A 52,808-nucleotide genomic window follows, 5' to 3' on the forward strand; every position below is an offset into this window, starting at 1 on the left:
GTGGGTGCGACCCTTTTGCCGACCTCCAGCCCGCCCCGGCTCGCCACCTATTTCCACGTGCACCTCGTCTCGGACTCCACCGGCGAGACGCTGAACGCCATGGCGCGGGCGGTCTGCGCCCGCTTCGAGAACGTCCTGCCGATCGAGCACATCTACGCCCTGGTCCGCAGCCAGCGGCAGCTCGACCGGGCGCTGGGCGACATCGAGGAATCCCCCGGCATCGTCCTGCACACCATCGTCGACGAAAAGCTGCGCCACATCCTGGAGGAAGGCTGCCGGCGGCTCGACATGCCCTGCATCCCGGCCCTGGACCCGCTGGTCAGCGCCATGCAGCGCTACCTGGGCGCGGCGACCACCAGCCGGGTCGGCGCGCACCTGCGGCTCGACAACGATTATTTCAACCGGATGGACGCCCTGAACTACGCCATCGGCCACGACGACGGCCAGGGCGGTCAGGACCTCGATCAGGCCGACGTCGTGCTGGTGGGGGTGTCGCGGACGTCGAAGACGCCGACCTGCATCTATCTCGCCCACCGCGGCGTGCGGGCGGCGAACGTCCCGCTCGTCCCGGGCCGGCCGGTCCCCGAGAAGCTGTTCACGATGAAGAACACCCTGATCGTCGGCCTGACGATCTCGCCCGACCGGCTGATCCAGATCCGCCGCAACCGGCTACTCAGCCTGAAGGAGCACCGGGAGTCGAGCTACATCGACGTCGACGCGGTGCGCGAGGAGATCGTCTACGCCCGCCGGCTGTACGAACGGCACGGCTGGCCCACCATCGACGTGACCCGCCGCTCGGTCGAGGAGACCGCCGCGGCCGTGCTCAACCTGCTGCACGGCGGCCACGGCCAGGTGGAGGTGCTGGGTTGAGCGAGACGATCATCCTGGCCTCCAAGAGCGCCGCCCGGCGGGCGGTGCTGGAAGGGGCCGGCGTTCCTTTCGAATGCGCGACGGCCGGCGTCGACGAGGATGCGGTCAAGGCGAGCCTGCTGGCGGAGGGCGCCCGCCCGCGCGAGGTGGCCGACGCCCTGGCCGAGCTGAAGGCGGTCCGCGTCTCGCGCCGGACGCCGGGGTTCGTCATCGGCGCCGACCAGACGCTGGAGCTGGGCGGCCGGCTCTACGACAAGGTGGACACCATCGACGCCGCGCGCGAGCGGCTGAAGGAACTGCGCGGCCAGGTCCACAAGCTGCACTCGGCCGTGGTGGTCGCCAAGGACGGGGCCCCGATCTGGCGCGAGGTGGCGACCTGCACCCTGGCCATGCGGCCGTTCTCGGACGCCTTCCTGGAGACCTACCTGGCCGAGGAGGGCGAGGCTGCGCTGGGCTCGGTGGGCTGCTACCGGCTGGAAGGGCCGGGCGCCCAGCTCTTCGAGAAGATCGACGGGGACTATTTCGCCATCCTGGGCCTGCCGCTGCTGGGCCTGCTCGACCTCCTCAGACGACATGGAGCCCTCGCCGCATGAAGCCGCCGATCACGGGACGCACGGTCGTGGCCGGAGTCGCGGGCCAGCCCGTGGCCCATTCGCTCTCCCCGCTGATCCACAACGCCTGGCTGGCGGCGGCGGGGATCGACGGGGTCTATGTGGCCTTCGCCCCGGACGCCGACCGGTTCGAGGTGTTCGTGGACGGCCTGCGCGGCGGGGCGATCCGCGGCCTGAACGTCACCATTCCCTTCAAGGAGGTGGCGCTCTCCATCGCCGACGTCGTGAGCCCGCGGGCCGAGGCGGCGGCGGCGGCCAACCTGATCACCTTCGAGGCCGACGGCAGGGTCCTGGCCGACAACACCGACGGCGTGGGGCTGCTGGGCGCCCTTCAGGCCCAGGCCCCCGGCTGGCGGGCCGACGCCGGACCCGTGGCCGTGCTCGGCGCGGGCGGGGCGGCGCGCGGGGCGGTGGCCGCCCTCGTCGCCGCCGGCGCGCCGCAGGTGCGGATCGTCAACCGCACCCTGGCCAAGGCCGAGGCCGTCGCCGGGGCGGTGGGCCGCATCGCCGTCGCCTGCCCGCTGGACGCGGCGGCCCAAGCCTTCGAGGGCGCGACGGCGGTGATCAACGCCACCTCGGCCGGCCTCTCGGGTTCGCCCGGCCTGGACGTGCCGCTGGAGGCGACCCCCGAGACGGCGGTCGTCATGGATATGGTCTACAAGCCGCTGGTCACCCCGTTCCTGCAGCGGGCCCAGGACCTTAGGCGGCGCACGGTGGACGGGCTGGAGATGCTGATCCGCCAGGCCGAACCCTCGTTCCAGGCCTTCTACGGCGCCAATCCGCCGGCGGGCGCGGACGTCCGCGCGCTGGCCCTGAAGACGCTGGAGGGCCGAGCCCCATGAAGATCGTCGGCCTCACCGGCTCCATCGGCATGGGCAAGTCCACCACCGCGGCGATGTTCCGCGACGCCGGAATCCCCGTCTACGACGCCGACGCGGCGGTCCACGACCTCTACGACCAGGGCGGCGCGGCCGTCGGGCCCGTGGGCGAGGCCTTCCCGGGGGTTGTGAAGGACGGCCGCGTCGATCGCGAGGCGCTGCGCCAGCAGGTGCTGGGAAATCCCGAGGCGCTGAAGCGGCTGAACGCCATCGTCCATCCCCTGGTCGGCCAGGACCGGGTGCAGTTCTTCAAGGCGGCCGAGGCGGCGGGCGCCGATATGGTGGTGCTGGACATCCCCCTGCTGTTCGAGACGGGCGGCCACGCGAACGTCGATGCGGTGGTGGTCGTCTCGGCGCCCCCCCAGATGCAGCGCGAGCGGGTGCTGGCCCGGCCCGGCATGACCCCGGAACGGCTGGACGCCATCCTCGCCCAGCAGACCCCGGACGCCGAGAAGCGGGCCCGGGCGCACTTCGTCGTCGACACCGGCCAGGGCCTGGAGCACGCCCGCGCCCAGGTGATGACCATCATCGCCGCCCTGCGGGCCGGGACGGACGGAGGGCGCGGCGACTAGCCGCCTGCGCGTTTCCGCCGGTTGAAAGAGGCCGCCGAACCGGGCCATTGAAGGGCCATGGCGCGCGAAATCGTCCTCGACACCGAGACCACGGGCTTCGACCCGCTCACCGGCGACCGGCTGGTGGAAATCGCCTGCCTTGAGATCGAGGATTTCATCCCGACCGGGCGGCACTTCCACGCCTACATCGATCCCTGCCGGGACATGCCGGCCGAGGCCGAGAAGGTGCACGGCCTCTCCACCGCCTTCCTGCGCGGCAAGCCGAAGTTCGAGGCGCCCGAGATCGTCGAGGCGTTCCTGGACTTCGTGGCCGATGCGCCGATCGTCGCCCACAATGCGGCCTTCGACCGGGCCTTCGTGAACTACGAGCTGGGCCTGTGCAGCCGGGCCGAGCTGCCCGACCACCGCTGGATCGACACCCTGGCGCTCGCCAAGCAGCGCTTCCCGGGGATGCACAACTCGCTGGACGCGCTCTGCAAGCGCTTCAAGATCTCGCTGGCGGAGCGCGAGAAGCACGGGGCGCTGATCGACACCAAGCTGCTGGCGGCGGTCTATCTCGAGCTGCGCGGCGGCCGCGAACGGCGGCTGGAGCTGACCTCGTCCGCGGCGGTCAGCGCGGTGCACGCGGCGACGCGCAACAGCTACGGCGCGCGACCGAGGCCGCTGGCGCCCCTCTCCAGCGACGAGGAGCGCGCGGTCCACGCCGCGTTCATCCGCGAGGTGGTCAAGAGCGAGGAGCTCTGGGGCAAGTTCGGGCTGTAGCGTCCCTCCCCGCGAGGGGGAGGGCAGGCGTCAGGCGTGGCCGACCTGTTCCTGTTCCTGGGCCTTGCGGGCCGCGTAGACGCCGGCGAAGTCGATCGGATCCAGCATGAAGGGCGGGAAGCCGCCCTCGGCCGTGACGTCGGCGATGATCCGGCGGGCGAAGGGGAAGAGGTAGCGCGGGCACTCGATCAGCAGCACCGGCTCCAGGTCCTCCGCCGGCACGCCGGCGATCTGGAACACGCCGCCGTAGAGCAGCTCGACCACGAACAGGGCGCCGTCGTCGCGGGTGGCTCTGGCCGACAGCTTCAGGTCCACCTCGAACAGGCCGTCCTCGCGGCCCCGGGCGTTCATCTCGACGCCGAGGTCGATCTGCGGCTGGGTCTGGGCGGCGCGCAGGGCGTCGGGCGCGCGCGGGTTCTCGAACGACAGGTCGCGGATGAACTGGGCGAGGATGCGGATGCCGGGCGCCTGGCCTTCGGCGGCTTCGGGCGCGCCCGGGGCGCCGGCGTCGGTTTCGGACATGATCTGGCTTGAATCCTATCGCAAACGCGGGAGAAACAATCCTATCGCAAACGCGGGAGAAACGCGTCTCTTCGGGCGGCCCGGCTAACATGGCGCCTCAGGGGATGCAACGCCGCCCCTGACGGCGGCGTTCCGGCAGCCTATATTGAGGCGTTGGACGGATCCCCCACGTCCCTAGCCAAGGCAGGAAGTTGCAAGTCCTCGAGCTGATCATCTTCGCCGGCCTCGCGGCCATCGTGCTCTACCAGCTCTATTCGGTGCTGGGCCGGCGCGTCGGGCGCCAGCCGGAGGACCAGGCCGCCGCCGAGCCGGCGCAGGGCTCCGTACGCGCCGTCGACCGGATGGCCGAACCGGCCGACGACGGCGTGGCGCTGACGGGCCTGGCCGCGGTGAAGGCGCTGGACCCCAGCTTCGACGTCGGCCACTTCCTGGGCGGCGCCAAGCAGGCCTACGAGATGATCGTGCGGGCCTTCGCCGACGGCGACCGGGCCACGCTGAAGAACCTGCTCGCGCCGCAGGTGCTGGCCTCGTTCGAGGCGGCCATCGACCAGCGCGAGGCCGAGGGCCGCACCGAGAGCGTCGAGTTCTTCCACCCGCCCCGCGCCGACCTCGAGAAGGCCGACGTCACGGGCGCCGACCTCGGCCGGGTGACCGTCCGGTTCCTGGCCGAATTCCGCAGCCGCACCAAGGGCCCCGAGGGCGAGGCCGTGGACGACCGCCGCACCGCCGAGCTGTGGACGTTCGAACGCAATCTTAAGAGCCGTGACCCCAACTGGATGCTGGTCCACGTCGACGCCGCGGAGGCGTAAGCGCCTTGAACATCGGTCCGGTGCGGGCGGCCCTGGCCGCCCTGGTCCTTACCGCCTGCGCCACGCCCACGGTGGTCCCGCCCGTCGGACCGGCCGTCCCGCCGCACCGGCCTCTGCCGCCGCCCGCGCCTGAGCCTGCGCCGGGAGAGGCGCTGCGCCCGCGCTTCCTCTCCGAGCTGCCCGGCTGGGCGGCCGAGGACCACGCCCAGGCCCTCGAGGGTTTCCGCGCGGGCTGCCAGGCGGTCCGCGATCCTAAGGTGCAGCCGCTGTGCGCCGAGGCCCGGACCGTGGCGGCCGCCGACGCCCGCCGGTGGTTCGAAAGCCGCTTCCTCGCCGAGCCGCTGCCGGGCGAGGGGGTGCTCACCGCCTATTTCCTATTTCGCTCCCGTCTACGAAGCGCGCCGCCGGCCCGACGCCGAGTTCAGCGCCCCCGTGCGGCCGAAGCCCGCCGACCTGGTGAACGGCGCCCCCTACGCCGACCGCGCCGCCATCGAGGCGCGTCCGGCCGACGACGCCATCGCCTGGATGCGGCCCGAGGAGCTGTTCTTCCTGCAGGTGCAGGGCTCGGGCGTGCTGACCTTCGAGGACGGCCGGCGGATGAAGGCGCTCTACGCCGCCAACAACGGCCAGCCCTTCGTCGGCATCGCCAATCCCATGCGCGACCGAGGCCTGCTGGCGCGGGACGCCACCTCGGGCGAGGCGATCCGCCTGTGGCTGGCGGCCAACCGGGGCCCGGCCGCCGACGAGATCATGCGGCTCAATCCGCGCTACGCCTTCTTCCGCCTCGCCCCGGGCGACGGCCGCCCGCCCGCCGGCGCGGCGAACGTGCCCCTGCCCGCCGGCCGGGCCATCGCGGTGGACCCGGCGCACCACGCCTACGGCGGCTTCTACTGGATCGACGCCGAGGCGCCGCTGCTGAAGGGCGCCTTCCCGACCTACCGCCGCCTTGTCGCCGCCCTGGACACCGGCGGGGCGATCAAGGGGCCGGTGCGGGCCGACCTCTACCTCGGCGAAGGCGGCGCGGCCGGAGCCGAGGCGGGGCGGGTGCGCCACACCCTGCGCATGTTCCGCCTGGTCCCCTACCGGTGAAACGGCCGCTGAAGCCCGAGGAGCTGCGGATCTGGTCGCTGGTGGCCGCGACCGTCCACCCGCTCCCGGGGAGGGCGACGCCGAAGCAGCCCGCCCCCCAGAACCTGGACGCCCCGGCGCGGATCGAGCCGAAGCGGCCCGCGGCGGCCAGGCTGGGAGCCGCGCGGGAGGGCGTCGACGCCATCGAGCCGAACCGCAAGACCCGCATCGCCCGCGAGCGCGATCCGATCGGCGCGCGGATCGACCTGCACGGCATGACCCAGGACCGGGCCCGCGCCGCGCTCGAGGCCTTCCTCGCCCGCGCCTGGGACGAGGGCTACCGCTCGGTGCTGGTGATCACGGGCAAGGGCGTGCAGGGCGACGGCGTCCTGCGCCGCCACGCGCCGGAATGGCTGGCCGCGCCGCACCTGGCGCACATCGTCGCGGGGGTGTCCGAGGCGCACCGCCGGCATGGCGGGGCCGGCGCGCTCTATGTCGCCCTGAAGCGCAAGCCTCCGAGGTGAGCCAGGGGGTGAGCCAGGGGGTGAGCCAGGGGATGCAGGCCGCGCTTGGCTCGACTCGCGGTCTCGACTAGCGTCCCGCCGACGCATGTCCGGAAAACTCGCCAACTTCATCGACCTGCCGGTGATCTCGGATCCCCGGGGGAATCTGTGCTTTGCGGAATCGAACCGGCATGTCCCGTTCGCGATCGAGCGGGTCTACTACCTCTACGACGTGCCCAGCGGCTCTATGCGGGCCGGTCACGCCCACCTGGCGCTGAACCAGCTGCTGCTGGCGGTCTCGGGCAGCTTCGACGTGCGCCTGCACGACGGGACCACCGAGGAGGTGGTGACCCTGAACCGCCCGCACCGGGGCCTGCACATCGGGCCGAACCTGTGGCGAGAGATCGAGAATTTCTCGTCGGGGGCGGTCTGCATGGTGCTGGCCTCGATGGTCTACGACGAGAGCGATTACATCCGCGACTTCGACGCCTTCCTGGCTCACGCCCGCCGATGAAGTTCTTCGACCTGGGCCTGGCCGAGGACGGCCTGCGAAGCGAGCTGGACGCCGCCTACGCCCGGGTGATCGATTCCGGCTGGACCATCCTGGGCGCCGAGATGGAGGCGTTCGAGCGTGAGTTCGCCGCCTTCTGCGGGGCGAAGCACGCGGTCGGCGTCGGCAACGGCCTCGACGCCCTGGTGCTGGCGCTGCGGGCCGCCGGCGTCGGCCCGGGCGCCGAGGTGATCGTCCCCTCGCACACCTTCATCGCCACCTGGCTGGCGGTGGCGGCGGTCGGGGCCACCATCATCCCCGTCGAGGCCGATCCTCGGACCTACACCCTGGACCCACAGGCCGCGGCTGCGGCGGTGACGCCGAAGACGGCGGCGATCCTGCCGGTCTCGCTCTACGGCCACCCGGCCGACATGGACGCCCTGATGGAGCTGGCCGCCCGGCACGGCCTCTTCGTGCTGGAGGACGCCGCCCAGAGCCACGGCGCCGAGCACCGGGGGCGGCGGACGGGCGCGCTGGCGCACGCCACCGCGTTCAGCTTCTATCCGACCAAGAACCTGGGCGCCCTCGGCGACGCCGGCGCGGTGACGACCGACGATCCCGCGCTAGCCGACCGCCTGCGGCGCCTGCGCAACTACGGCTCGGAGCGCAAGTACGTCCACGAGGTGGTGGGCGTGAACTCGCGGCTGGATGAGCTGCAGGCGGCGTTCCTGCGGGTCTTCCTGCCGAGGCTCGAAGCCCGGAATGCGCGACGCCGCGAGGTCGCCGCCGCCTACGCGCGGTCGCTGCCGACCGACATCGTCACGCCGCCGGGCGAGGCCGACTGGGCCCGGGCGGTCTACCACCTCTACGTCGTGCGCAGCGCCCGGCGCGACGCCCTGCAGGCGAAGCTGGCCGAGGCCGGCGTGCAGACCCTGATCCACTATCCCACGCCGTGCCACCTGCAGCCGGCGTTCGCCCACCTGGGCTTCCGGGCCGGGCAGTTCCCGCTCGCCGAGCGGCTGGCGGCCGAGGTGCTCTCGCTGCCCATGTGGCCGGGCATGACCCCGGCCGACGCGGAAGCGGTCGCAGCGGCGATCCGGAGGACGGAGGAGGGCGGCTCGTGAGCGCGGCCGGCCTCCTGGAGCCCCTCGAGCAGCAGGCGGCGCTGTTCGCCGCCGCGCCCAACCGATTCAGCCTCATGAAGGCCGCGCGGGGAGCGCCCGCGGGCGAGCGCACGCTCCAGGTGCTGCGCAATCACGCGTTCGAGGGCGCCGCGAGCGTCCTGCCCGCCTTCCTGGGCTTCGCGGGCGCGCCGATGCGGGTCGAGATCGGCGACTACGACGACAGCCTGAACCTGCCCGAGGAGGCCGGGGACGCCCGCCTGGTCTGGCTGGACTACGCCCGCTACGGCCGGCTTGACGACGAGGCGCTCGTCGCCTGGATCGTCGGGCGTCTCGACGCCCTGCGCGCCGCCGCGGCGGGGCCGCTGATCGTGAGCAATGCGCCCGACGCGGGCGACCGCTACGCGGCGCTGAACGGGGCCCTGGCGGCCTGGGCCGAACGCACCCCGGCCGCCGCGGTCCTGCGCCTGGACGAGATCGCCCGGCGACTGGGAGAGCGGACGTTCGACGAGGCCCGCGCCCAGGCGACCGGCACGCGGCTCGGCGAGGCCGCGATTCTGGAATCGGCCCGGGCCCTCGCCTTCGAGATCCTGGCCGGCTTCTTCACCCTGCCGGTCAAGGCGCTGGCGGTCGACCTCGACAACACGATCTACGAAGGCGTCCTCGGCGAGGACGGGACCTCGGGCGTGCGCCTCACCGCGGACCACGCCGCGCTGCAGGCGGCCATCGTCCGCTGGGCCGAGCGGGGCGTGCTGGTGGCGGTGGTCTCGCGCAACGAGGCCGAGGACGTGGCCGAGCTGTTCCGCGCCCGCGCCGACTTTCCCTTGAAGGCCGAGCACGTCAGCGCCTGGCAGGTGAGCTGGGGGGCCAAGTCCGACGCGGTTCGCGCGGCGGCGAAGGCGTTCAACATCGGGCCCGACGCGGTGCTGATGATCGACGACAACCTCGGCGAGCTCGTCGAGGCCGGCGCCCGGGTCCCCGGCCTGCGCCTGCTGCACGCCGGCCCCACCGCGGCCGACGCAGCCCGGGCGCTCGACCTCTATCCCGGCCTGCCCCGCGGCAAGGCGACCTTCGCCGGGCGGGCCGCCGACATCGCCGCCAACGCCGAGCGCGAGGCCCTCGCCCGCGAGCTGGACGAGGAGGAATACCTGCGGGCGCTCCAGGCCGAGCTGGTCCTCAGCCTGGATCCGGCCGAGGACCGCGAGCGGCTGGCCGAGATCAGCCGCAAGACCAACCAGTTCAACTTGGCGCTCGCCCGCCTCGACGAGACGGCGGTGGACGAATACCTCGGCCGCGATGACCGGCTCGTGGCCCACGTCCGGCTGAGCGACCGGCTGGCGGACTCCGGCTCGGTCGCCGCGCTCTTCGCGCGGCGGGACGGCGACACCCTCGTGGTGGACGAGCTCTGCATCTCGTGCCGGGCGCTTGGCCGGCGGCTGGAGGACGTGATGGTCGCCGAGGCGCTCCGGCGGGGGGTCGAGGCGCTCGGCGCGCGCCGGGCCGCCTTCGCCTGGCGCCGCGGCCCCCGGAACGATCCGGCGCTGGAGTGGGCCGCTCGCTTCACGGGCCGCCCGCTGGAAGGCGAGGAAGGACTGGTCGAGGCGCCCGGCTCGGCGCTAGAGGGGCCGTCCGGCGCCCCCGTGACCGTGAAATGGACCAACTGATGCCCGCCTCCGTCGACGAAACCCTCGCCGAGATCCTCAGCCTGGTGCTGGAGCGCCCGGTCGCGCCGGGCGAGGACCTGCGCCGCGAGGACGAGGCGCGCTGGGATTCGCTGAAGCACCTGGAGATCATCTTCGCGACCGAGGCCGCGTTCGGGGTCTCGTTCAGCGCGGAGGAGATCGGCGAGGTGATGTCGATCGGCGACCTGAGGGCGAAGGTGACGGCCGCCGATGCGCCATGACGTCAGCCTCGAGGGGTTTCGGTTCCGCCTGCGCCCGGTGACGCTGGCCGATGCGCCGTTCATCGTGGGCTTGCGCACCGATCCCGAGCTCGGGCGCTTCCTGCACGCCACCTCGCCGCGGGTCGAGGACCAGGAGGCCTGGCTGGAGCGCTATTTCGAGCGCGCCGGCGACGTCTACTTCGTGATCGAGGACGGCCGCACCGGCGAGGCGGTGGGGACGATCGGGATCTACGACATCGACGAGGCCGCCCGCGCCGCCGAGTGGGGCCGCTGGCTCGTGAAGCCCGGATCGGTCGCGGCGGTGGAATCGGCCCTGCTGATCTACCGCGCCGCCTTCGAGGCGCTGGGGCTGGAGGCGGTCTACTGCCGCACCGTCGCCGACAACCAGCGGGTCGTCTCGTTCCACGATTCCACCGGCGCGCCGCGAACCGGGGTGCTCAAGGACCATGTGGAGCTGGACGGGGCGCTCCACGACAGCGTGGAACACCGGGTCACGCGCGAGGCCTGGACGGCCATGCGCCCGCGGCTCGAGATGCTCGCCAGCCGCGTGGCGGGGACGTAGAGACGGCCCATGCTCGACGCGCCAGGCTTCAGCTTCCACCACCTCGGCGTCGCCTGCCGCGACATCGACCGCGAGCGCGAGGGCTGGCTGAGGCTGGGCTACGCCCTGGAGGGCGAGGCGTTCACCGATCCCGTCCAGAAGATCCACGGCTGCTTCATCATCGGGCCCGGACCGCGCCTGGAGCTGCTCGCCCCGGCCGCCGAGGGCTCGCCCGTCGAGGGCTACCTGCAGCGCGGGACCAAGTTCTACCACCAGGCCTTCGAGGCCCGCGATTTCGACGGGGCGCTTCAGGCGCTCCAGGGCAGGGGGCTGCGGGTCACCGCCGGCCCCGTGCCGGCCGTCGCCTTCGGCGGCCGCCGGATCGCCTTCCTGATGACCCCGACCCTCAACCTCATAGAGATCATAGAGGCCGCGACATGAGCGCCACCATGACCGAAGAAGAGCGCCGCCGGCTCGACGAGATCGCGGCCGACTCCACCTACGGGGCGGGCGCCAACCGCGCCACCATCGCCCATTCCTTCGAGGTGTTCCGGCGCTACATCCGCCCGGGCCCGATCCTCGAGATGGGGCCGGCGGAAGGCTACATGACCGGCGACCTGGCCTCGCTGGACGAGCCCCTGACGGTGGTCGAGGGGGCCAAGGTGTTCTGCGACTCGATCAAGGCCCGCTGGCCGCAGATCGAGGTGGTCCACGCCCTCTTCGAGGAGTTCAAGCCGAAGCAGAAGTTCCGCAGCATCGTGCTGGGACACGTGCTGGAGCACGTGGACGATCCGGTCGGCATCCTGGCGCTCGCCCGCGAGTGGCTGACGGACGACGGCCGCATCCTGGCGGCGGTGCCCAACGCGCGCTCGCTGCACCGCCAGGCGGCGGTGATCATGGGGATGCTGCCGTTCGAGGAGGCCCTGAACGAAGCCGACCATAAGCACGGCCACCGGCGGGTCTACAATCCCGAGACCTTCCGGCGCGACTTCATGCAGGCCGGCCTGTCGATCGAGGTGTTCGGCGGCTACTGGATGAAGCCGGTCTCCAACGGCCAGATCGAGCGCGACTGGACGCCCGAGATGCTGCAGGCGTTCATGGTGCTGGGCGAGCGCTACCCCGACATCGCCGGCGAGATCTACGTGGTGGCGCAGCGCCGCTAGGGCCGGGCCGCCTCGTTCGCGACATAAGCGTCGAAACGGCCGAGTTCGCGTTCGAGCTCGGCGACCGCCTCGGGGGTGCGCAGGGCGGGGGCCATGGCGAGCGCCGCGTCGAGGGCGGCGTCGATCTGGTCGGGCCGCTCCACCTCGGTCCAGCGGCGGAGCGGCAGGTCGTAGCGCAGCAGGGGCGGCGTCCCGGCCGCCATCGGCAGGATCACCGGGATGCGGGCGGCCATGGCCTCGAGGTTCGCCTTGCCGCCGGTCTCGGGGAAGCTGGAGAGGTAGACGTCGGCGCCGTGCTCCAGCAGGGCCGCGTGCACGCTTTCCACCTGTCCGACGAAGCGGTAGCGGGCCGGATCGGCGCCGGCGCCCGCAAGGGCCTGCCGCAGACCCTGCTCGAACTCGGGGCTCGTGGCGCCGATGTGGATCATCTCGGCGCCCGGCCGCCGTAGGACCGCGGCGGCGAAGTCGGCCCAGGCGTGCGCCCGCCGGCCCTCGAACTTGTGCTGGACGCCGGACGTCGCGACCCGAAGCCCCGGCCTCGCCGCGACCTCGCCCGGGGCCAGGGCAGGCGCCGCGAGCCCCGCGTAGAGCGGCCGCAGCCCCGCGTCGCGGCAGGCCAAGTGGCAGGTCCAGGTGAGGTCGACGTGGGCGGCGAACGGCAGGGTCGCGCCCAGGCAGGGCAGATGGTCGGCGTGATGGATGAACTCGACCACGTCGCGGAAGGGCCAGGCGGCGGCCACCGCCGTCAGGTCCATGTGGTGGTTCAGCAGGAAGATGCGGGTCGGCCGGATCGCCGCCAGGATGTTGTAGAGCTCAACGATCCGCTCGGCGGGGGTGGCCGAGGCCAGCAGCACCGCGGCGCGCAGGTCGAAGCCCGGCACGCCGTTCAGCATCTGCCGGTGGCGGAACTGGCGCTTGGGGTCGGTCATCACCAGCGTGGCCGAGGCCGGCGGAAGGCGCCGAACGATGTCGGCCGCCACCCGGCTGTGGCCGCCGGAAGCGTAGAGGCGGCTGACGAGCACGACGGCGCGCGTGTTGGAAAGCTCGCCGGGCAGGTCCTTCAGCTTCAGCCGCTGCGCCAGCACCGGGACCGTAGCATCGACTTCGGAGGCGTAGAGCATCCGGCCGTAGAGCTCGGGCTCCCGGAAGCGGCCGGCGACCCGCGCCACGTGGTCGATGGCCACATCGAGCTGCTCGGCGGTGCGCGCGACGCGCAGCGCCTCGGCCAGCGCGTTCGCGGGCAGGTCCAGGTCCATGGCTACGCCGCCTCGGCCACGAGGGCGGCGAGTTTCGGGTCGCGCGCGAAGAGGGCGGCGGCGAGCTCTTCGCGGCGGCGCCAGAGCTCGTGGTACCAGGCCGAGCGCGCCTCGATCTGATAGGCGAACATCCGCTCGTCGCGGACGTAGCCCCACGCCTGCCGCGCGATGCGCCGGCGCATCGGCTCGTCCTCCAGCGCCATGGAGAGCAGGGGGGCCCAGTCCTCCAGGCGCTCGGCGATGAGCCCGGTGTCCCCGTGGCGCACCGCCCCGGCGTAGATGGTGGGCGAGGCGAGGATCACCGCGCCGGCCGAGGCGGCGTCGAGGAACTTGGCGTCGCTCTTGGTGTCCAGGAACGGCCGGTCCTCGATGGGCGAGAGCGAGACCGCGCACCCGCCCATCAGCCGCAGGTAGTCGGCGTAGGGCAGGTAGTCGTGGAAGCGCTTGCGGTCGGTCGGCAGGGCGTCGAACACCGCCCGGTCGCCCACGACCTCGAATTCCGCGTCGGGCCGGCGGGCGGTCACGGGCCCGAGCGAGCGGGCGACCTCCGCCGCGAAGGGGCCGCGGCCGACGGCGCCGTAGAACACCCGCGGCGGCTTGTCCTCGCGCAGCGGCGGCAGCTCGAAGACGGCGTTGGGGAAGACCCGCACCTCGGGATTGTAGGGCCTGTAGGCTTCGGCCAGCTGCTCGGTGGAGGTCTGCACGGCGTGCACCAGGCTGAAGCGCAGCCAGTCGGTGTCGCGCACCGGACGCTTGCCGACCGCCGCCACCAGGCTCGGATGGTCGTCGTGCTCGATGACGATCACCCAGCCCTCGCGGATGCACGCCAGCGACAGCTGGCGCAGCTTGTCGGTGTCGGTGTCGTTGGGCCGCTGGAGGATGATCACCTTCGGCGCGCCGGGCGGCGTCGGCGGCAGCGACACGGGGATCTTCTGGCAGGCGAAGACGAGGCCGGGATCGGTGCGCAGGGCGAGCGAGGGCAGCGAGGTGCGGATGTCCATCAGCCGCGGGGCGAAGGCGGCGAACTGAACCAGCAGCGGCGGGTCGGCGGGCCCGCCGGCCTTGCGGCCCACCAGCACCAGCCCCGCCTCGGTCGCCGGCGGCGGCTCGGCGAGCGCCGCGGGGACCAGGTTCGAGCGGATGTCGCTGAAGAACGGCTCGGGCCCGGCCAGCGGCTGGAGCTGCAGGACCTCGATCCCGAGCGCCTGGACCAGAGCCAGCAGGTAGCGCACCCGCTCAGGCGCGGCCGGCCTCAACACGGCGACGAACGCGCCGCCGGGCGCCAGGGCCTCGGCGACGGACAGGTCCCTCAGGGCGGCGTCGAGGTCGTCGGTGGCGAGAGCATCCACCTGGGCCTCGGGCCCGTCGTCCGCGAACCGCGCCTTGGGGTTGCGCGCGAGGCAGGCCGCCTCGAAGCCCTCGCGGTCCTCGCCCAGGTACTTCAACGTCCGCGCCGCGGCCGGTGTGCGCCCGAAGAGCGCGAGGTGACGATCTGACAGCAAGGCGATCCCCGCAGGCCCGGCGCCTGCTTAGCGGAAGCGCCCCAAACGCAAAAGGCCGCCGGGTCTGGCGGCCTCTTCGCTTGTCTCCCCCTGGAGGGAAAATGGAGCGGGCGAGGCGATTCGAACGCCCGACCCCAACCTTGGCAAGGTTGTGCTCTACCCCTGAGCTACGCCCGCGCTCCGCGGAGGTGTCTGGCGACGCCTCCAATTGCGAGAGGCGGCCTTATGACAGAGGCCATTTCGGTTGGCAAGCGGCCGAATGGCGCAATTTCTCAGCCGAATTTCGGGGCCTTCAGCCGGCGCTTGTTGACGTGCCCTTCGGGGGCCGGCGCGACCTCTTCCGGGAACTCGCCCTTGAAGTAGTAGCGCTGCCAGGCCTCCTTGGTGGCCTCGGGATCGCCGCGGAAGATCTTCTGGTTGAACTCGGAGCGGTGCTTCTCCCAGACGTCGTACTGGTGGCGCAGCTCGGGATTGGAATCCATCCGCCGGATCACCGGCTGGATCTCGTGCAGCGGGTGGTCCTGCAGCAGGGTGATGAAGCAGAAGGGCTCGCCCTTCTCGAAGCGCACCTTCCCAGGGCGGGTGAAGATCCAGTTCATGGTGAAGGGGAAGGGCAGCCAGTCGGTCTCGACCACCCCGGCCAGGGGCTGGATGCCGTCCTTGACGTGGTTCGGCGGCCCGCCGACCCACATCGACCAGCCGGGCGGGGTGCGGAACAGATAGCCCGAGTGGAAGGTCAGCACCCCGTGGCTGAAGTGGCTGGACGCCAGCAGGTGGAAGTCCGGGTGCGGGTGGTCCGGCGTCAGCTTGATGTCCTGCTGGTGGATCCCCCCGTTCCACTCCGCCGTGAAGCTGACCGGGCAGAGCAGCTCCCAGCCCGAGGTGTTGGCCATCGACAGCGGCAGGCACCGGTAGGGGTGCCGCTCGGCGAAGCGGTCCATCCAGGCGCGGTTCGGCCGGCCGGGCACCAGCTCGGGCGGGTTGCGGGACGTGGGGTAGCACTCGAGTTCCATGGCCGAGACCTTTACGGGCCCCCTCCCCTTCCCGTCCAGTTCCGCTATGGAGCGGCCATGGCGATGACGAGAGACGAGCTGCTGGCGTACTTCGACGAGATCGGGGTGCGGCACGCCACCTTCGACCATCCGGCCGTCTTCCGGGTGGAGGAAGGCGAGGAGATCAAGGCCCGCATCCCGGGCGCCCACACCAAGAACCTGTTCCTGAAGGACGCCAAGGGCCAGCTGTGGCTGATCTCGGCCGAGGGCCACGCGGTGATCGACCTGAAGCGCCTGCACCAGGTGATCGGCTCGGCGCGGCTCTCGTTCGGGAACGCCGAGCTGATGGAGGAGACCCTGGGCGTGACGCCCGGCTCGGTGACCGCCTTCGCCCTGGTCAACGATCGGGCCCGGCGCGTGCGCTTCGTGCTGGACCGCACCCTGGCCGAGGCCGAGCTCGTCAACTTCCACCCGCTGACCAACACCGCGACCACGACGGTGAGCGGCGCCGACCTCCGCCGGTTTCTCGCCGCGATCGGCGTGGAGCCGATGGTTGTGGACTTCCAGGCCATGGCCGTGGTGGAGAACGCCTGAGCGCCCTGCGTTGAAGCCGGGCCGTCTTGCGACCATCTTGGACGCAAGGCGTTTTGTCAGCGCAGTGGGACAAGGGAACTTCGGGCGATGACCCTGATCGGGGAAACCGGCGGCGCGCCGACGGGCGACGTCAACAAGGCCGAGATCATCAAGGACGGAACGGACGCCAGCTTCATGGCCGACGTGGTGGAGGCCTCGAAGACCACGCCGGTCATCGTGGACTTCTGGGCCACCTGGTGCGGCCCGTGCCGCCAGCTGGGCCCGGCGCTGGAGAAGGCGGTGACCGCCGCCAAGGGCGCGGTGAAGCTGGTCAAGGTCGACATCGACCGCAACCCGGCCTTCGCCGGCCAGCTGCGGGTGCAGTCGATCCCGGCGGTGTTCGCCTTCGTGGACGGCCGGCCGGTGGACGGCTTCATGGGCGCGCTGCCCGAGAGCCAGGTGAAGCAGTTCGTCGACCGCCTGGCCAAGCAGGGCGGCGGCGATCCGATCGAGCAGATGCTGGAGATGGCCAGGGAGTCGCTCGAGCTGGGCGACATGGGCGGCGCGGCCCAGGCCTACGCCCAGATCCTGCAGGCCGATCCGCAGAACGTGAAGGCGCTGGGCGGCCTCGCCCGCCTCTACCAGCAGTCGGGCGACCTGGAGCGCGCCCGCGAGGTGCTGGAGATGGCCCCCGAGGGCGCCAAGGACCCCGACCTCGACGCCGTCCGCGCCGCCCTGGCCCTGGCCGAGGAGGCCCCGTCCGAAACCGCCGAGTTCGAGCAGCGCCTGGCCGCCGACCCCGACGATCACGAGGCGCGCTTCGAGTTCGCCAAGGCGCTGGCCGGCTCGGGCCGGATGATGGAGGCCGTGGACGAGCTGATCGAGATCGTCCGCCGCGACCGCGCCTGGAACGACGAGGCCGCCCGCAAGCAGCTCCTCACCATCTTCGAGGCCGCGGGTCCGACCTCGGAGGTCGCCAAGCAGGGCCGGCGCAAGCTCTCCTCCCTGCTGTTCAGCTAGGGAGGCGGGCGCCATGGCCGCCTATCGCAGAGCCGCCGACCTGCCGCAGGTGATTCCGGTCTTTCCCCTGGACGGCGCATTGCTGCTGCCGGGCGGGGACCTGCCGCTGCAGATCTTCGAGCCGCGCTACCTCAACATGATCGACGACGTCATGGGCGGCGACCGGATCATCGGCATGATCCAGAGCAAGCCGGGCGGCGACCGCACCCGGCCCAAGCTGGCCGACGTCGGCTGCGCGGGCCGGATCACCAGCTACGCCGAGACCTCGGACGGCCGCTATCTGATCACCCTCACCGGCATCTGCCGCTTCGAGGCGGGCGAGGAGCTGATCCTGCGCACCCCCTACCGGCAGCTGCGGGCCCGGTACGACCGGTTCGAGGGCGACCTCGACCGGGACGCGGCGCAGGACGCCTCCGCCGCCGCCCGCACCCGCTTCGGCCGCGCGCTGAAGCGCTACCTGAACCGCCGCGAGCTGGACATCGACTGGGAGACCGCCAGCAGCGCCCCGCTGGAGGCCCTGGTCAACAGCCTGTGCATGGGCCTGCCCTTCGAACCGGCCGAGAAGCAGGCGCTGCTGGAGGCCGAGGGGCTGATGGGCCGGTTCGAGACCCTGATCGCCCTGCTGGAGATCGACGCCTCCGAGCCGGATGACGACACCCAGTCGGTGCAGTAGAGGGAAGGCATGGAAGACGCCCTGCCCGCCCTCGATGTCGACGTCGATCCGCGCCTGCTGGAGATCCTGGTCTGTCCGCTGACCCGCGGGCCCCTGGAGTACGACCGGGAGAAGGCCGAGCTGGTCAGCCGCTCGGCCCGGCTCGCCTATCCGATCCGCGACGGCGTGCCGATCATGCTGCCCGAGGAAGCCCGCGAGCTGGGCGAGGGCGAGTAGCTACAGCGCCTCGCCGCGCAGCAGGCGGGGCAGGTCGCCGACCGCGCCGCCGGCCTCGTGCATGAAGAACCGCCGGGCCGGACCCACCCGGTTCACCGCGGCCATGCCGACCCCGCGCACCATGCGGACCAGCGGGTTGTCGTTGGAGAACAGCCGCACGAAGGCGTCCATGCCCGCCGACAGGGTCACGGTGTCGAAGCGCCGCCAGGCGGCGTAGCGCTCCAGCACCGTCTCGGAGCCGATGTCCTCGCCCAGGCGCGCGGCGTCCACCAGCACCTCGGCCAGCGCCGCGGCGCCCTTCAGGCCGAGGTTCAGCCCTTGGCCGGCGATCGGGTGCACCCCGTGGGCGGCGTCGCCCAGCAGCGCGACCCGCGGACCGGCGAAGCGCTCGGCGAGCTGCAGCGACAGCGGATAGGTGAACACCGGACCCTCGACCGTGATCCCGCCCAGGAACTCGCCGAAGCGGCGCTCCAGGTGGGCCTGGAACACCTCGAGCCGGGCGGTCTTGAGCGCCTCGGCGCGGGCCGTGCTCTCGGTCCAGACGAGGCTGGCGCGATTGTCGGTCAGCGGCAGGATGGCGAAGGGCCCGCCGGGCAGGAAGTATTCGTGGGCGACGCCCTCGTGCGGCCGCTCCAGCCGCACGGTGGCGACGACGCCGGTCTGGGCGTAGGGCCAGCCGACCACCCCGATGCCGGCGGCCTCGCGCACCGCCGAGCCGCGGCCCTCGGCCCCCACGACCAGCGGGGCGGACAGCCGCCGGCGGTCGGCCAGGATCACCGTGGCGGCGCGGGGCGTGAACTCGCAGCCGACCACGCGGGCGGGGGCCAGCACCTCGATGCCGGCGGCCTGCACCGCGGCGGCCAGGCCCGCCCGGGTGTGGCGGTTCTCGATCAGGTAGCCCAGCGGCTCGCCTTCGGACCGGTCCGAGATTTCGGCGGAGTCGAAGCGCAGGAAGAACGGGGTCGGGGCGCCGGTCGAGGCGCCCGGCGTGCGCCCGTCGGTCACCAGGATCTGCTCGATCCGCTGGGCGTGCGGGTCGAAGGCCTCGGCAAGACCCAGGGCCCGCCACTGCCGGTAGGCCGCGTAGGCGATGGCCGAGGCGCGGCCGTCGAACGTCGGCGCCGTCTGGGCCTCGAAGGCCACAGGATCGATCAGCAGGGGCCTCAGGCCCCCTTGCTGGAGGGCCAGGGCCAGGGTGGCGCCCGCCATGCCGGCGCCGGCGATGATGACGTCGGCGTCGAACGCCTCGGACGGTCCGCTCATGCGGCGACGATTACGCGCCCCGGCGCTCCGCCGCCAGCCGGCATCGAAAAATGGACGCCGCCGTCCAAAGTTCGCTTGCCGGAGGACCGGGAGCAGCTTATCTGACGCCTCTGTTGGACTCTCGGGTCCATTTTTAGTGACCCATCTTCAGTTTCCGGGATCTACCGACATGGCGGGGCTGCCGAGAAAGCGTCTGGTTCCCCTCGTCGCCGGCGGCGCCGCCCTCGTGGCCGTGACGGCGGGCGGCGGGGTCTGGTGGTTCAACAAGCAGCACTACGAGACCACCGACAACGCCTTCGTGCAGGCCGACACCGTGACGGTGGCCCCGCTCGTCGAGGGCTATGTGGCCGAGGTGCTGGTCAGCGACAACGAGGCCGTCCGGCCCGGCCAGGTTCTCGTCCGCATCGATCCGGCGACCATCAAGGCCCGGCTCGCCCAGGCCGAGGCCAACGCCGCGGCCCTCGAGGCGGCGGTCCGCCAGGTGGACGACAAGGCCCGGCTCGAGCAGGCGCTGATCGCCCAGCGCGCCGCCGCGGTGGAGAGCGCCCGCGCCGACGCCCAGCTCGCCAGCGCGGAGCTGAAGCGCTACGGCGCCCTCGCCCAGTCGGGCTGGGTCTCCTCGCAGCGGGCGCAGTCGGTCCGCACCGCCGAGCAACGGGCGAGCGCCGCGGTCGAACAGGCCGCCGCCGCGCTGGAGGCCGAGCGCCGCACCGCCGCCTCGCTCGATTCCGCCAGGGCGCAGAGCCTGGCCCAGGCCGCCGCGGCCCGTGCGGCGGTCGAACAGGCCCGCATCGACCTGGCCCGCACCGAGGTGCGCGCGCCCGTGGCCGGCGTCGTCGGCGCGCGCGGCGTCCGGCCCGGCCAGTACGTGCGCCCCGGCGGTGCGCTGATGAGCCTGGTGCCGCTCGGCGACGCCTATGTCGTGGCCAACTTCAAGGAGACCCAGGTGGCCCGCCTGCGCATCGGCCAGCCGGTGGAGATCCGCGCCGACGCCTTCGGCAAGAAGACGCTCCAGGGCCGCGTCGACTCCTTCGCCCCGGCGACGGGCGCCGAGTTCGCCCTGATCCCGGTGGAGAACGCCGTCGGCAACTTCACCAAGATCGCCCAGCGGCTGCCGGTGAAGATCGCCGTCGACCGCGGCCAGCCGCTCTCGGGCGCGCTGCGGCCGGGCCTTTCCCTGCACGTGAAGGTCGATGTGACCGAGAAGACCGGCCCCTCCTTCGCCGAGGCCGGCGAGATCCCCGCCCGCTACGCCCGCGAGGGCGCCTCGCGCTGAGCTGCGGGTCGTGACCGAAGCCGCCATCCATCCCGACAGCGGCCAGGCCAAGGCCGCCGCCCAGCCGCACGCCTACATGGGCGCGGGCGGCGAGGCCGTGGACTGGATGAAGATCTTCCTGGGCTTCGGCGGGATGGTCATCGGCCAGTTCATGGCCATGCTGGACATCCAGATCGTGGCCAGCTCGCTGGTCCAGATCCAGGCCGGCATCGGCGCGACCGCCGACGAGATCAGCTGGGTGCAGACCATCTACCTCCTGGCCGAGGTGGTGATCATGCCGCTCACCGCGTACCTGACGAAGATGTGGGGCACGCGGTCGTTCTACGTGATCGCGGTCGTCGGCTTCATCGTCACCTCGGTCGCGGTGGGCCTGTCGTCCAGCGTCGGAATGATGATCTTCTTCCGGGCGCTGCAGGGCGTGTTCGCCGGCGCGATGATCCCGCCGATCTTCGCCACGGCCATGACCGTATTCCCGCCCGACAAGCGGATCACCGCCAACGTCATCGTGGGCCTGATCGTCACTCTCGCGCCGACCGTTGGGCCGACCTTGGGCGGCCACCTGACCGAGGCGCTGAACTGGCGCTGGCTGTTCTTCATCAACGTGCCGGTGGGCGCGCTGGTGATCTTCCTGGTCGGCCGCTACGGCGACTTCGACAAGGGCGACCCCAGCCTCTCGAAGGGCATCGACTGGTGGGGCCTGGGCCTGATGACGGTCTTCCTGCTCTCGATGCAGTACGTGCTCGAAGAGGGGAACGACGAGGGCTGGTTCGAGGCGGACCTGATCCTGTGGCTGACGGTGACCGCGGCGCTCACGGGCGTGGCGTTCATCTGGCGTCAGCTCGCCTACCGGCAGCCGATCGTGTCGCTGACCCCGTTCCGGGACCGCAACTTCACCCTCGGGATCATCATGACCTTCATCTCGGGGGCCAGCCTGTTCGGGGGCACCTTCCTGCTGCCGATCTTCCTGGGACAGATCCGCGGCTTCTCCTCGGCCGAGGTCGGCACGACGATGCTGGTCTCGGGCCTGTCGATGTTCCTGAGCGCGCCGCTGGCGGGACGGCTGGTGCGGATGGTGGACGCCCGGATATCCATGGTCGTCGGATTCGCCCTGGCGGCCTGGGCGATCCAGCTCGGCGTCCGGGTCACAGACGAATGGGGGTTCCGTGAGTTTTTCGTGCTGCAGGCGGTGCGCGGGTTCGGCACCATGATCGCGATGATCGCCTCGCAGCAGATGGCCGTCTCCACCCTGCCGGTCAGCGCCATGAAGGACGCCTCGGGCCTCATCAACCTGGTGCGCAACGTGGCCGGCGCGATCGGCCTGGCGCTCCTGTCGACCATCCTCACCCACCAGGCGGCGGTGCACTACGCCGACCTGGCCTCGGCGGTCAGCATCGCCAACCCCCAGAGCACGGCCATGTTCGACGGCCTCGTCCAGATGATGACCGCCGGCGGCATGGCCGATCCCGAGGGCGGGGCGCGCAAGGCCTTCAGCATGATGATGCACCGGCAGGCCTCGACCCTCAGCTTCGGCGACGCCTTCGGCGTGCTGGCGATGGGCTGCTGGGTCGCCGCAGCCCTGGCGTTCTTCGCCCGGCCCGGGCGGCCGGGCGCGGCCCCGGCCAACACGGAGGCGCACTGATGGCGCGCGTCACGGGCCAGATCGACGTCGCGAAGAGCGAGGCCATCCTGGATGCAGCCCTCGACGTCTTCGTCGAGCGGGGCGTCTCGGCGGCGATGGAGGAGATCGCTCGCCGGGCGGGCGTGTCGAAGCAGACGATCTACAACCACTATGGCAGCAAGGCCGAGCTGGTGCAGGCGCTGACCGCCCGGCGGGTGCACGAGATGGTCGCCCCGCTGGAGACCGAGGAGGGAGTGGCCGATCCGCAGCAGGCCCTGGCCGGCTTCGCCCGGGTGCTGCTGGGCAAGGTGCTGAACGAGCGCTCCCGCGCCTTCCTACGGGTGGCGATGATGGGAGCCATCGAGGCGCCCGAGCTGGGCCGCGCCGTCTGGGAGGCGGGCCCGCGGACCAGCCGCCGCCGGCTGGCCGAGTTCCTCGACATGGAGACGAGGGCCGGCCGGATCGCCTGCCCCGATCCCCAGGAGGCGGCCGAATTCTTCGCCGGGATGGTGATCGGCTCGTACCAGACCGCCGCCCTGCTGGGCGTGGAACGGCCGCTGACCGAGGCGCTGGTGGACCGGGTGGCGACCGAGGCCGCCGCCCGCTTCATGAAGGCCTACGCCGCCTGAGGCGGTCTCAGCCCTCGGCCTCGTCTTCCGTGAAGCCCATGATGTGGAAGCCGGCGTCCACGTGGATGCATTCGCCGGTGGTGGACTTGCCGAGGTCGGACAGGAGCCACAGTGCGCAGCCGGCGACGCCCTCCATCGAGGTGTCCTCCTTCATGGCGCTGAGCGAGCGGCCCTTGGCCAGCATGCCGCGGCCGCCCTGGATGCCGGCCAGGGACAGCGTCCGCATGGCGCCCGGCGAGACGGCGTTGACCCGGATGCCCTTGGGCCCCAGGTCGCGGGCGGCGTAGCGCACGGCGGCCTCGAGCGCGGCCTTGGCCACGCCCATGGTGTTGTAGTTCGGGATCGCCCGCTCCGAGCCCATGTAGGTGAGCGTGATGATTGAGCCGCCGGTCTCGGGCATCATCGCCGCCGCGCGCCGCGCGCAGTCCACGAAGCTGAACGCCGAGATGTTCATCGCCCGCAGGAAGCCTTCGCGGGTGGTGTTGTCCACGAAGCTGCCCTTCAGCTCGTCCTTGTTGGCGAAGGCGATGGCGTGGACGAAGAAGTCGATCTGGCCGAAGGCGTCTTTCACCGTCTGGAAGGCCGCGTCCATGGCGCCGTCGTCGGTGACGTCGACGGGCGCCAGCACCTTCACGCCGATCTCGTCGGCGAGCGGCTGCACGCGCCGCTCCATGCCCGGCAGGTGCAGGAAGGCGATCTCGGCGCCCTGGGCGGCCAGCTGGCGGGCGATGCCCCAGGCGATGGACTGGTGGTTCGCCACGCCCGTGACGATCCCCTTCTTGCCCTTCATCAGGGTCCCGGTCGGCATCTGATAGTCGTCGGCCACGTGTCTCTCCCTTCGTGGTCGGAATTGGCGCGGTTTAGGCCGATCCACCTGCCGCTGTCATCACTCAGCTTTCACTGGCCGTCGCCGGACGGGGCGCCGCCCTTCAGCGCCGCCAGCAGTTCGGCCGGGTCGTGGCCGAGGGCGGCGACCCGCGCCTCCCACCGCTCCAGGGCGCGCTCGTAGTAGTCCAGGATGCAGGGGTCGCAGCCGCGGCCGCAGCACTCCTCGCGCGTCGGACGGCGGGGAGGCGCGGGCACGCCCAGCGGGAGGTTGGGCGGGACGCCGGTCAGGGCCTAGGACGCCTTGGCCATCACCAGGCAGCCGTTGGTGCCGCCGAAGCCGAAGGAGTTGCTCATCACCGTCTCGAGCTCCCGGTCCTCGCGCTTGCGGACGATCGGCATGCCCTCGAAGGCGGGGTCGAGGTTCTCGATGTGGGCGCTCTCGGCGACGAAGCCGTTGTTGAGCATCAGCAGGCTGTAGATCGCCTCCTGGGCCCCGGCCGCGCCGAGGCTGTGGCCGGTCAGCGACTTGGTGGACGAGATCAGCGGGGCGGTCTCGCCGAACACCGCGCGCACGGCCTCCATCTCCTTCACGTCGCCCACGGGCGTGCCGGTGCCGTGCGGGTTCAGGTAGTCGATCCGGCGCCCGCCGAGGTCCTGCATGGCCAGCTTCATGCAGCGGGCCGCGCCCTCGCCCGAGGGGGCCACCATGTCGAAGCCGTCCGAATTGGCCGCATAGCCGACGATCTCGCCGTAGATTTTGGCCCCGCGGGCCTTGGCGCGCTCGTACTCCTCGAGGACGAGGATCCCGGCGCCGCCGGCGATGACGAAGCCGTCGCGGTCGACGTCGTAGGCCCGGCTGGCGACGGCCGGCCGGTCGTTGAACTTCGAGCTCATGGCGCCCATGGCGTCGAAGAGCACGCTGAGGGTCCAGTCCAGCTCCTCGGTCCCGCCGGCGAACACCACGTCCTGCTTGCCCATCAGGATCTGCTCGTAGGCCGAGCCGATGCAGTGGGTGGAGGTGGCGCAGGCCGAGCTGATCGAGAAGTTCAGGCCGCGGATCTTGAACCAGGTGGCGAGCGTGGCCGAGGGGCCCGAGCTCATCGCCTTGGGCACCGCGAAGGGGCCCACGCGCTTGGGGCCCTTGGTGCGGGCGATCTCGGCGGATTCGACGATGGCGCGGGTCGAGGGGCCGCCCGCGCCGACGATCAGGCCGGTCTTCTCGTGGCTGACCTCGGCCTCGGTCAGGCCGGAGTCGGCGATCGCCTGCTCCATGGCGATGTGGCCGAAGGCGGTGCCCTGGGCCAGGAAGCGGGCGGCGCGGCGGTCGACCATGGCCTCCCAGTCGATCCGGGGCGGGGCGTGGACCTGGCAGCGGAAGCCGAGCTCGGCGTACTCGGGCGCGGCGGTGACGCCGGACTTCGCCTCACGCAGCGAGGCCAGGACCTCGTCCGGGTTGTTGCCGATGGACGAGACGATACCCATCCCCGTGATGACGACGCGGCGCATCTGGCCGTCTCCTCCGTACGCTTCTCTTTGTCGGGCCGTCAGGCCAGGTCTTCGGCCCGGAACAGGCCCACGCGCAGATCCGTCGCCTCATAGATGGGCTTGCCGTCGGCGAGCAGAACCCCGTCGCCGACGCCCATCACGAGCTTGCGCATGATCACGCGCTTCAGGTCGATCTTGTAGGTGACCTTCTGGACCTTCGGCGTCACCTGGCCCGTGAACTTCACCTCGCCGACGCCCAGGGCGCGGCCCTTGCCGGGCGCCCCCGACCAGCCGAGGAAGAAGCCGACCAGCTGCCACATGGCGTCCAGGCCCAGGCAGCCGGGCATCACGGGGTCGCCGATGAAGTGGCAGGCGAAGAACCACAGGTCGTCGCGGATATCGAGCTCGGCCTCGACGTAGCCCTTGCCGTGGGCGCCGCCGTCGGCGGTGATGTTCGTGATCCGGTCGAACATCAGCATCGGGGGGGCGGGCAGCTGGGCGTTGCCGTCGCCGAACATTTCGCCCCGGCCGCAGGCCAGGAGCTCGTCGAGCGTGTAGCTGGAGGGCCGGGTCGCCACGTCGCGCATCTCTCTCTTGGCCTATGAAACCGTCAGGGGGCTGGCCCTACCACAGGCCCGCGGGACCCCTCAACGGCATTGCGGCGCCTCGTTGGTGCCCCAGAGGGCGCCTTCCCGCACCCAGCCGGTGGCCCGGTCGGCCTTCACCTTGCACCATCCCTTCTGGCAGCGGACCAGCGAGGCCATGGCCTTGGGGCGAAGGTAGGCGACGGTTTCGGCGCCCGCCTTGGGCTTGCGCAAGAGGGGCGCGGCGGCCGGCTGCAGGTTCATCACCGAGCGGCGGCCGTCCGTCACGCGCCGGTGGACCCAGGCCAGGCCGCCTTCGGGATCGCAGATGCGCCGCCACTCGCTGGTCTCGGCCACGACCTGCACCGGCAGGCCGCGGGCGCGGTAGACCCACAGGAGGCGGTGGTCGTCGCCGGGGCCGGCGCGGGCGTTCACCTTGCCGAACTTCAGCGAGATATAGCGCGGCACCGGCAGGCCCGAGGGGGTCGCCCGCTCGGCCGCCGCCGCGGCGCCGGCCGCGCCCATGCCGATCAGCAGCCCGACGGCCGCCAAGGCCGCCGCCCACGCGCCCAGAATCTTCACGCCGTCCGCCTCGCCTTGGCCGCAGGTGACCCCTTTGGTAAGGGTCTCGTCTGATCGATCCGCCTGCGCCGGCCGCGGCGCAGGGCATGCCCCCTTTTCAAGTCGCACCCCGCTTTTTGCAAGAATGCCTCGCAAGCCAAAAGTCATCGTGACGCGCAAACTGCCAGACTCCGTGGAGACGCGGATGCGGGAGCTGTTCGACACCGAGCTGAATGTGACCGACGCGCCGATGAGCCGCGAGGCGCTGATCGACGCAGTCGGCCGCTGCGACGTGCTGGCGCCGACCATCACGGACGAGATCGACGCGGCCCTGCTGGAGAAGGCGGGCGAGCGGCTGAAGCTGATCGCCAACTTCGGGGCGGGGGTCGATCACATCGACGTGGCCGCGGCGACCGAGCGCGGGATCACCGTCACCAACACCCCCGGCGTGCTCACCGAGGACACGGCCGACCTGACCATGGCCCTGATGATGGCGGTGGCGCGACGCATCGTGGAGGGGGCGAACGTCGTCCAGGCGGGCGGCTTCCAGGGCTGGGCCCCCACCTGGATGCTGGGCCGCCGGGTGACCGGCAAGCGGCTGGGGATCATTGGCCTGGGCCGCATCGGCTCGGCCGTCGCCCGCCGGGCCAAGGCCTTCGGCCTGCAGATCCACTACCACAACCGCAAGCGCGTCAGCCCCCGCATCGAGGAGGAGCTGGAGGCCACCTACTGGGACAGCCTGGACCAGATGCTGGCCCGGATGGACATCATCAGCGTGCACTCGCCGCACACGCCGGCCACCTACCACCTGCTGTCGGCCCGCCGGCTGAAGCTGCTGCAGCCGCACGCGATCATCATCAACACCGCCCGCGGCGAGATCATCGACGAGGACGCCCTGGCCGAGCTGCTGCGCGACGGCAAGGTCGCCGGCGCGGGCCTCGACGTTTTCGAGTTCGAGCCGCAGGTGAACCCCAAGCTGCTGAACCTGCCCAACGCGGTGCTGCTGCCGCACCTGGGTTCGGCGACGGTCGAGGCCCGCGTCGACATGGGCGAGAAGGTGATCATCAACATCAAGACCTGGATGGACGGCCACCGCCCGCCCGACCGCGTCCTGCCGCAGATGCTCTAGGCGGCCCCCTCCCCATCAAGGAGAGGGAGGGCCCCCGCACACCGGACAGCCGGGATCGCCCGCCACCTTCACGGTCCGCGTCTCGGCGGCCAGGGCGTCGTAGATCAGGAGGCGGCCGGCCAGCGGCTCGCCGGCGCCGGTGATCAGCTTGATCGCCTCCATGGCCATCATCGAGCCGATGACGCCCGGCAGGGCGCCCACGACGCCCACGGCGACGCAGGTCTCGGCGTCGGGAGGGATCTCGGGGACGAGGCAGCGGTAGCAGGGCTGGCGGCCGAACACCCCCACCTGCCCCGTCCAGCGGCCGATCGCTCCCGACACCAGGGTCTTGCCGTGCCGTACGCAGGCCTCGTTGACGCAGAATCGGACCCCGAAATCGTCGGTGCCGTCGAGCACCAGGTCCACGCCCTCCACCAGCTCGTCGGCCGTGGCGGCCTCGAAGGCGCCGTTGAAGCCGGCGACGAAGACGTGGGGGTTGAGCGCGTGCAGCCGGTCGGCGGCGGCGTCCACCTTGGGCCGGCCGAGGTCGTCCTCGGCGAAGATCACCTGCCGCTGCAGGTTCGAGCGGTCCACCTCGTCGGGATCGGCCAGGATGATCGTCCCGACGCCGGCGGCGGCCAGGTACAGCGAGGCCGGCGCGCCGAGGCCGCCCGCGCCCACGATCAGCACGCTGGCGGCCTTCAGCTTCTGCTGCCCCGGCCCGCCCAGTTCGCGCAGGACCAGGTGCCGGGCGTAGCGCTCGATCTCGTCGTCGGTGAACGTCACGTCACTTGACCTTGTGGCCTGCCCCGCCCTTCATCGCGCCGATGTCGAATACCTCAACCTTCCCCGACTGGCACGGCACCACCATCCTCGCGGTGCGCAAGAATGGAAAGACCGTCGTCGCCGGCGACGGCCAGGTCTCCATGGGCCAGACCATCGTCAAGGGCTCGGCCAAGAAGGTCCGCCGCCTGGCCGGCGGCCGCGTCATCGCGGGCTTCGCCGGCTCCACCGCCGACGCCTTCACCCTGATCGAGCGGCTGGAGGCCAAGCTGGAGCAGTACCCCGAGCAGCTCGCCCGGGCCTGCGTGGACCTCGCCAAGGACTGGCGCACCGACCGCTACCTGCGCCGCCTCGAGGCCATGCTGATCGTCGCCAATCAGGAACAGATCTTCACGGTGACGGGCGTCGGCGACGTGCTGGAGCCCGAGCACGGCGTGGCCGCCATCGGCTCGGGCGGCATCTTCGCCCTCGCGGCGGCCCGGGCGCTTGTGGACACCGACCTCGACGCCGAGACGGTCGCCCGCCGCGCCATGGCCATCGCCGCCGAGATCTGCGTCTACACCAACGGGGAGCTGACGGTTGAGGCGCTCTAGCTCCGCCCTCGCCGTCCTCGCCCTCCTGGCCGCCGCGCCGGCGGCCTCGGCGGCGGTGGATCCCGCCCCGGTGGTCGCCGCCGAGCGGGCCTTCGCGGCCGACGGGCTGGAGCTGGGGGTGCAGGCGAGCTTCCTGAAGCATTCCGCGCCCGAGGGCATCGTCTTCGCGCCCGAGCCACGGCTGGCCAAGGCGGTGTTCGGCCAGCCGCGCCCGAAGGGCCCGCCGCTGGTCTGGTGGCCGCTGTGGGCCGGGATCTCGCGCTCGGGGGACCTCGGCTTCACCACAGGGCCCTACTCGCTCGGGGGCGAGATGAAGGCCTGGTACTTCACGGTCTGGGCGAAGCAGGCCGACGGAAGCTGGAAGTGGCTGTTCGACGGCGGCCCGCCCAGCGACACCTCGGGCGCCGCGCCGAAGGACTCGCCCGTCGCCTATGCGAGGCTCGCCGCCCGCGAGGCCGGATCGCCCGCCGCCGCGATGACCGCCGTCACCGCCGCCGAGACGGCGCTGCACGAGACGGCGAAGACCGACGTTCCCGCCGCCTTCCTCGCGGTGGCGGCCGAGGACGCCCGCATCACCGGCTCGAAGGCCAGGCCCCCGGCGACCCGCGCCGAGGTGGAGGCCGAGCTCGCCACCCGCGCCCGGGCCATCGACTATGCGCCGCTGGGCGGCAGCGCCTCGGCGGCGGGGGATCTCGCCTGGACCTACGGCGCCGCGCGCTGGATGGCGGACGGGGCCGAGCGCCGGGGCCACTACGTGCGCATCTGGCGCAACGACGCGGACGGCTGGCGGCTGCTGTTCGACGAGCTGCTGGATGCGCCGGCTCCGACACCCCCCTCCGCAGCGCCGTCGCAAGCGGCCGGATCGTGACTATCTAACCAGGCGACATGACCGAATTTTCCCCGCGCGAGATCGTCTCCGAACTCGACCGCTTCATCGTCGGCCATCCGGAAGCCAAGCGCGCCGTGGCCGTGGCCCTGCGCAACCGCTGGCGCCGCCGCCGCGTGCCCGACGACCTGCGCGACGAGGTGACGCCCAAGAACATCCTGATGATCGGCCCGACCGGCGTCGGCAAGACCGAGATCGCCCGCCGGCTGGCCAAGCTGGCCCAGGCGCCGTTCCTGAAGGTCGAGGCCACGAAGTTCACCGAGGTGGGCTACGTCGGCCGCGACGTGGACCAGATCGTCCGCGACCTGGTCGAGAGCGCCATCCAGATGGTGCGCGAGAAGCGCCGGGCCGCCGTGCGCGCCCGCGCCGAGGCCGCCGCCGAGGAGCGGATTCTGGACGCCCTCACCGGCCCCGGCTCCACCGCCGCCCGCGAGGCCTTCCGCAGGAAGCTGCGGGCCGGCGAGCTGGACGACAAGGAGGTGGAGCTGCAGCTCGCCGACACCTCCTCGCCCTTCGGCGCCATGGACATCCCCGGCCAGCCCGGCGCGTCCATGGGCGTGCTGAACCTGGGCGACATGTTCGGCAAGGCCTTCGGCGGCCGCACCAAGACCCACAAGACCACCGTCTCGGGCGCCTGGGTCCCGCTGATCGCCGAGGAGAGCGACAAGCTGGTCGACCAGGAGGCCCTGACCCAGGAGGCGCTGGAGCTGGCCGAGAACCAGGGCATCGTCTTCCTGGACGAGATCGACAAGGTCGCCTCCCGCCAGGACCGCGCCGGCGCCGACGTCTCCCGCGAGGGGGTGCAGCGCGACCTGCTGCCGCTGATCGAGGGGACCACCGTCTCGACCAAGCACGGGCCGGTGAAGACCGACCACATCCTGTTCATCGCCTCGGGGGCCTTCCACGTGGCCAAGCCCTCGGACCTGCTGCCCGAGCTGCAGGGCCGCCTGCCGATCCGGGTGGAGCTGAAGGCGCTGTCCCGCCAGGACATGCGCCGCATCCTGACCGAACCCGAGGCCAACCTGATCCGCCAGCACCAGGCCCTGCTGGCCACCGAAGGCGTGACGCTGACCTTCACCGAGGACGCCATCGACGCCCTGGCCGACGCCGCCGTTGCGGTGAACGGCTCGGTGGAGAACATCGGCGCCCGGCGGCTGCAGACCATCCTGGAGAAGGTGCTGGAGGAGGTGAGCTTCACCGCCGCCGACCGCGACGGCGAGACGATCACGGTGGACGCGGCCTATGTGAACGGCCGGATCGGCGACCTGGCCGGCAACGCCGACCTGTCGAAGTTCATCCTCTAGGCGATGTGCGGGATCTGCCTGTCGCGGCGCGGAGTGCTGGCGGGCCTGGGGGCCCTGCCGCTCGGCGCCGCGTCCCTGGCGGCCTGCAGCGAGAACGCCGCCACGGGCCGGCGGCAGCTCGTCCTGGTGGACGACGGCCAGCTCGCCGGCCTCGCCGACCAGGCGTGGGACGAGATCGCCGCCAAGATCCCGCCGGTGCGCGATCCGGCGGCGCACGCGCGGCTGGCGCGGATCGGCGACCCCCTGGTGAAGGCGTCGGGGCTGACGGGCCTGCCGTGGTCGTTCACCGTGCTGGACAGCCCGGAGTTCAACGCCTTCGTCCTGCCGAACGGCCGCGTGGGCTTCTTCCGCGGCCTGCTCGAGTTCGCCCGCTCGGACGACGAGGTGGGTTCGGTGCTGGGCCATGAGGTCGGCCACCTGGTCGCCCGCCACCCCGCCGAGCGGGTCAGCCAGGAGCTGGCCGTGCAGGCCGGCGTCTCCGTCGCCCAGATGCTGATCGCCGAGAACGCCGGCCAGTGGACCGACGAGATCGGCGCGGCGCTCGGCATGGGGGCGGTGTTCGGGGTCATCCTGCCCTACTCCCGTCGTCACGAGCTGGAGGCCGACCGGGTGGGCGTCGACCTGATGCGCAAGGCCGGCATGGACCCCGCCGCCGCCGTCCGCTTCTGGGAGCGCATGGCGGGCCGGGCTGACGCGGCCGCGCAGGCGCCGGAAGTGATCTCGACGCATCCCGCCGACGCCCGCCGGCTGGAGGAACTGCGGGCCGCCGTGGGTGAGGCCTAGGCGCCGCGCTTGGCGCGCCAGATCGCGTCTTCGAGGGCGCGGGCGAACTCGGCCCGCTCGCCGGGGCTGAGGGCGGCGGCCACCGGCGTCTCGCGGCCCGAGAGCGCGAGCCGCAGGCCCGTAACGCGTCCGTCCATCGCGTCGGTCTCGACCGCCACGCGGGTGAAGGCGGTGGGGCTCTCCCAGACCACGCGGGACCACTTCGGCGTTTCGTAGGTGACCACGACTTGGTGGGGCGTGACCTGCACCCGCTCGACGTTCCGCGCCGCCCGGAAGCTGACCAGGAAGGCCACGATGATGGCGGCCAGGTCCACGCCCAGGAACACCGGCACCAGGTGCGCGCCGTTGGCGATGAACACCGCCGCAGAGGCGACGTTCGCCAGGGTGATGATGCTGATGAGGATGATGAAGCCGCGCTCCGACAGCGACCGGTTCGGCGTGATCACCGCATCCATGTAGAGCCGAGCGAGCATGGCTGAGCCGGAAAATACCGCGTCCGCGGGCGGCGCTCCACCGTGAACTCGCGCTGGCGGAGCCGGGCGGCGCAGGCCATCTTCCGCGCCCATGGCCAAGGCCCGCAAGACAACCCCGCTGAAGCCCGCCGAACGGGCCCGGATCGCCGAACTGTTCTCACGTTTCGAGAGCCTGGAGGGCGATCCCCGCACCGAGCTGGACTACCAGGACCCCTATACCCTGGTCGTGGCCGTGGCCCTCTCGGCCCAGGCCACCGACGTCTCGGTCAACAAGGCCACCGAGAAGCTGTTCGCCGTCGCCGACACGCCGCAGAAGATGCTGGCCCTGGGCGAGGAGGGGCTGAAGCCCTTCATCTCCTCGATCGGCCTCTTCAACACCAAGGCCAAGAACGTCATCCGGATGGCGCAGATCCTCGTCGACCAGTACGGCGGCGAGGTCCCGCTCGAGCGCGAGAAGCTGCAGGCCCTGCCGGGCGTGGGGCGCAAGACCGCCTCGGTGGTGCTGAACGAGCTGCGGATCGAGCCGGCCATCGCCGTGGACACCCACGTCTTCCGCGTCTCGCACCGGCTGGAGCTGTCCGGCGGCAAGACGCCGGACGCGGTGGAGGCCGACCTGATGGCGATCGTGCCCGAGCCCTACCTGACGCGGGCTCACCACTGGCTGATCCTGCACGGCCGCTACACCTGCACGGCCCGGCGGCCGAAGTGCGAGGACTGCCCCGTCGCCGACCTCTGCCCCAGCCGGCATCTGTTCGTCGGCCGCTAGCCGCCCCTAGCTCGTAGGGCGATTTCCCTGTAATCGGCCCCGCACGTCCCCGGGGAAGACATCCAGCAATGCCAGAGCTCTACGACGTCGCCGCCATCGGCAACGCCATCGTCGACGTGATCGCGCCGGCCACCGACGAGTTCATCGCGGCGAACGGGCTCGACAAGGGCGCGATGATGCTGGTCGACGCCCAGCAAAGCCAGGCGCTGTACGCGAAGATGGCGCCCGGCATGGAGACCTCGGGCGGCTCGGCGGCCAACACCATCGCGGGCCTCGCCAGCTTCGGCGGCAAGGGCGCCTTCATGGGCAAGGTGGCCGACGACCAGCTCGGCGGCGTCTTCGCCCACGACATGCGGGCCATCGGCGCGCGGTTCGAGAACGCGCCTCTCGTGGGCGGTCCGGCCACGGCGGTCTCGATGATCAACGTCACCCCCGACGGCCAGCGGACGATGTGCACCTACCTCGGCGCCTCGGTGGAATTCACCGACGCCGACGTGGACCAGGCGGTCGTCGAGGCGGCGAAGATCGTCTACCTCGAAGGCTATCTGTTCGACGCCGAGGCGGCGCGGCGCGCCTTCGCCAAGGCGGCGGCCCTGGCTCACGGCTCGGGCCGGATGATCGCCCTGACGCTGTCGGACAGCTTCGTCGTCGAGCGCCACCGCGGCGCCCTGCTGGGCTTCATCGAGAACCAGGTGGACCTGCTGTTCGCCAACGAGGCCGAGGTCACCGCCCTGTTCGAGACCGACGATTTCGACGTCGCCGTGGCGGCCCTGCGCGAGCGCGTGACCCTGGCCGCGGTGACCCGCAGCGAGAAGGGCTCGGTGATCCTGTCGAAGGGCGAGCGCCTGACCGTCGCGGCCGAGCCTGTGGAAAAAGTCGTGGACACGACCGGCGCGGGCGACCAATACGCGGCCGGGTTCATGTTCGGCCTCAGCCGCGGGCGGCCGCTGCAGCAGTGCGGCAAGCTGGCCTCGCTGGCCGCGGCCGAGGTGATCTCGCACTACGGCCCCCGGCCGCAGGTCTCGCTGCAGGACCTGGCGGCGTCCCGGGGCTACTAGGACGCAGGGATACTGACGATGAGCCGCACGGCCGAAGTCCGCCGCGACACCAAGGAGACCCAGATCCGGGTTTGGGTGGATCTGGACGGGACCGGCGCGTCCGAAGTCTCGACGGGCGTCGGCTTCTTCGACCACATGCTGGACAGCTTCGCCCGCCACGGCGGCTTCGACCTGAAGGTCGAGACGAAGGGCGACCTGCACATCGACATGCACCACACCGTCGAGGACACCGGCATCGTCCTCGGCCAGGCGATCAAGGAGTCCCTGGACGGGTTCAAGGGGATCCGCCGGTTCGGCCACGCCTACATCCCGATGGACGAGACCCTGTCGCGCTGCGCCATCGACCTGTCGAACCGGCCCTACCTGATCTGGAAGACGGACTTCCGCACGCCCAAGGTCGGCGACATGGACACCGAGCTCTTCAAGGAGTTCCACCACGCCTTCGCGATGAACGCGGGCGCGTGCGTGCACCTGGAGTGCCTCTACGGGACCAACTCGCACCACATCGCCGAGAGCGGGTTCAAGGCGCTGGCCCGGGCCCTGCGGCAGGCGGTCGAGCTCGATCCCAAGACCCACGGCCACGCCCCCTCCACCAAGGGCGTCCTCTAGGATCATCGCGATGCAGAGGGTGGCCCTGATCGACTACGGGTCGGGCAACCTGCGCTCGGCCGAAAAGGCCCTCGTCCGCGCCGCGGACGGGCGGGCGGAGATCGTCGTGACGCACGATCCCGGGTTCATCGCGGCCGCCGACCGCGTGGTCCTGCCGGGCGTCGGCGCCTTCGCCGCCTGCATGGGCGCGCTCGAGGCGCGGACGGGCGTGGTCGAGGCCATGACGCAGGCGGTGCGTACGCGCGGCGTCCCGTTCCTCGGCATCTGCGTCGGCATGCAGCTGATGGCCACGCGGGGCCTGGAGTTCGGCGAGACCGCCGGCCTGGACTGGATCGCCGGCGACGTGCGCCGGATCGAGCCGGACGACCCCGCCGCGAAGGTGCCCCACATGGGCTGGAACGCCCTCCTGGATGTGATCGACCATCCGGTCTTCCGCGGCCTGAAGGACGGACGGCCGGTCTATTTCACCCACTCCTTCGCGTTCTTCGCCAAGGACCCCGCGGATGTCGCCGCCTATGTCGACCACGGGGGACGCTTCCCGGCGGCCGTCGCGCGCGGCAACATGGCCGGCGTCCAGTTCCACCCGGAGAAGTCGCAAGGCGCCGGCCTCTCCCTCCTCGCCGATTTCCTGGAGTGGCGCCCTTGATCCTCTATCCCGCCATCGACCTGAAGGACGGACAGTGCGTCCGGGTGCTTCACGGCGATCTTTCCACGGCCACGGTGTTCAACACCGACCCCGGCGCCCAGGCGAGGAGCTTCGCCGAGGCCGGCTTCCACTGGGTGCACGTGGTCGACCTGAACGGGGCGGTGGAGGGCCACGCGGTGAACGCCGCCGCGGTCGAGGCCATCCTCTCGTCGGTGTCGATCCCGGTGCAGCTGGGCGGCGGCATCCGCACGCTGGCCGACATCGAGCGTTGGATCGAGGCCGGTGTCAGCCGGGTCATCCTGGGCACCGTCGCGGTGAAGGAGCCCGAGGTGGTGATCGAAGCCGCGCGGCTCTTCCCCGAGCAGATCGCCGTCAGCGTCGACGTGCGCGCCGGCAAGGTGGCGGTGCAGGGCTGGACGGCCGACAGCGATCTGGATGCGATCACCGTGGCCAGGCGGTTCGAGGACGCCGGCGTCGGCGCCCTGATCGTCACCGACATCGACCGCGACGGCACCGTCATGGGCTTCAACGTCGAGGCCTTCGGCGCCATGGCGGACGCGGTGAGCATCCCCGTGATCGCGGCCGGCGGCCTCGCCTCGGTGGACGACCTCGTGCGGCTGAAGGCCCGCAAGGGCGCGCCGATCGCCGGCGCGGTGCTGGGCCGGGCGCTCTACAACGGCGCCATCGACCCGGCCGAGGCGCTGAAGGTGGCCGCCTGATGCTGAACGTGCGCGTCATCCCCTGCCTGGACGTGAAGGACGGGCGCGTGGTGAAGGGCGTGCAGTTCGTCTCGCTGCGGGACGCGGGCGATCCGGTCGAGCAGGCCAGGGCCTACGACGCCGCGGGCGCCGATGAGCTGATGTTCCTCGACATCACCGCCAGCCACGAGAACCGTGGCACCATCTTCGACGTGGTGGCCCGCACGGCCGAGGTCTGCTTCATGCCCCTGTCGGTGGGCGGCGGCATCCGCTCGGTGGAGGACGCCCGGCGCCTGCTGCTGGCCGGGGCCGACAAGATCAGCATCAACACCGCCGCGGTGAAGGACCGGAGCCTGATCTCGGGCTGCGCCGACGCCTTCGGCAGCCAGGCGACGGTGGTGGCCATCGACGCCAAGAAGGTCGGGGACCGCTGGCGCGTCTTCATCTACGGCGGCCGCGAGGACACCGGCCTCGACGTGATGGAATACGCCCAGGACGTGGTGAAGCACGGCGCAGGCGAGATCCTGCTGACGTCCATGGACCGCGACGGGGCCAAGACCGGCTACGACCTGGAGCTGCTGCGCGCCGTGTCCTCGGCCGTCGGCGTGCCGGTGATCGCCTCGGGCGGGGCGGGCAATGCGCAGCACATGGTGGACGCAGTGCGGGCCGGCGCCGATGCGGTGCTAGCGGCCTCGATCTTCCACTTCGGCGAGGTGTCCATCGGCGAGGTCAAGGCCGCCATGGCCGCCGAGGGCATTCCCGTCCGCCTGACCGAGAGGGCCGCCTGATGCCGCACCAGCGCTTCGCCGAGGTGATCGGCCGCCTCGCCGCCACGATCGAGAGCCGCCGGGGCGGGGACGCCTCGGCCTCGTATACGGCCCAGCTGCTCTGCGACCTCGACCGCGCGGCCAAGAAGCTGGGCGAGGAGGCGGTGGAGGCGGTGATCGCCGCCGCCCAAGGCGACCGCGAGGGGCTCACCGCCGAGAGCGCCGACCTGATCTACCACTGGCTGGTGGTGCTGGCGGCGGCGGGGGTGAGCCTGGACGACGTCGCCGCGCGCCTGGAGGCCCGCGAAGGGACGTCGGGGCTCGCCGAGAAGGCCTCGCGCAAGGTCTAGCTGCTCGCAGCATCGGGACGCGAAGGAGCGCCAGCCGCAGGTGCTGCGGCTGGCGCCGAGTTCGCGCTCGGCCCTTCGCTGACGTCTAGCGGGGCTCGGGGTACTGGATGCGCGGACGCAGGTTGTCGATGACCGCCCGGGCGTCGAAGGCGCGCGGATCGTCGGCCGGCTTCTGGCCGCGGCCCATCACGATCTCGGCGGTGGCCTCGTAGCGGTCCACGGTGCGCACGTCGACGCGGTTGGCCCAGAAGGGGTCGCCCCAGAAGGGATCCCAGGTGCGCCAGCCGTACCCGCGGCCGTAGTAGCGCCAGGAGGGGCGCCAGTAGCCGTAGGTGGGGCCGTACCAGGGCCGGTAGAACGGGTCGGGCTCCACATAGGTGCGCGACTGCCGGTCGGTGGCGCGGTCCACGACCTGGAACCAGTCGTAGCCCTGCTGCACGGTCAGCTCGGCGGCGCGGAAGAGGAGGTAGCCCTCGACCGTCTCGCGCGAGGTGAGCGTGTTGCCCTGGAAGTTCACCCGGAAGCGGTTGGACTCCAGCTGGATTTCCGAATACCCGCCGGACGTCGACTGTCCGGGAATGTTCGGCTGGTAAGGCGTAGGCGTCGCGCAGGCCGCAAGCCCCGCGGCCAAGGCCAGGCCGATGGCGATAGCGGCTGATCTCTTTGACATTTGCCTTCTCGAACTCGGAGAGGTCCCTCGAAGGGACATGTAAAGCTCTGAACCCGTAGCCGCAATTGTGGTTGCGGGCCCGATCATCTGGCGGCGCCTCGCCTTCCCATCATCCCTGGACGACCACCAGGACCCAGATCGCGCGGCCGAGCGCGCCGAACAGCAGGACGCCGGCGGCCAGCGCCTGGATCAGGAAGCCCAGCTCGCGCTTGGCCGGGTCGCGCACGTAGCCGAGCTGATAGACGATGCGCCCGACGATCCAGATCAGGCCGAGGGCTGCGGCGACCAGATCGCTCCAGTAGAGCGCGAACAGCCACATCGACGGCAGGAAGATCGGCAGCCATTCCAGGGTATTGTAGTGGGCCCGGATGGTGCGCTCGAGCACCGGATCGCCGGTCATGGCCGGGGCGGCGATGCCGCTGCGGCGCCGGGCGCCGGCGACGGCCAGCCCCATCCAGAAGTAGGTCAGGATCGCCAACAGGGTGACGATGGCGACATAGGCGTGAGTCTGCATGTGGTTTCCCCCCGTTGCTGCGGCCGAGCTTGACGCATGCCGCGGCCGAGGGGAACCGCCGTGGCGGCCGGGGGCGTTTAGCTGCCGAAGCCGCCGACGGGAGGGCGCCGATGGACGTCGAATCCACCGCCATCCAGGAGATCGACTACGACGCCGACCGCTCGAAGCTGCTCGTCCGCTTCCAGAGCGGCGAGCGCTACGTCTACGTTGGCGTGCCGGGCGAGGTGCACCGCTCGTTCCTGGACGCCCCGTCGAAGGGGCGGTTCTTCCAGGCCGAGATCCGCGACCGCTATCCTTACAACCGCCTGGACGGCTAGCCCGTGAAGTGTTCGCCGTCGGGGATCTCCGCCAGCGGCTTGCCCCGGCGGCGGTCGCGATTGGCCATGACCCGCAGGCGCAGGGCGTTCAGCTTGATGAAGCCCTCGGCGTCGCGGTGGTCGTAGGCGACCGCGCCTTCCTCGAAGGTCACCAGCTCCTGGTCGTAGAGCGAGTAGGGGCTGGTGCGGCCGATGACCGTGACATTGCCCTTGTAGAGCTTGACCCGCACCTGGCCGGCCACCGGCTCCTGGCTCTTGTCGATGGCCGCCTGCAGCATCTCGCGCTCGGCCGAGAACCAGAAGCCGTTGTAGATCAGGCCGGCGTACTTCGGCATCAGCTCGTCCTTCAGGTGCATGGCGCCCCGGTCGAGGGTGATGCTCTCGATGCCGCGGTGGGCGGCGAGCAGGATGGTCCCGCCGGGCGTCTCGTAGACGCCGCGCGACTTCATGCCGACGAAGCGATTCTCCACCAGGTCGAGGCGGCCGATCCCATTGTCGTGGCCGAGCTCGTTCAGCCTCGCCAGCAGGGCGGCGGGCGACAGCTTCTGGCCGTCGATGGCGACGGGGTCGCCCTTCTCGAAGTCGATGGTGATGACGGTCGCCTTGTCGGGCGCGTCCTCGGGGGCGATCGTGCGCATGTGCACGAACTCGGGGGCCTCGACCGAAGGGTCTTCCAGCACCTTACCTTCCGAGGAGGAGTGCAGCAGGTTGGCGTCCACGCTGAACGGCGCCTCGCCGCGCTTGTCCTTGCTGATCGGGATCTGGTGCTTCTCGGCGAAGTCGATCAGGGCCTCGCGGCTGCGGAAGTCCCATTCGCGCCAGGGGGCGATCACCCGGATGTCGGGCTCGAGGGCGTAGTAGCCCAGCTCGAAGCGGACCTGGTCGTTCCCCTTGCCCGTGGCGCCGTGGCAGACGGCGTCGGCGCCAACCTGGCGGGCGATCTCGATCTGGCGCTTGGCGATCAGCGGCCGGGCGATCGAGGTGCCGAGCAGGTACTGGCCCTCGTAGACGGTGTTGGCGCGGAACATCGGGAAGACGAAGTCCCGGACGAACTCCTCGCGCAGGTCGTCGATGAAGATGTTCTCGGGCTTGATGCCCAGCATCAGCGCCTTCTCGCGGGCGGGGGTCAGCTCCTCGCCCTGGCCGAGGTCGGCGGTGAAGGTGACCACCTCGGCGCGGTACTCGGTCTGCAGCCACTTCAGGATGATCGAGGTGTCGAGGCCGCCGGAGTAGGCGAGCACGACCTTCTTGACGGGCTTCTTGTCGGCCATCGGGGCTGGGACCTTGCGAAATGAGGTGCGGAGGAACGGTCGCGCGCCTTTAAGGGCACGCGGCTCTGCGGTTCAAGGCCTGAGTGCGCCTTCGTCCTCCAGGGTGCGCAGGACGCCGCGCAGCCAGGCGAGATGGGCCAGGGCGAACAGGGGGGCGACCGCCAGCCGGACGAGGAAGACCAGCACGGCCTTCTCGGGCGTCCCCGCCAGCCGGCCGAAGATCAGCAGGGCCAGGCCCACCAGCAGCGGCGCGCCGATCGCCACGGCGAAGGCGGCGTTGCGTGATCCCCGCGGCCGCGCCGTCACGCTGGGCGAGAAGGGCAGAGGCGTGCGCACGTCGGCCGGAATGCGCGCCAGGGCCGCGCGGCTGGTGGAGGCGATCGAGGCCATCACCAGGATCCAGACGGCGTCGCCGACATAGGGGAGCCAGGCCAGCATCTAGACGGTCACCTGGGCGCCCATCTCGACCACACGGCCGGGCGGGATGCGATAGAAGTCGGTGGGATTGGCGGCGTTCTTCATCAGGAAGATGAACACCTTGTCCTGCCAGAGCGGCATGCCCGACTGGGCCGAGGGCACCACCGAGCGCCTGCCGAGGAAGAAGCTGGTGGCCATGATGTCGAACTTCAGGCCCAGCTTGCGGCACAGGCCCAGCGCCTTGGGCACGTTGGGGCTCTCCATGAAGCCGTAGGTGATGACGACCTTCTTGAAGTCGTCGTTCAGCGGTTCGATCCGGACCCGGTCCTCCTCCCTGACCCGCGGGGTCTCGGCGGTCTGGACGGTCAGGATGATGTTCTTCTCGTGCAGCACCTTGTTGTGCTTGAGGTTGTGCATCAGCGCCACGGGGGCGGTGTCGGGGTCCGAGGTCAGGAAGATCGCCGTGCCCGGCGCCCGGTGCGGCGCGCGGGCCTTCAGGATCTCGGCCAGCTCGGTCATCTGCACGCTGTCGCGGCGGGTCTTGTCGGCCAGGATCTGGGTGCCGCGGGTCCAGGTCCACATGACCAGGACGAGGGCCGCGCCCAGCACCAGCGGAAGCCACGCCCCCTGCGGGATCTTCAGCAGGTTCGAGGAGATGAACACCACGTCGAGCAGGCCGAAGGCCGCCGAGGCCGCCGCCGCCTGCCAGACCGGCCGCTTCCACATGTAGCGGACGATGTAGAAGAACAGCAGCGTGTCGACGAACATCGCGCCGGTCACCGCGATGCCGTAGGCGGCGGCCAGGTTCGACGAGGTGCGGAACATCACCAGCAGCACCAGCACGCCGATCAGCAGCAGCGTGTTGACCTGCGGCACGTAGATCTGGCCGGCCTGGGTCTCGCTGGTCCGCCGGATGTCGATCCGCGGGAACAGGCCGAGCTGCACCGCCTGCTGGGTCATGGAGAAGGCGCCGGTGATCACCGCCTGGCTGGCGATAACGGTCGCGGTGGTGGCGAGCAGCAGCACCGGCCAGTAGGCGAACTCCGGGATCATCGCGAAGAACGGATTCTCCCGCGTCTCCGGATCGGACAGCACGAGGGCGCCCTGGCCCAGGTAGTTCAGCAGCAGGGACGGCAGGACCAGGATGGCCCAGGCGGCCCGGATGGGCGCTTTGCCGAAATGGCCCATGTCGGCGTAGAGCGCCTCGGCGCCCGTGACCGCCAGGAACACGCTGCCAAGGATGACGAAGCCCAGGAAGCCGTTGTCGACCAGGAAGGCCACGCCGTACCACGGCGAGAGCGCCCGGAAGATCGAGAGGTCGTCGGCGATGTGGTAGGCGCCCAGCACCGCCAGGACCACGAACCAGACCGCGGTGATCGGTCCGAAGTAGCGCGCCACGCTGGCGGTGCCGCGCGACTGGACGAGGAACAGGCCGATCAGGATCCCCGCCGAGATCGGCAGGACGTAGGGCGCCAGGCGCGCGCCCATGCCGGGCGCTTCCCGCAGGCCCTCCACCGCCGACAGCACCGAGACCGCCGGCGTGATGATGCCGTCCCCGTAGAACAGCGCCGCGCCGGCGACCCCGAGCAGGAAGATCATCGCCGAGCGCGTGCCCGGCGTGACGCGCTGCGCCAGCGCCATCAGGGCCAGGGTGCCGCCCTCGCCCTTGTTGTCGGCGCGCATCAGGAAGATCACGTACTTGATCGTGACGATCAGGATCAGCGCCCAGGTGATCAGCGAGACGACCCCCAGGACGGCGAGCTCGGCCGTGCCGCCGCTCTTCGAATGGGCGAGCGCCTCGCGCATGGCGTACAGCGGGCTCGTGCCGATGTCGCCGAAGACGACGCCGACGGATCCGAGCACCAGGGCCCAGAACTTGTCCTTGGGCGCGTGATGCGTCCCCTGGGCCCCGTTTTCGGGGGCGCCGGCCGGTTCAGCCATCCATGGTCTCCGGGAACGGGAAGCTTGAGGCGTGTTCCCTCGGGCGGCCCCATGCCGTCACGCGGCCGGGCCGATACACCCAATCCCAGGCGGGTTCAATGCGCGGCTTGCGCGCCGCCGCCTTGGCCCTAGTTTCGTGGCTCGGGGCATTTCGAGGGGCGTCGGACACATGGATCGCAGGCTTGCGCTGGTCACCGGGGCGTCGGCGGGCATCGGGGCGGCGTTCGCCCGCATCCTGGCCGGCCATGGCTACGACGTGGCGCTCACCGCCCGCAGGACCGATCGGCTGGAGGCGCTCGCCGACGAAATCCGTCTCCGCTACGGCGTCGAGACCCTCACCGTCGCCGCCGACCTGGCGCAGCCCGAGGGGCCCGGCCAGATCCTCGATCACCTGACCGCCCACGGCCGCACCGTGGACGCCCTGGTGAACAACGCCGGCTACGGCCTGCCGGGAACCTTCGCCGAGACCCGCTGGGCCGACCAGGCCGCCTTCCTGCAGGTGATGGTGACCGCCCCGTGCGAGCTGGCCCACCGCGTCCTGCCCGGCATGGTCCAGCGCCGGTTCGGCCGGATCGTCAACGTGGCCTCGCTGGCGGGGCTGGTCCCGGCGGCGGCGGGCCACACGCTGTACGCGGCCTCGAAGAGCCTGCTGATCAAGTTCTCCCAGAGCCTGTCGCTGGAGACGGCCGGCGAGGGCGTCCACGTCACGGCCCTGTGCCCGGGCTTCACCTATTCCGAGTTCCACGACGTCAACGGCACCCGCGGCCTGGTCAGCGCCTCGACGCCCTCGTGGATGTGGCTGGGCGCCGACGAGGTGGCGGCCGCGGGCTATGAAGCGGTGGAGGCCGGCCGCACGATCTGCGTGCCCGGGGCGCCGAACAAGGCCATCGCCGCCGTCGCCAAGCTGCTGCCCGACGAGTGGGGTCTGGCGCTGATGGCCAGCCAGGGACAGCGCTTCCGCAAGCTCTGACCGGCGTTCAGTGCCCGTAGGGGTTCGCCGCCTCGGGGCGGATGAACCCGGCGGTGGACTCGGCCAGCCCCGCGAAGATGAACTGGATGGCCAGGGCGCAGAGGATCAGCCCCAGCACGCGCACCACGATGGTCAGGCCGATCCGTCCCAGGATCTTCGAGATGATCGGGGTCAGCAGGAAGCACAGCAGGGTGGCGGCCGAGACCGCCGCAATGACGCCAACGCCCAGGGCCGCCCCGGTCAGGCCGAACTGCTGGGCCTGGCTCGCGTAGATCACCACTGACGAGATGGCGCCCGGCCCGATCAGCAGCGGCATGGCGAAGGGCACGATCATCCGTTCGAACCGGCGGCGCGCCACCGAGCGCGGGTCGCCCGCCGCCGCCTCGGCCGCCTCGGCGAAGGTGGCGGTGAAATCGTCCCGGGCCATCTCCAATCCCAGCAGGAACAGGATCACCCCGCCGGCGATGCGGAAGGCCGGCAGCGAGATGCCGAAGAACTGCAGCAGGCTGAGGCCCGAGAAGTAGAAGAACGTCAGGAAGCCCACGACGAACAGCGAGACGTAGAGCGCGATCAGCGCCCGCTCGCGCGGCTTCGCGCCCGCCGTCGCGGCCGCGAACACGGGCACGTTGCCCAGCGGGTCCAGCAGGGCGAAGAGGGCGACGAAGAAGTTGACCGCGAAGTCGGCCTGGCTCATCTGCTGGCTCTTAGCCTGAATCCAACCCCGCGGACCACCCGCCTCTCCGGAGCCATGCCATGGCCGCCGCCGCCGCCGCTGCGCAAACCGCCCCCGCCGCCGATCCGCGCCTGATCGTGCCGCTGGACCTGCCGACCGTGGCCGAGGCGCGGGCCATGGTCGCGCGGCTGGGCGAGGCGGTCGGCTTCTACAAGGTGGGGCTGGAGCTGTTCGCCAGCGACGGCATGGCGCTGGCCCGCGAGCTGAAGGGCCAGGGCAAGCAGGTGTTCCTCGACTGGAAGCTGCACGACATCGGCACCACCGTGCAGCGCGCCGCCGCGGTGCTGGCGGGCCAGGGCTGCGACTTCCTCACCGTCCACGGCGAACCGCAGGTGATGGCCGCCGCGGTCCGCGGCCGCGGGGACTCGGACCTGAAGGTGCTGGCGGTGACCGTGCTCACCAGCCTCACCGACGCCGACCTGAGGGAGATGGGCTTCACCGAGACCGCCCGCGAGCTGGTCGAGCGCCGCATCCGCCAGGCGATCGCCGCCGGCTGCGACGGGGTGATCGCCAGCCCGCACGAGGCCGAGCTGGCCCGCGCCCTGGGCGGCAAGGACTTCCTCGTCGTCACGCCGGGCGTGCGGCCCGAGTGGGCGGCGAAGAACGACCAGGCCCGGGCGGCGACGCCGGCTGACGCGCTGCGCGCCGGCGCCTCGCACATCGTCTGCGGCCGCCCGATCACCGGGGCCGAGGACCCCCTGGCCGCGGCGCGGCGCATCGCCGCCGAGATGGCGGGCCTGTAGTCCCTTCGGGAACCCACGGCCAAGCTGGGCGTCTAGGCTTGCAGCCTGGACCCGCCATGACCGACCCACGAATGAAACCGCTGGCCCTGCGCCGCCTGACCGCGGGCGAGCGGGCCCTGGCGGCCGAGGTGTTCGGCGAGGGGCTCGACGCCGCCCGGGTGCGGCTGTTCGCCATCCCCGCCTGGCGCCGGGCGTTCGTCGCCGGCCCCGGGCTCGTCGTCTGGCCCGCCGCGACGGCGCGACCGGACTTCGCCGCGCCGGACGTCCCCTTGCGGACCCAGGCGGTGTTCGTGCACGAGCTGACCCACGTCTGGCAGGCGCAGAACGGCGTCTCGCTGATCCTCGCCAAGCTGCGCGCCGGCGACGGGCCGGGCGCCTACGCCTACGACCTGGCCGAACACCTGGCCGGGGAGCGCGAATTCGCCGCGCTCAATATCGAGCAGCAGGCCATGGTGGTCGAACACGCCTTCCTCGCCTCGCGCGGCGGCCCGGCGCCGCACCCCCCGGAACTCTATGCGAACATCCGTTCGAACTGGCGGCGCGCGTGAGCCATGTCCTTGTCGGGATTGGGGACATTCGGACTTGCGGGGGCCCCAAGTTTCCCCATATCGGCAGGCGACGCTGGTTTGCGGGCGATGGGCCCGGAAGCCGGCCGAGACCTGATCGAACCGGGGGCGTCGCTATTTTCAGGGCGCTTCATTAGAAGGCCCACCCGCGGCGTCCGCCAACAAGGAGCGAGCAAGACTCGAACATGAGCAAGATCATCGGCATCGACCTCGGCACCACGAACTCGTGCGTGGCCATCATGGACGGCAAGCAGCCGAAGGTGATCGAGAACGCCGAAGGCGCCCGGACGACGCCCTCGGTGGTGGCCTTCATGGAGGACGGCGAACGCCTCGTGGGCCAGCCGGCCCGCCGCCAGGCCGTCACCAACCCGGCCAACACCCTCTTCGCCATCAAGCGCCTGATCGGCCGCCAGTTCACCGATCCGCTGGTGGAGAAGGACCGGGGCATGGTGCCCTACGAGATCGTGAAGGGTCCGAACGGCGACGCCTGGGTGCGCGCCCACGGCAAGGACTACTCGCCCCAGCAGATCTCGGCCTTCATCCTGCAGAAGATGAAGGAAGCCGCCGAGCAGCACCTCGGCGAGAAGGTCGAGAAGGCGGTCATCACCGTCCCGGCCTACTTCAACGACGCCCAGCGCCAGGCGACCAAGGACGCGGGCAAGATCGCGGGTCTGGAAGTCCTGCGCATCATCAACGAGCCCACCGCCGCGGCGCTGGCCTACGGCCTCGAGAAGAACGAGGGCAAGAAGATCGCCGTCTACGACCTGGGCGGCGGCACCTTCGACGTCTCGATCCTCGAGATCGGCGACGGCGTGTTCGAGGTGAAGTCCACCAACGGCGACACCTTCCTGGGCGGCGAGGACTTCGACCTGCGGGTCGTCGACTACCTGGCCGACGAGTTCAAGAAGGAGCAGGGCGTCGACCTGCGGAAGGACAAGCTGGCCCTTCAGCGCCTGAAGGAAGAGGCCGAGAAGGCGAAGAAGGAGCTGTCCAGCGTCACCCAGTACGAGGTGAACCTGCCCTTCATCTCGATGAACCAGTCGGGCCCGCTGCACCTGAACATCAAGCTGTCGCGCGCCAAGCTGGAAGCCCTCGTCGAGGACCTGGTCCAGAAAACCATCGGCCCCTGCGAGAACGCCCTGAAGGACGCCGGCCTCAAGAAGTCGGACATCGACGAAGTGATCCTGGTGGGCGGCATGACCCGCATGCCCAAGGTCGTCGAGACCGTGAAGGAGTTCTTCGGGCGCGAGCCGCACAAGGGCGTGAACCCGGACGAGGTCGTGGCGCTGGGCGCCGCGGTCCAGGCCGGCGTGCTGCAGGGCGACGTCAAGGACGTGCTGCTGCTGGACGTGACGCCCCTGACCCTGGGCATCGAGACCCTGGGCGGCGTGTTCACCCCGCTGATCGAGCGCAACACCACGATCCCGACCAAGCGCAGCCAGGTGTTCTCCACGGCCGACGACAACCAGTCGGCGGTGACCATCCGGGTGTTCCAGGGCGAGCGGCCGATGGCGGCGGACAACAAGCTGCTGGGCCAGTTCGACCTGGTCGGCATCCCGCCGGCGCCGCGCGGCGTGCCGCAGGTCGAGGTGACCTTCGACATCGACGCCAACGGCATCGTGAACGTCCAGGCGCGCGACAAGGCGACCAACAAGGAGCAGTCGATCCGCATCCAGGCCAACGGCGGCCTCTCGGATTCGGACATCGAGGCCATGGTCAAGGACGCCGAGTCCCACAAGGCCGAGGACGAGAAGCGCAAGGCCGCCGTCGAGGCCAAGAACCAGGCCGACGCGGTCATCCACTCGACCGAGAAGGCGCTGTCCGAACACGGGGACAAGGTCTCCGAGGCCGACCGGAACGCCATCCAGGGCGCGCTGGACGACCTGAAGGGCTCGCTGGAGTCGGATGACGCCGAGGCGATCGCCGCCAAGACCCAGACGCTGATCCAGGCGTCGATGAAGCTGGGCGAGGCGATGTACAAGGCCCAGCAGGACGCCGGCGGCCAGCCGTCCGGCGAGGCTCAGGGGTCCGGCGCGGCCTCCTCGGACGACGTGGTCGACGCCGAGTTCGAGGAAGTCGACGGCGCCCCCGGGGGCGACGAGAAGAAGTCGGCGTGACAACGCGCCCCATGGCGGCCTTCAGCCTCGGATGCGAAGAGGCCGGCCATGGGGACGTCGCCGCCGCCTTCGCGGTAAGGGTTGCCCCCGCCCGCTCGGCCGACTTAAGCCTTGCAGTCGGGCGGGGGCCGACCCACCTGAATTCCAGCCCAATTTTTGAGCGCCTGACAGTTTGATGCGGGACTATTACGAGATCCTGGGCGTCAATCGCGGCTGCGACGACGCCGCCCTGAAGGCGGCGTTCCGCAAGCTGGCGATGGAGCACCACCCCGACCGCAACGGCGGTTGCGAGGAGGCGGCCGGCCGCTTCAAGGAAATCAACGAGGCCTATTCGGTCCTCTCCGACCCGCAGAAGCGCGCGGCCTACGACCGCTTCGGCCATGCGGGCGTCAACGGCATGAACGGCGGCGGCCCCGGCGGCGCCCAGTTCCACGACGTCCACGACATCTTCAACGAGGTGTTCGGCGACGTCTTCGGCGACATGTTCGGCGGTCGCGCCCGCGGCTCCCACCGGGGCGGCCCCGCCCGCGGGGCGGACCTGCGCTATGACCTGGAGATCACCCTCGAGCAGGCCTACGCCGGCGCCGAGGTCGAGATCACCGTCCCCGCCACCCTGACCTGCGAGACCTGCGAAGGCTCCGGGGCCAAGCCGGGCACCAGCCCGACCACCTGCACCACCTGCCAGGGCGCCGGCCGCATCCGCGCCACCCAGGGCTTCTTCTCGATCGAGCGGGCCTGTCCCCGCTGCGGCGGCTCGGGGACCATGGTGCTCGATCCCTGCACGGACTGCCACGGCATGGGCCAGGTGCGCCGCGAGCGCACGCTGGCGGTCCGCATCCCGCCGGGCGTCGACGACGGCGCCCGCATCCGGCTGGCCGGCGAGGGGGATTCCGGGGCCCGCGGCGGCCCGCGCGGCGACCTCTACATCTTCCTGTCGGTGCGCCCGCACGAGCTGTTCGAGCGCGATGGCCTGGACCTGCTGTGCACGGTGCCGGTGCCGATGTGCGTGGCTGCGCTCGGCGGCGAGATCGAGGCCCCCTGCCTGCTGGGCGGCGAGAACTGCGACGGGAACTGCAAGATCACCGTCAAGGTCCCCGAGGGCGCCCAGACCGGCAAGACCCTCCGTGTGAAGGGCCGCGGCATGCCCTCGCTGCGCTCGCGCGAGCGGGGCGACCTGGTGGTCGAGCTGTTCGTCGAGACGCCGACCCGGCTCACCGTCCGCCAGAAGGAGCTGATGCGCGAGCTGGCCGGCCTGTGCGGCGAGCAGCAGCATCCGAAGTCGGCCAGCTTCATCGGCAAGGCCAAGCGCTTCTGGGACGAGGTGACGGGCGCCTAGAGGTAGCGGGGGCCTGACGCCCCCGCCCCGCCGCTGCTATTTCGCCTTCGGCCGGTACGCCACCAGCACGTTGCCCGGCTGCTGGCCGAAGGCCGCATAGCCCGAGTTGACGAACACCATGCCGTCGCCGGCGAACAGGCCGGCCGCGTCGATCGAGCCGCCCGAGCCCGCGAGCCCGTTCACCGACTGATGCGTCCGGGCCGTGTCGTAGCTGGCGAGCACGTCGCCCCGAACGGCGTCGAACACCCAGAGCCGGCCGTCCAGCGATCCCGCCAGCACCGCGCCGTCGATGACCAGCGGCGGCGCCGACAGGCCGTAGCGGCTGGCGCAGATCGGGACCCGCGTCTTCCGATCGCCTTCGCAGTCGGGGGCGGCCTTCCACTGCCAGGCGATCTTGCCGCTCGCCACGTCGATGGCGTGCATCCCGGCGGCGGACTTGTCGGCCGGCACGTTCGGGTCGCTGATCGGGGCGAAGACGCGCACGCCGTCGGTGGCCAGGCCCCAGTGGACGCCGCCCAGCGGGGTGCCGGGGCCGAAGGTGTGGCGCCAGACGACCTTGCCGCCGCGCGGCTCCAGCGCCCAGACGTCGCCCGACTTCTGGCCCGCCAGGATCAGCTCGCGCCCGCCTTTCCCGCGAAAGATCACCGGACCGCCGCCGAAGTCGTGGTCGCGCAGCACGCTGCCCTCATTGGCGAAGTAGCAGTTGGGCTTCAGCGGCTGGCCGGGCGGCGGCGGCCCGATGGGGCACGACATGTTCCAGACGTCGTTCTCCAGGGCCTGGAACACCCACCGGTCCTTGCCTGTGGAAAGGTCGATGGCCACCACAGCGTCGCTCGTCTTGGTGGCCGGCGGCGAGGTGTTCTCGCCCGTGGCGGTGTAGACGATCCCCTTGCGCGGATCGATCGCCGGGCTCGACCAGATCGGGGCGCCCGACGGACCGTAGGTCTCCACGCCGGTGGAGGTTTTCCGCCCCAGCGGCTTGGCGTCCTCCATGGTGTGCCAGGTCCACAGGGTCCGTCCGCTGGCGGCCTCGACCGCCACGACCGCGCCGTGGCTCTTGCAGCACTCGAAGTTGGGCCGCATGGCGTTGGCCACGTCCATGGCCGAGACCGGGACGATGATCTTGTCCTCGTGGAACAGCGGCGAGCCGCTCAGCGGGACGTTCTTGTCGTGCCGCGGATCGACGCGCCAGGCGACCTTGCCGGTCTTGGCGTCGACGGCCACGAGATTGCCGGCGTTGTCGCCGCCGACCACCGCCAGCGGGCCCTTGGGGCCCAGCCGGCCGACGGCCAGGCTGTTGCGGATCGGCGAGGGCAGCTCGCTGGCCCATTTCACGCAGCCGGACTTGGTGTCCAGCGCCACCAGGTAGTTCGTCTGGCCGGCCGGATAGAACAGCGTCGAGCCCACGACCACGCCCTGGCTGCGCAGGCTGCTGGTGCGCGGGAAGGCGAAGGTCCAGGCGACCTCCAGGTCGGCGACGTCCTTCGTCTTCAGGCCGGCCTGGGCGGCGCTCATCCGGCGGGAGTTGTCGAGGTCGACGCCGAAGCCGAGCTGGGCGGGCTTGCCCGACACGTCCACCTCGCGCTGCCCGCGCGCGCACATCGCCGTCTCGATCCATTCGGTCCCCAGCGGGCCCGCCGGCGCGGCCAGGTACTCGACCAGCTCGCGCATCTGGCGGCGGCTGAGCTGGTCGCCCATCGGCTTCATCACCCCGGTGGTCAGCACCGTGGTCAGCGTCTGGGCGCTCATCTTTCGCAGGTTGCCGATCGGCGCCGCCCGGCTGCCCGGCTCGGGCTTGTCGTGGCAGGACGCGCAGTACTGGTCGTAGACGAGCTTGCCGGGCGTCGGCGCATCGTCCGGCGCCTGGGCGTTCGCCAGCTGGCCGAACCCGAGACCCGCGCCAAGGGCCGCCGCGGCCAACGCCGCCACGCCGCCGCCCTGCGCCATCCGCTTCCAGACGCCCATCGTTTCCCCCAAAACATACCGGCCGTTCGACGGCTCGCTCTCGGGCGGAAGCTAGCCGCCCGCCGTTATATTCAGATTGCCCGGCTGAAATCCCCGCGCGCAAGGGTCTCGCCGTTTGCCGGACGCCCCGCTTTCGGCTAGAGAGACCGCCCGCTGAAGACGCACCCGTAGCTCAGCTGGATAGAGCGTTGCCCTCCGAAGGCAAAGGTCACACGTTCGAATCGTGTCGGGTGCGCCAGCGATCTCCTTGAATTGATGCCGGTCCGGCCCCGCGGGGGCGGGCTTTCCGCGCGCGGGCGCCTACATAAGGCGAAGGCTGTTCCGAGGGCCGCGTCCGGCGCCCCGGCCGGAGACAGCCGCCAGAAGAGGAGACCGCCTTGAGCCCGCACAGCTCGCTGCCTTCCAATCCCCGCGTCACGGTCCTGGACGAGGAGTACGCGCCGCTGGCGGATATCGTCTGCGGCTCGCCCCGGGCGACCCCCGGACTGGCCCTGCTTTGGAACGAGCTGTCCCGCGCCACCCTGGTCCAGGCCGGCCGCGCGCCGGCGGACGTCGTGCGGCTGGGCTCGGCGGTCGAGTACACGGACCTGACCCGTCGCGAGAGCCGGCGCATCCGCCTGGTGCTCCCGCGGGAGGCCCGTCCGCCGGCGCTGGAGCCGGTGTCGGGCACGATCGGGGCGGCGCTGCTGGGCCTGCGGCCCGGCGACGTCTTCCACTGGCGGGCCCCGAGCGGCGAGCTCAGGAGCCTGCAGGTGGATGCGGTCGAACCGCCCCTGGCGCCGCGGATCTCCCGTCCGCGCCAGAGCTGAGACGCCGCGGGCGGGGCCGGTGGCCCGGCTCCGCCCGCCTCGTCTTCGGAGACTCCCGTCAGTCCGTTCAGGTCCGCCGGTAGGCCGCCTCGGCCAGGTCGCCGAGGAGGAGGTCGGCGGCGCCCGTCCGGCCCCGCGCGCGCAGGCGCGCGGCGGCGTTGGTCATGGCGTCCCGGGCCTGCGGTCCGCCGGCGTCCTGCAGCGCCTGCACGAGGCTGGTGAAGGCGGCCTCCAGGTCGTTCAGGCGGCGGTGATGGTCGTTCAGGCTGAGGGTCATCGTGCGTCTCCACGGTGTTCGGATTGGACAAGGGTCAGGCGGGGCGAGGGCGAGCGCCGGGGCCCGGCCGCGTCCGGCGGCACGCGCTCGATGCGGTCGGCCCAGGTCTCGAGGGCTTCCACGGCGGCCAGCATCGCCGCGCGCCGGGGCGGGTCGGCGTCGATCGCCGGATGGTCCCAGAGTTCGCGGTTCAGGACGGCGGCCCGCCGCAGGTAGAGCGCCAGGGTCGCGGGGTCGCGGCCGATGCGCGACGCGCCCCGGCGGGCCTCATGGGCGGCGGCCATCCGCACATCGAGGTCCAGGACGTCGGCGCCCGTCCAGGTAAACACCTCCCGCCGCAGCGCGAGCTGTTCGATCGGATCGGGCGGCGCAAGCAGCTTCAGCGCCGCGGCCGTCGAGTCGGGCGGCTCGGCGGCGTCGCGGAGGGCGAGGCTGAGGATCTGGTCGTAGGCGAGCGGCGATTCCGCCGCCGCGGCCGCTTCTTCGCGCAGCCGGTCGGCGACGGCGCCGGGGTTCGCCAGCTGGGCGCCGAGCTCCTCACGCCGCGCGCGGGCTTCGGCGCGGGCCTGGGAGACGACGCCGCTCAGGCGGCTGGTCATTCTGATGCCTCATGGCCGGCCCGGCGCGCGCGGCTCTGCGCGCCCCGCCGGGCGATGAAAGGGAGGTGTCGGTGATCTCGTCAGAGGTGGGCGCGCGCCCTTGTCCCCGGGTCCAGGGCCTCGCCACTAGGCCCGGGGCGGAACGCCTTCGACTCGGCGGCACGCGTGGCAAACGCGGCGTCGCTGCGCGGGGACCTTCGACATGATCCGAAGATGACCCCGCCCGAGGGAAAGTCAATGGGGCCGCAAGGTTTCGCTCGAACCCGGATCATTTGACTTCTTCCATGCGCCGGCCCATCTTCTTGCTCGCCATGCGCACTTCTGCATTCATCGGCCTACGGGCGAAATATTTCCGCAGCGCCGCCGCGCCGGTGTAGCCCCGAGCTCTTTCGCCGGTAGGGCGAGGGTTCGGGGATATATTTCAAGTCGCCAGCAGATTGCATTTCACAG

Annotated in this window: 61 protein-coding genes, 2 tRNA genes and 1 pseudogene; 42 read left to right on the plus strand and 22 right to left on the minus strand. The window is 71.4% G+C overall.

What is annotated here, in order from left to right; genetic code table 11:
- From PHZ_RS00005 to dnaQ, 5 genes are read left to right on the plus strand one after another with little or no spacing between them, the layout of a single operon-like run.
- Entirely contained in the window at positions 1–870 is an 870-nt protein-coding gene (locus tag PHZ_RS00005) for a pyruvate, water dikinase regulatory protein (RefSeq protein ID WP_012520563.1), read from the plus strand.
- Entirely contained in the window at positions 867–1,463 is a 597-nt protein-coding gene (locus PHZ_RS00010) for a Maf family protein (RefSeq protein WP_012520564.1), read from the plus strand. Before PHZ_RS00005 ends, PHZ_RS00010 begins: the two co-directional genes overlap by 4 nt.
- A complete protein-coding gene (gene aroE, locus PHZ_RS00015) occupies positions 1,460–2,323 on the plus strand; it encodes a shikimate dehydrogenase (RefSeq protein WP_012520565.1) in 864 nt (287 codons plus the stop codon). The genes PHZ_RS00010 and aroE overlap by 4 nt, the downstream gene beginning before the upstream one ends.
- Complete coding sequence (gene coaE / locus PHZ_RS00020; protein ID WP_012520566.1) at positions 2,320–2,931, plus strand: dephospho-CoA kinase; 612 nt, start codon at positions 2,320–2,322, stop codon at positions 2,929–2,931. Before aroE ends, coaE begins: the two co-directional genes overlap by 4 nt.
- 57 nt (positions 2,932–2,988) lie before the next feature.
- The gene (gene dnaQ, locus PHZ_RS00025; RefSeq protein WP_012520567.1) at positions 2,989–3,693 is read left to right on the plus strand and encodes a DNA polymerase III subunit epsilon; all 705 of its coding nucleotides are present in this window, start codon (positions 2,989–2,991) and stop codon (positions 3,691–3,693) included.
- Between the two features lie 30 nt (positions 3,694–3,723).
- Here dnaQ and secB read toward each other — a convergent pair whose 3' ends face one another.
- Positions 3,724–4,215 carry a protein-export chaperone SecB gene (gene secB / locus PHZ_RS00030; RefSeq protein ID WP_012520568.1) on the minus strand — a complete coding sequence of 164 codons (492 nt, stop codon included), beginning with the start codon at positions 4,213–4,215 and terminating at the stop codon, positions 3,724–3,726.
- A gap of 191 nt (positions 4,216–4,406) precedes the next feature.
- Between secB and timA the strand changes: the two genes are divergently transcribed.
- The 10 genes from timA (at position 4,407) to PHZ_RS00080 (ending at position 11,813) form a co-directional block, all read left to right on the plus strand.
- On the plus strand, positions 4,407–5,024 hold the full coding sequence (timA, locus tag PHZ_RS00035; protein ID WP_012520569.1) for a TIM44-related membrane protein TimA: 618 nt from the start codon (positions 4,407–4,409) through the stop codon (positions 5,022–5,024).
- 432 nt (positions 5,025–5,456) lie between these two features.
- Positions 5,457–6,113: an MltA domain-containing protein gene (locus tag PHZ_RS23825; RefSeq protein WP_012520570.1), complete on the plus strand. Its 657-nt coding sequence runs from the start codon at positions 5,457–5,459 to the stop codon at positions 6,111–6,113.
- Positions 6,110–6,616, plus strand: coding sequence for a Smr/MutS family protein (locus PHZ_RS00045; RefSeq protein WP_012520571.1), 507 nt, complete (start codon positions 6,110–6,112; stop codon positions 6,614–6,616). Before PHZ_RS23825 ends, PHZ_RS00045 begins: the two co-directional genes overlap by 4 nt.
- A gap of 85 nt (positions 6,617–6,701) precedes the next feature.
- Positions 6,702–7,109 (plus strand): sugar 3,4-ketoisomerase, encoded by a 408-nt coding sequence (locus PHZ_RS00050; protein ID WP_041372910.1) that lies wholly within the window; start codon positions 6,702–6,704, stop codon positions 7,107–7,109.
- Entirely contained in the window at positions 7,106–8,209 is a 1,104-nt protein-coding gene (locus PHZ_RS00055; protein ID WP_049758078.1) for a DegT/DnrJ/EryC1/StrS family aminotransferase, read from the plus strand. The genes PHZ_RS00050 and PHZ_RS00055 overlap by 4 nt, the downstream gene beginning before the upstream one ends.
- The gene (locus tag PHZ_RS00060; protein ID WP_049758079.1) at positions 8,206–9,870 is read left to right on the plus strand and encodes an HAD-IIIC family phosphatase; all 1,665 of its coding nucleotides are present in this window, start codon (positions 8,206–8,208) and stop codon (positions 9,868–9,870) included. The genes PHZ_RS00055 and PHZ_RS00060 overlap by 4 nt, the downstream gene beginning before the upstream one ends.
- Complete coding sequence (locus PHZ_RS00065; protein WP_041372911.1) at positions 9,870–10,109, plus strand: acyl carrier protein; 240 nt, start codon at positions 9,870–9,872, stop codon at positions 10,107–10,109. Before PHZ_RS00060 ends, PHZ_RS00065 begins: the two co-directional genes overlap by 1 nt.
- Positions 10,099–10,671 carry a GNAT family N-acetyltransferase gene (locus PHZ_RS00070; RefSeq protein WP_012520574.1) on the plus strand — a complete coding sequence of 191 codons (573 nt, stop codon included), beginning with the start codon at positions 10,099–10,101 and terminating at the stop codon, positions 10,669–10,671. Before PHZ_RS00065 ends, PHZ_RS00070 begins: the two co-directional genes overlap by 11 nt.
- Before the next feature lie 9 nt (positions 10,672–10,680).
- Entirely contained in the window at positions 10,681–11,091 is a 411-nt protein-coding gene (locus tag PHZ_RS00075) for a VOC family protein (RefSeq protein ID WP_012520575.1), read from the plus strand.
- Positions 11,088–11,813, plus strand: coding sequence for a class I SAM-dependent methyltransferase (locus tag PHZ_RS00080; protein ID WP_012520576.1), 726 nt, complete (start codon positions 11,088–11,090; stop codon positions 11,811–11,813). The genes PHZ_RS00075 and PHZ_RS00080 overlap by 4 nt, the downstream gene beginning before the upstream one ends.
- On the opposite strand, the gene PHZ_RS00085 is transcribed toward PHZ_RS00080, so the two are convergent.
- The 4 genes from PHZ_RS00085 to PHZ_RS00100 all read right to left on the minus strand — a co-directional run bounded on the left by PHZ_RS00085 (position 11,810) and on the right by PHZ_RS00100 (position 15,584).
- Complete coding sequence (locus PHZ_RS00085; RefSeq protein ID WP_012520577.1) at positions 11,810–13,069, minus strand: hypothetical protein; 1,260 nt, start codon at positions 13,067–13,069, stop codon at positions 11,810–11,812. The genes PHZ_RS00080 and PHZ_RS00085 overlap by 4 nt on opposite strands.
- Positions 13,070–13,071: 2 nt before the next feature.
- Complete coding sequence (locus PHZ_RS00090) at positions 13,072–14,571, minus strand: glycosyltransferase family protein (RefSeq protein WP_148216751.1); 1,500 nt, start codon at positions 14,569–14,571, stop codon at positions 13,072–13,074.
- Between the two features lie 102 nt (positions 14,572–14,673).
- Positions 14,674–14,748: transfer RNA gene (locus PHZ_RS00095), tRNA-Gly, on the minus strand.
- Positions 14,749–14,843: 95 nt separating this feature from the next.
- Positions 14,844–15,584, minus strand: coding sequence for a DUF6065 family protein (locus PHZ_RS00100; protein WP_012520579.1), 741 nt, complete (start codon positions 15,582–15,584; stop codon positions 14,844–14,846).
- Between the two features lie 57 nt (positions 15,585–15,641).
- Here PHZ_RS00100 and PHZ_RS00105 point away from each other — a divergent pair, with 57 nt between their 5' ends.
- From PHZ_RS00105 to PHZ_RS00120, 4 genes are all read left to right on the plus strand, one after another.
- Entirely contained in the window at positions 15,642–16,157 is a 516-nt protein-coding gene (locus PHZ_RS00105; protein WP_012520580.1) for a prolyl-tRNA synthetase associated domain-containing protein, read from the plus strand.
- A gap of 87 nt (positions 16,158–16,244) precedes the next feature.
- Entirely contained in the window at positions 16,245–17,156 is a 912-nt protein-coding gene (locus PHZ_RS00110; protein ID WP_012520581.1) for a thioredoxin family protein, read from the plus strand.
- A gap of 13 nt (positions 17,157–17,169) precedes the next feature.
- Complete coding sequence (locus PHZ_RS00115) at positions 17,170–17,829, plus strand: LON peptidase substrate-binding domain-containing protein (RefSeq protein ID WP_012520582.1); 660 nt, start codon at positions 17,170–17,172, stop codon at positions 17,827–17,829.
- A gap of 9 nt (positions 17,830–17,838) precedes the next feature.
- Positions 17,839–18,045, plus strand: a complete 207-nt coding sequence (locus PHZ_RS00120) for a Trm112 family protein (protein ID WP_012520583.1) — start codon at positions 17,839–17,841, stop codon at positions 18,043–18,045.
- Here the strand turns inward: PHZ_RS00120 and PHZ_RS00125 are convergent, their stop codons facing one another.
- The gene (locus tag PHZ_RS00125) at positions 18,046–19,308 is read right to left on the minus strand and encodes a UbiH/UbiF/VisC/COQ6 family ubiquinone biosynthesis hydroxylase (RefSeq protein WP_012520584.1); all 1,263 of its coding nucleotides are present in this window, start codon (positions 19,306–19,308) and stop codon (positions 18,046–18,048) included.
- A 169-nt stretch (positions 19,309–19,477) separates the two neighbouring features.
- Here PHZ_RS00125 and PHZ_RS00130 point away from each other — a divergent pair, with 169 nt between their 5' ends.
- From PHZ_RS00130 to PHZ_RS00140, 3 genes are read left to right on the plus strand one after another with little or no spacing between them, the layout of a single operon-like run.
- A complete protein-coding gene (locus PHZ_RS00130; protein ID WP_041372912.1) occupies positions 19,478–20,584 on the plus strand; it encodes an HlyD family secretion protein in 1,107 nt (368 codons plus the stop codon).
- A gap of 10 nt (positions 20,585–20,594) precedes the next feature.
- Complete coding sequence (locus tag PHZ_RS00135) at positions 20,595–22,223, plus strand: DHA2 family efflux MFS transporter permease subunit (protein ID WP_012520586.1); 1,629 nt, start codon at positions 20,595–20,597, stop codon at positions 22,221–22,223.
- Entirely contained in the window at positions 22,223–22,831 is a 609-nt protein-coding gene (locus PHZ_RS00140; protein WP_012520587.1) for a TetR/AcrR family transcriptional regulator, read from the plus strand. Before PHZ_RS00135 ends, PHZ_RS00140 begins: the two co-directional genes overlap by 1 nt.
- 7 nt (positions 22,832–22,838) lie before the next feature.
- Here the strand turns inward: PHZ_RS00140 and PHZ_RS00145 are convergent, their stop codons facing one another.
- The 5 genes from PHZ_RS00145 to PHZ_RS00165 all read right to left on the minus strand — a co-directional run bounded on the left by PHZ_RS00145 (position 22,839) and on the right by PHZ_RS00165 (position 26,310).
- Positions 22,839–23,657, minus strand: a complete 819-nt coding sequence (locus PHZ_RS00145; protein WP_012520588.1) for an enoyl-ACP reductase FabI — start codon at positions 23,655–23,657, stop codon at positions 22,839–22,841.
- Between the two features lie 71 nt (positions 23,658–23,728).
- Positions 23,729–23,914, minus strand: a complete 186-nt coding sequence (locus tag PHZ_RS00150; RefSeq protein ID WP_012520589.1) for an oxidoreductase-like domain-containing protein — start codon at positions 23,912–23,914, stop codon at positions 23,729–23,731.
- Positions 23,915–23,950: 36 nt separating this feature from the next.
- Positions 23,951–25,165: a beta-ketoacyl-ACP synthase I gene (fabB, locus tag PHZ_RS00155; protein ID WP_012520590.1), complete on the minus strand. Its 1,215-nt coding sequence runs from the start codon at positions 25,163–25,165 to the stop codon at positions 23,951–23,953.
- A gap of 38 nt (positions 25,166–25,203) precedes the next feature.
- On the minus strand, positions 25,204–25,731 hold the full coding sequence (gene fabA / locus PHZ_RS00160) for a 3-hydroxyacyl-[acyl-carrier-protein] dehydratase FabA (protein ID WP_012520591.1): 528 nt from the start codon (positions 25,729–25,731) through the stop codon (positions 25,204–25,206).
- A 60-nt stretch (positions 25,732–25,791) separates the two neighbouring features.
- Positions 25,792–26,310 (minus strand): SH3 domain-containing protein, encoded by a 519-nt coding sequence (locus tag PHZ_RS00165; RefSeq protein ID WP_012520592.1) that lies wholly within the window; start codon positions 26,308–26,310, stop codon positions 25,792–25,794.
- 124 nt (positions 26,311–26,434) lie between these two features.
- Between PHZ_RS00165 and PHZ_RS00170 the strand changes: the two genes are divergently transcribed.
- Positions 26,435–27,418 carry a 2-hydroxyacid dehydrogenase gene (locus tag PHZ_RS00170; protein ID WP_012520593.1) on the plus strand — a complete coding sequence of 328 codons (984 nt, stop codon included), beginning with the start codon at positions 26,435–26,437 and terminating at the stop codon, positions 27,416–27,418.
- Positions 27,419–27,433: 15 nt separating this feature from the next.
- On the opposite strand, the gene PHZ_RS00175 is transcribed toward PHZ_RS00170, so the two are convergent.
- A complete protein-coding gene (locus tag PHZ_RS00175) occupies positions 27,434–28,183 on the minus strand; it encodes a HesA/MoeB/ThiF family protein (protein ID WP_012520594.1) in 750 nt (249 codons plus the stop codon).
- A gap of 41 nt (positions 28,184–28,224) precedes the next feature.
- On the opposite strand from PHZ_RS00175, the gene hslV reads away from it, so the two are divergent.
- Genes hslV through PHZ_RS00195 form a run of 4 tightly spaced genes read left to right on the plus strand, consistent with a single transcriptional unit; the run spans position 28,225 to position 31,746 of the window.
- The gene (gene hslV, locus PHZ_RS00180; RefSeq protein ID WP_012520595.1) at positions 28,225–28,773 is read left to right on the plus strand and encodes an ATP-dependent protease subunit HslV; all 549 of its coding nucleotides are present in this window, start codon (positions 28,225–28,227) and stop codon (positions 28,771–28,773) included.
- The gene (locus PHZ_RS00185; RefSeq protein ID WP_012520596.1) at positions 28,760–29,641 is read left to right on the plus strand and encodes a nuclear transport factor 2 family protein; all 882 of its coding nucleotides are present in this window, start codon (positions 28,760–28,762) and stop codon (positions 29,639–29,641) included. Before hslV ends, PHZ_RS00185 begins: the two co-directional genes overlap by 14 nt.
- Before the next feature lie 17 nt (positions 29,642–29,658).
- Positions 29,659–30,963, plus strand: a complete 1,305-nt coding sequence (gene hslU, locus PHZ_RS00190; RefSeq protein ID WP_012520597.1) for an ATP-dependent protease ATPase subunit HslU — start codon at positions 29,659–29,661, stop codon at positions 30,961–30,963.
- Between the two features lie 3 nt (positions 30,964–30,966).
- A complete protein-coding gene (locus PHZ_RS00195; RefSeq protein ID WP_012520598.1) occupies positions 30,967–31,746 on the plus strand; it encodes a M48 family metallopeptidase in 780 nt (259 codons plus the stop codon).
- Here PHZ_RS00195 and PHZ_RS00200 read toward each other — a convergent pair.
- Positions 31,743–32,219: a DUF2244 domain-containing protein gene (locus PHZ_RS00200; RefSeq protein ID WP_012520599.1), complete on the minus strand. Its 477-nt coding sequence runs from the start codon at positions 32,217–32,219 to the stop codon at positions 31,743–31,745. The two genes, PHZ_RS00195 and PHZ_RS00200, sit on opposite strands and share 4 nt — an antisense overlap.
- A gap of 91 nt (positions 32,220–32,310) precedes the next feature.
- Between PHZ_RS00200 and nth the strand changes: the two genes are divergently transcribed.
- The 7 genes from nth (at position 32,311) to PHZ_RS00235 (ending at position 37,113) form a co-directional block, all read left to right on the plus strand.
- Positions 32,311–32,985, plus strand: a complete 675-nt coding sequence (gene nth / locus PHZ_RS00205; protein WP_012520600.1) for an endonuclease III — start codon at positions 32,311–32,313, stop codon at positions 32,983–32,985.
- Positions 32,986–33,053: 68 nt separating this feature from the next.
- Positions 33,054–34,043 (plus strand): adenosine kinase, encoded by a 990-nt coding sequence (locus tag PHZ_RS00210; protein WP_012520601.1) that lies wholly within the window; start codon positions 33,054–33,056, stop codon positions 34,041–34,043.
- Between the two features lie 18 nt (positions 34,044–34,061).
- The gene (gene hisB / locus PHZ_RS00215) at positions 34,062–34,652 is read left to right on the plus strand and encodes an imidazoleglycerol-phosphate dehydratase HisB (RefSeq protein ID WP_012520602.1); all 591 of its coding nucleotides are present in this window, start codon (positions 34,062–34,064) and stop codon (positions 34,650–34,652) included.
- A gap of 10 nt (positions 34,653–34,662) precedes the next feature.
- Positions 34,663–35,298 carry an imidazole glycerol phosphate synthase subunit HisH gene (gene hisH, locus PHZ_RS00220; RefSeq protein WP_012520603.1) on the plus strand — a complete coding sequence of 212 codons (636 nt, stop codon included), beginning with the start codon at positions 34,663–34,665 and terminating at the stop codon, positions 35,296–35,298.
- Positions 35,295–36,017, plus strand: a complete 723-nt coding sequence (gene hisA, locus PHZ_RS00225) for a 1-(5-phosphoribosyl)-5-[(5-phosphoribosylamino)methylideneamino]imidazole-4-carboxamide isomerase (protein ID WP_041372913.1) — start codon at positions 35,295–35,297, stop codon at positions 36,015–36,017. Before hisH ends, hisA begins: the two co-directional genes overlap by 4 nt.
- Entirely contained in the window at positions 36,017–36,784 is a 768-nt protein-coding gene (hisF, locus tag PHZ_RS00230) for an imidazole glycerol phosphate synthase subunit HisF (RefSeq protein ID WP_041372914.1), read from the plus strand. The genes hisA and hisF overlap by 1 nt, the downstream gene beginning before the upstream one ends.
- Positions 36,784–37,113 (plus strand): phosphoribosyl-ATP diphosphatase, encoded by a 330-nt coding sequence (locus tag PHZ_RS00235; RefSeq protein ID WP_012520606.1) that lies wholly within the window; start codon positions 36,784–36,786, stop codon positions 37,111–37,113. Before hisF ends, PHZ_RS00235 begins: the two co-directional genes overlap by 1 nt.
- A gap of 85 nt (positions 37,114–37,198) precedes the next feature.
- Here PHZ_RS00235 and PHZ_RS00240 read toward each other — a convergent pair whose 3' ends face one another.
- On the minus strand, positions 37,199–37,783 hold the full coding sequence (locus PHZ_RS00240; RefSeq protein WP_049758081.1) for a CC0125/CC1285 family lipoprotein: 585 nt from the start codon (positions 37,781–37,783) through the stop codon (positions 37,199–37,201).
- 109 nt (positions 37,784–37,892) lie between these two features.
- Positions 37,893–38,297 (minus strand): MAPEG family protein, encoded by a 405-nt coding sequence (locus tag PHZ_RS00245; protein ID WP_012520608.1) that lies wholly within the window; start codon positions 38,295–38,297, stop codon positions 37,893–37,895.
- Between the two features lie 110 nt (positions 38,298–38,407).
- On the opposite strand from PHZ_RS00245, the gene PHZ_RS00250 reads away from it, so the two are divergent.
- Complete coding sequence (locus PHZ_RS00250) at positions 38,408–38,614, plus strand: KTSC domain-containing protein (protein WP_012520609.1); 207 nt, start codon at positions 38,408–38,410, stop codon at positions 38,612–38,614.
- Here PHZ_RS00250 and PHZ_RS00255 read toward each other — a convergent pair.
- The 3 genes from PHZ_RS00255 to PHZ_RS00265 form a co-directional block, all read right to left on the minus strand.
- The gene (locus tag PHZ_RS00255; protein ID WP_012520610.1) at positions 38,611–39,885 is read right to left on the minus strand and encodes an argininosuccinate synthase; all 1,275 of its coding nucleotides are present in this window, start codon (positions 39,883–39,885) and stop codon (positions 38,611–38,613) included. The two genes, PHZ_RS00250 and PHZ_RS00255, sit on opposite strands and share 4 nt — an antisense overlap.
- Before the next feature lie 72 nt (positions 39,886–39,957).
- Positions 39,958–40,323 carry a hypothetical protein gene (locus PHZ_RS00260; RefSeq protein ID WP_012520611.1) on the minus strand — a complete coding sequence of 122 codons (366 nt, stop codon included), beginning with the start codon at positions 40,321–40,323 and terminating at the stop codon, positions 39,958–39,960.
- Positions 40,324–42,243 (minus strand): potassium transporter Kup, encoded by a 1,920-nt coding sequence (locus PHZ_RS00265; protein WP_012520612.1) that lies wholly within the window; start codon positions 42,241–42,243, stop codon positions 40,324–40,326. It abuts the gene before it with no gap.
- Between the two features lie 169 nt (positions 42,244–42,412).
- On the opposite strand from PHZ_RS00265, the gene PHZ_RS00270 reads away from it, so the two are divergent.
- Entirely contained in the window at positions 42,413–43,213 is an 801-nt protein-coding gene (locus PHZ_RS00270) for an SDR family NAD(P)-dependent oxidoreductase (protein ID WP_012520613.1), read from the plus strand.
- Positions 43,214–43,220: 7 nt separating this feature from the next.
- Here the strand turns inward: PHZ_RS00270 and PHZ_RS00275 are convergent, their stop codons facing one another.
- Positions 43,221–43,907 carry a MarC family protein gene (locus PHZ_RS00275; RefSeq protein ID WP_012520614.1) on the minus strand — a complete coding sequence of 229 codons (687 nt, stop codon included), beginning with the start codon at positions 43,905–43,907 and terminating at the stop codon, positions 43,221–43,223.
- Positions 43,908–43,966: 59 nt separating this feature from the next.
- Here PHZ_RS00275 and pyrF point away from each other — a divergent pair, with 59 nt between their 5' ends.
- From pyrF to dnaJ, 4 genes and pseudogenes are all read left to right on the plus strand, one after another.
- Positions 43,967–44,689, plus strand: a complete 723-nt coding sequence (pyrF, locus tag PHZ_RS00280) for an orotidine-5'-phosphate decarboxylase (RefSeq protein ID WP_049758082.1) — start codon at positions 43,967–43,969, stop codon at positions 44,687–44,689.
- 56 nt (positions 44,690–44,745) lie between these two features.
- The gene (locus PHZ_RS00285; protein ID WP_187149092.1) at positions 44,746–45,237 is read left to right on the plus strand and encodes a hypothetical protein; all 492 of its coding nucleotides are present in this window, start codon (positions 44,746–44,748) and stop codon (positions 45,235–45,237) included.
- A gap of 188 nt (positions 45,238–45,425) precedes the next feature.
- Positions 45,426–47,372, plus strand: a pseudogene (gene dnaK, locus PHZ_RS00290) (molecular chaperone DnaK); the annotation flags it as partial.
- Positions 47,373–47,547: 175 nt separating this feature from the next.
- Positions 47,548–48,708: a molecular chaperone DnaJ gene (dnaJ, locus tag PHZ_RS00295; RefSeq protein WP_041372915.1), complete on the plus strand. Its 1,161-nt coding sequence runs from the start codon at positions 47,548–47,550 to the stop codon at positions 48,706–48,708.
- A gap of 36 nt (positions 48,709–48,744) precedes the next feature.
- Here dnaJ and PHZ_RS00300 read toward each other — a convergent pair whose 3' ends face one another.
- Positions 48,745–50,673 carry an outer membrane protein assembly factor BamB family protein gene (locus PHZ_RS00300; RefSeq protein ID WP_012520619.1) on the minus strand — a complete coding sequence of 643 codons (1,929 nt, stop codon included), beginning with the start codon at positions 50,671–50,673 and terminating at the stop codon, positions 48,745–48,747.
- A 161-nt stretch (positions 50,674–50,834) separates the two neighbouring features.
- Between PHZ_RS00300 and PHZ_RS00305 the strand changes: the two genes are divergently transcribed.
- Positions 50,835–50,911 (plus strand) — tRNA-Arg (locus tag PHZ_RS00305).
- A gap of 139 nt (positions 50,912–51,050) precedes the next feature.
- Complete coding sequence (locus tag PHZ_RS21365) at positions 51,051–51,482, plus strand: GreA/GreB family elongation factor (protein ID WP_012520620.1); 432 nt, start codon at positions 51,051–51,053, stop codon at positions 51,480–51,482.
- 67 nt (positions 51,483–51,549) lie between these two features.
- On the opposite strand, the gene PHZ_RS00315 is transcribed toward PHZ_RS21365, so the two are convergent.
- Positions 51,550–51,759, minus strand: coding sequence for a hypothetical protein (locus PHZ_RS00315; protein WP_041372916.1), 210 nt, complete (start codon positions 51,757–51,759; stop codon positions 51,550–51,552).
- Positions 51,756–52,358 carry a hypothetical protein gene (locus PHZ_RS00320; protein ID WP_041372917.1) on the minus strand — a complete coding sequence of 201 codons (603 nt, stop codon included), beginning with the start codon at positions 52,356–52,358 and terminating at the stop codon, positions 51,756–51,758. The genes PHZ_RS00315 and PHZ_RS00320 overlap by 4 nt, the downstream gene beginning before the upstream one ends.
- Positions 52,359–52,808 lie beyond the last annotated feature (450 nt).

The organism is Phenylobacterium zucineum HLK1 (assembly GCF_000017265.1).
Taxonomy (GTDB): Bacteria; Pseudomonadota; Alphaproteobacteria; order Caulobacterales; family Caulobacteraceae; genus Phenylobacterium; species Phenylobacterium zucineum.

Bases quoted from the DNA above. Each gene is read 5' to 3' on its own strand.
- PHZ_RS00300 (WP_012520619.1), bottom strand. From the start codon at position 50,673: ATGGGCGTCTGGAAGCGGATGGCGCAGGGCGGCGGCGTGGCGGCGTTG.
- PHZ_RS00075 (WP_012520575.1), top strand. From the start codon at position 10,681: ATGCTCGACGCGCCAGGCTTCAGCTTCCACCACCTCGGCGTCGCCTGC.
- PHZ_RS00320 (WP_041372917.1), bottom strand. From the start codon at position 52,358: ATGACCAGCCGCCTGAGCGGCGTCGTCTCCCAGGCCCGCGCCGAAGCC.
- PHZ_RS00085 (WP_012520577.1), bottom strand. From the start codon at position 13,069: ATGGACCTGGACCTGCCCGCGAACGCGCTGGCCGAGGCGCTGCGCGTC.
- coaE (WP_012520566.1), top strand. From the start codon at position 2,320: ATGAAGATCGTCGGCCTCACCGGCTCCATCGGCATGGGCAAGTCCACC.
- PHZ_RS00255 (WP_012520610.1), bottom strand. From the start codon at position 39,885: ATGGCCGACAAGAAGCCCGTCAAGAAGGTCGTGCTCGCCTACTCCGGC.
- PHZ_RS00200 (WP_012520599.1), bottom strand. From the start codon at position 32,219: ATGCTCGCTCGGCTCTACATGGATGCGGTGATCACGCCGAACCGGTCG.
- PHZ_RS00050 (WP_041372910.1), top strand. From the start codon at position 6,702: ATGTCCGGAAAACTCGCCAACTTCATCGACCTGCCGGTGATCTCGGAT.
- dnaQ (WP_012520567.1), top strand. From the start codon at position 2,989: ATGGCGCGCGAAATCGTCCTCGACACCGAGACCACGGGCTTCGACCCG.
- PHZ_RS00130 (WP_041372912.1), top strand. From the start codon at position 19,478: ATGGCGGGGCTGCCGAGAAAGCGTCTGGTTCCCCTCGTCGCCGGCGGC.
- PHZ_RS00120 (WP_012520583.1), top strand. From the start codon at position 17,839: ATGGAAGACGCCCTGCCCGCCCTCGATGTCGACGTCGATCCGCGCCTG.
- hisB (WP_012520602.1), top strand. From the start codon at position 34,062: ATGAGCCGCACGGCCGAAGTCCGCCGCGACACCAAGGAGACCCAGATC.
- fabB (WP_012520590.1), bottom strand. From the start codon at position 25,165: ATGCGCCGCGTCGTCATCACGGGGATGGGTATCGTCTCGTCCATCGGC.
- PHZ_RS00210 (WP_012520601.1), top strand. From the start codon at position 33,054: ATGCCAGAGCTCTACGACGTCGCCGCCATCGGCAACGCCATCGTCGAC.
- PHZ_RS00250 (WP_012520609.1), top strand. From the start codon at position 38,408: ATGGACGTCGAATCCACCGCCATCCAGGAGATCGACTACGACGCCGAC.
- PHZ_RS00105 (WP_012520580.1), top strand. From the start codon at position 15,642: ATGGCGATGACGAGAGACGAGCTGCTGGCGTACTTCGACGAGATCGGG.
- fabA (WP_012520591.1), bottom strand. From the start codon at position 25,731: ATGCGCGACGTGGCGACCCGGCCCTCCAGCTACACGCTCGACGAGCTC.
- PHZ_RS00170 (WP_012520593.1), top strand. From the start codon at position 26,435: ATGCCTCGCAAGCCAAAAGTCATCGTGACGCGCAAACTGCCAGACTCC.
- hslU (WP_012520597.1), top strand. From the start codon at position 29,659: ATGACCGAATTTTCCCCGCGCGAGATCGTCTCCGAACTCGACCGCTTC.
- dnaJ (WP_041372915.1), top strand. From the start codon at position 47,548: ATGCGGGACTATTACGAGATCCTGGGCGTCAATCGCGGCTGCGACGAC.
- aroE (WP_012520565.1), top strand. From the start codon at position 1,460: ATGAAGCCGCCGATCACGGGACGCACGGTCGTGGCCGGAGTCGCGGGC.
- PHZ_RS00055 (WP_049758078.1), top strand. From the start codon at position 7,106: ATGAAGTTCTTCGACCTGGGCCTGGCCGAGGACGGCCTGCGAAGCGAG.
- hslV (WP_012520595.1), top strand. From the start codon at position 28,225: ATGTCGAATACCTCAACCTTCCCCGACTGGCACGGCACCACCATCCTC.
- PHZ_RS00080 (WP_012520576.1), top strand. From the start codon at position 11,088: ATGAGCGCCACCATGACCGAAGAAGAGCGCCGCCGGCTCGACGAGATC.
- PHZ_RS00240 (WP_049758081.1), bottom strand. From the start codon at position 37,783: ATGTCAAAGAGATCAGCCGCTATCGCCATCGGCCTGGCCTTGGCCGCG.
- PHZ_RS00195 (WP_012520598.1), top strand. From the start codon at position 30,967: ATGTGCGGGATCTGCCTGTCGCGGCGCGGAGTGCTGGCGGGCCTGGGG.
- hisF (WP_041372914.1), top strand. From the start codon at position 36,017: ATGCTGAACGTGCGCGTCATCCCCTGCCTGGACGTGAAGGACGGGCGC.
- PHZ_RS00065 (WP_041372911.1), top strand. From the start codon at position 9,870: ATGCCCGCCTCCGTCGACGAAACCCTCGCCGAGATCCTCAGCCTGGTG.
- PHZ_RS00260 (WP_012520611.1), bottom strand. From the start codon at position 40,323: ATGCTGGCCTGGCTCCCCTATGTCGGCGACGCCGTCTGGATCCTGGTG.
- nth (WP_012520600.1), top strand. From the start codon at position 32,311: ATGGCCAAGGCCCGCAAGACAACCCCGCTGAAGCCCGCCGAACGGGCC.
- PHZ_RS00285 (WP_187149092.1), top strand. From the start codon at position 44,746: ATGACCGACCCACGAATGAAACCGCTGGCCCTGCGCCGCCTGACCGCG.
- hisH (WP_012520603.1), top strand. From the start codon at position 34,663: ATGCAGAGGGTGGCCCTGATCGACTACGGGTCGGGCAACCTGCGCTCG.
- PHZ_RS00115 (WP_012520582.1), top strand. From the start codon at position 17,170: ATGGCCGCCTATCGCAGAGCCGCCGACCTGCCGCAGGTGATTCCGGTC.
- PHZ_RS00100 (WP_012520579.1), bottom strand. From the start codon at position 15,584: ATGGAACTCGAGTGCTACCCCACGTCCCGCAACCCGCCCGAGCTGGTG.
- PHZ_RS00315 (WP_041372916.1), bottom strand. From the start codon at position 51,759: ATGACCCTCAGCCTGAACGACCATCACCGCCGCCTGAACGACCTGGAG.
- PHZ_RS00235 (WP_012520606.1), top strand. From the start codon at position 36,784: ATGCCGCACCAGCGCTTCGCCGAGGTGATCGGCCGCCTCGCCGCCACG.
- PHZ_RS00245 (WP_012520608.1), bottom strand. From the start codon at position 38,297: ATGCAGACTCACGCCTATGTCGCCATCGTCACCCTGTTGGCGATCCTG.
- PHZ_RS00270 (WP_012520613.1), top strand. From the start codon at position 42,413: ATGGATCGCAGGCTTGCGCTGGTCACCGGGGCGTCGGCGGGCATCGGG.
- PHZ_RS00070 (WP_012520574.1), top strand. From the start codon at position 10,099: ATGCGCCATGACGTCAGCCTCGAGGGGTTTCGGTTCCGCCTGCGCCCG.
- PHZ_RS00265 (WP_012520612.1), bottom strand. From the start codon at position 42,243: ATGGCTGAACCGGCCGGCGCCCCCGAAAACGGGGCCCAGGGGACGCAT.
- PHZ_RS00110 (WP_012520581.1), top strand. From the start codon at position 16,245: ATGACCCTGATCGGGGAAACCGGCGGCGCGCCGACGGGCGACGTCAAC.
- PHZ_RS00140 (WP_012520587.1), top strand. From the start codon at position 22,223: ATGGCGCGCGTCACGGGCCAGATCGACGTCGCGAAGAGCGAGGCCATC.
- pyrF (WP_049758082.1), top strand. From the start codon at position 43,967: ATGGCCGCCGCCGCCGCCGCTGCGCAAACCGCCCCCGCCGCCGATCCG.
- PHZ_RS00125 (WP_012520584.1), bottom strand. From the start codon at position 19,308: ATGAGCGGACCGTCCGAGGCGTTCGACGCCGACGTCATCATCGCCGGC.
- secB (WP_012520568.1), bottom strand. From the start codon at position 4,215: ATGTCCGAAACCGACGCCGGCGCCCCGGGCGCGCCCGAAGCCGCCGAA.
- PHZ_RS00275 (WP_012520614.1), bottom strand. From the start codon at position 43,907: ATGAGCCAGGCCGACTTCGCGGTCAACTTCTTCGTCGCCCTCTTCGCC.